54 protein-coding genes and 1 pseudogene (1 of these 55 only partly in view) are annotated in these 55,842 nt (G+C 63.0%); 32 read left to right on the top strand and 23 right to left on the bottom strand.

Annotated elements, in window-relative coordinates:
• Positions 1-11, bottom strand: partial view of a GNAT family N-acetyltransferase gene (locus ACIPZB_RS25895; protein WP_400643292.1) — the start only. The gene continues 421 nt to the left of window position 1, outside the view; only the first 11 of its 432 coding nucleotides appear in the window; the start codon lies at positions 9-11; its stop codon lies off the left edge, out of view.
• A complete protein-coding gene (locus tag ACIPZB_RS25890) occupies positions 1-387 on the bottom strand; it encodes a DUF488 domain-containing protein (protein WP_400643291.1) in 387 nt (128 codons plus the stop codon). Before ACIPZB_RS25890 ends, ACIPZB_RS25895 begins: the two co-directional genes overlap by 11 nt.
• Positions 388-515: 128 nt before the next feature.
• On the opposite strand from ACIPZB_RS25890, the gene ACIPZB_RS25885 reads away from it, so the two are divergent.
• Positions 516-2,132 carry an inorganic phosphate transporter gene (locus ACIPZB_RS25885; RefSeq protein ID WP_400643290.1) on the top strand — a complete coding sequence of 539 codons (1,617 nt, stop codon included), beginning with the start codon at positions 516-518 and terminating at the stop codon, positions 2,130-2,132.
• Positions 2,133-2,252: 120 nt separating this feature from the next.
• Here the strand turns inward: ACIPZB_RS25885 and ACIPZB_RS25880 are convergent, their stop codons facing one another.
• The 3 genes from ACIPZB_RS25880 to ACIPZB_RS25870 form a co-directional block, all read right to left on the bottom strand.
• On the bottom strand, positions 2,253-2,948 hold the full coding sequence (locus ACIPZB_RS25880) for a glutathione S-transferase N-terminal domain-containing protein (RefSeq protein WP_400643289.1): 696 nt from the start codon (positions 2,946-2,948) through the stop codon (positions 2,253-2,255).
• Positions 2,949-3,023: 75 nt separating this feature from the next.
• The gene (locus ACIPZB_RS25875; protein WP_400643288.1) at positions 3,024-3,524 is read right to left on the bottom strand and encodes a PaaI family thioesterase; all 501 of its coding nucleotides are present in this window, start codon (positions 3,522-3,524) and stop codon (positions 3,024-3,026) included.
• Positions 3,525-3,715: 191 nt separating this feature from the next.
• A complete protein-coding gene (locus ACIPZB_RS25870) occupies positions 3,716-5,098 on the bottom strand; it encodes an amino acid permease (RefSeq protein WP_400643287.1) in 1,383 nt (460 codons plus the stop codon).
• 254 nt (positions 5,099-5,352) lie between these two features.
• Here ACIPZB_RS25870 and gcvA point away from each other — a divergent pair, with 254 nt between their 5' ends.
• Both gcvA and ACIPZB_RS25860 read left to right on the top strand, forming a co-directional pair.
• Entirely contained in the window at positions 5,353-6,249 is an 897-nt protein-coding gene (gene gcvA / locus ACIPZB_RS25865) for a transcriptional regulator GcvA (protein ID WP_400643286.1), read from the top strand.
• 157 nt (positions 6,250-6,406) lie between these two features.
• Positions 6,407-7,651 (top strand): aspartate aminotransferase family protein, encoded by a 1,245-nt coding sequence (locus ACIPZB_RS25860; protein ID WP_400643285.1) that lies wholly within the window; start codon positions 6,407-6,409, stop codon positions 7,649-7,651.
• Positions 7,652-7,654: 3 nt separating this feature from the next.
• On the opposite strand, the gene ACIPZB_RS25855 is transcribed toward ACIPZB_RS25860, so the two are convergent.
• Positions 7,655-7,957: a hypothetical protein gene (locus tag ACIPZB_RS25855; RefSeq protein WP_306379504.1), complete on the bottom strand. Its 303-nt coding sequence runs from the start codon at positions 7,955-7,957 to the stop codon at positions 7,655-7,657.
• A gap of 196 nt (positions 7,958-8,153) precedes the next feature.
• Between ACIPZB_RS25855 and ACIPZB_RS25850 the strand changes: the two genes are divergently transcribed.
• Entirely contained in the window at positions 8,154-8,579 is a 426-nt protein-coding gene (locus tag ACIPZB_RS25850; protein WP_400643284.1) for a hypothetical protein, read from the top strand.
• A gap of 73 nt (positions 8,580-8,652) precedes the next feature.
• Positions 8,653-10,764, top strand: a complete 2,112-nt coding sequence (gene fusA, locus ACIPZB_RS25845; protein WP_400643283.1) for an elongation factor G — start codon at positions 8,653-8,655, stop codon at positions 10,762-10,764.
• 111 nt (positions 10,765-10,875) lie between these two features.
• Here the strand turns inward: fusA and ACIPZB_RS25840 are convergent, their stop codons facing one another.
• Positions 10,876-12,318 carry a SulP family inorganic anion transporter gene (locus ACIPZB_RS25840; protein WP_400643282.1) on the bottom strand — a complete coding sequence of 481 codons (1,443 nt, stop codon included), beginning with the start codon at positions 12,316-12,318 and terminating at the stop codon, positions 10,876-10,878.
• A gap of 188 nt (positions 12,319-12,506) precedes the next feature.
• On the opposite strand from ACIPZB_RS25840, the gene ACIPZB_RS25835 reads away from it, so the two are divergent.
• The 16 genes from ACIPZB_RS25835 to nuoN all read left to right on the top strand — a co-directional run bounded on the left by ACIPZB_RS25835 (position 12,507) and on the right by nuoN (position 31,270).
• Positions 12,507-13,241 (top strand): secretin N-terminal domain-containing protein, encoded by a 735-nt coding sequence (locus tag ACIPZB_RS25835; RefSeq protein ID WP_400643310.1) that lies wholly within the window; start codon positions 12,507-12,509, stop codon positions 13,239-13,241.
• Between the two features lie 493 nt (positions 13,242-13,734).
• Positions 13,735-15,060 (top strand): isocitrate lyase, encoded by a 1,326-nt coding sequence (aceA, locus tag ACIPZB_RS25830; RefSeq protein ID WP_008096174.1) that lies wholly within the window; start codon positions 13,735-13,737, stop codon positions 15,058-15,060.
• 209 nt (positions 15,061-15,269) lie between these two features.
• Positions 15,270-15,932 carry a lysoplasmalogenase gene (locus ACIPZB_RS25825; protein WP_400643281.1) on the top strand — a complete coding sequence of 221 codons (663 nt, stop codon included), beginning with the start codon at positions 15,270-15,272 and terminating at the stop codon, positions 15,930-15,932.
• A 381-nt stretch (positions 15,933-16,313) separates the two neighbouring features.
• Positions 16,314-16,727: an NADH-quinone oxidoreductase subunit A gene (locus ACIPZB_RS25820; RefSeq protein WP_008096178.1), complete on the top strand. Its 414-nt coding sequence runs from the start codon at positions 16,314-16,316 to the stop codon at positions 16,725-16,727.
• Positions 16,728-16,736: 9 nt separating this feature from the next.
• Entirely contained in the window at positions 16,737-17,414 is a 678-nt protein-coding gene (locus ACIPZB_RS25815; RefSeq protein WP_008096180.1) for an NADH-quinone oxidoreductase subunit B family protein, read from the top strand.
• A 79-nt stretch (positions 17,415-17,493) separates the two neighbouring features.
• Positions 17,494-19,275 carry an NADH-quinone oxidoreductase subunit C/D gene (gene nuoC / locus ACIPZB_RS25810; protein ID WP_008096183.1) on the top strand — a complete coding sequence of 594 codons (1,782 nt, stop codon included), beginning with the start codon at positions 17,494-17,496 and terminating at the stop codon, positions 19,273-19,275.
• Positions 19,276-19,277: 2 nt separating this feature from the next.
• Positions 19,278-19,775: an NADH-quinone oxidoreductase subunit NuoE gene (gene nuoE / locus ACIPZB_RS25805; protein WP_008096184.1), complete on the top strand. Its 498-nt coding sequence runs from the start codon at positions 19,278-19,280 to the stop codon at positions 19,773-19,775.
• Entirely contained in the window at positions 19,772-21,136 is a 1,365-nt protein-coding gene (gene nuoF, locus ACIPZB_RS25800) for an NADH-quinone oxidoreductase subunit NuoF (protein WP_400643280.1), read from the top strand. The genes nuoE and nuoF overlap by 4 nt, the downstream gene beginning before the upstream one ends.
• A gap of 132 nt (positions 21,137-21,268) precedes the next feature.
• Positions 21,269-23,983, top strand: coding sequence for an NADH-quinone oxidoreductase subunit NuoG (nuoG, locus tag ACIPZB_RS25795; protein ID WP_400643279.1), 2,715 nt, complete (start codon positions 21,269-21,271; stop codon positions 23,981-23,983).
• Positions 23,980-24,987: an NADH-quinone oxidoreductase subunit NuoH gene (gene nuoH / locus ACIPZB_RS25790; RefSeq protein WP_008096190.1), complete on the top strand. Its 1,008-nt coding sequence runs from the start codon at positions 23,980-23,982 to the stop codon at positions 24,985-24,987. Before nuoG ends, nuoH begins: the two co-directional genes overlap by 4 nt.
• 11 nt (positions 24,988-24,998) lie before the next feature.
• Positions 24,999-25,547, top strand: coding sequence for an NADH-quinone oxidoreductase subunit NuoI (gene nuoI / locus ACIPZB_RS25785; protein WP_003251442.1), 549 nt, complete (start codon positions 24,999-25,001; stop codon positions 25,545-25,547).
• 10 nt (positions 25,548-25,557) lie between these two features.
• The gene (gene nuoJ, locus ACIPZB_RS25780) at positions 25,558-26,058 is read left to right on the top strand and encodes an NADH-quinone oxidoreductase subunit J (protein ID WP_400643278.1); all 501 of its coding nucleotides are present in this window, start codon (positions 25,558-25,560) and stop codon (positions 26,056-26,058) included.
• Between the two features lie 3 nt (positions 26,059-26,061).
• Positions 26,062-26,370, top strand: a complete 309-nt coding sequence (nuoK, locus tag ACIPZB_RS25775) for an NADH-quinone oxidoreductase subunit NuoK (RefSeq protein WP_008096201.1) — start codon at positions 26,062-26,064, stop codon at positions 26,368-26,370.
• Entirely contained in the window at positions 26,367-28,220 is a 1,854-nt protein-coding gene (gene nuoL / locus ACIPZB_RS25770; RefSeq protein ID WP_008096203.1) for an NADH-quinone oxidoreductase subunit L, read from the top strand. Before nuoK ends, nuoL begins: the two co-directional genes overlap by 4 nt.
• A gap of 40 nt (positions 28,221-28,260) precedes the next feature.
• Positions 28,261-29,793, top strand: coding sequence for an NADH-quinone oxidoreductase subunit M (nuoM, locus tag ACIPZB_RS25765; RefSeq protein ID WP_008096206.1), 1,533 nt, complete (start codon positions 28,261-28,263; stop codon positions 29,791-29,793).
• A 7-nt stretch (positions 29,794-29,800) separates the two neighbouring features.
• Positions 29,801-31,270, top strand: coding sequence for an NADH-quinone oxidoreductase subunit NuoN (gene nuoN / locus ACIPZB_RS25760; protein ID WP_400643277.1), 1,470 nt, complete (start codon positions 29,801-29,803; stop codon positions 31,268-31,270).
• Positions 31,271-31,311: 41 nt separating this feature from the next.
• On the opposite strand, the gene ACIPZB_RS25755 is transcribed toward nuoN, so the two are convergent.
• Positions 31,312-31,614 (bottom strand): ogr/Delta-like zinc finger family protein, encoded by a 303-nt coding sequence (locus tag ACIPZB_RS25755; protein WP_400643276.1) that lies wholly within the window; start codon positions 31,612-31,614, stop codon positions 31,312-31,314.
• Between the two features lie 201 nt (positions 31,615-31,815).
• On the opposite strand from ACIPZB_RS25755, the gene ACIPZB_RS25750 reads away from it, so the two are divergent.
• Positions 31,816-32,208, top strand: a complete 393-nt coding sequence (locus ACIPZB_RS25750) for a helix-turn-helix domain-containing protein (RefSeq protein WP_400643275.1) — start codon at positions 31,816-31,818, stop codon at positions 32,206-32,208.
• On the opposite strand, the gene ACIPZB_RS25745 is transcribed toward ACIPZB_RS25750, so the two are convergent.
• From ACIPZB_RS25745 to ACIPZB_RS25735, 3 genes are read right to left on the bottom strand one after another with little or no spacing between them, the layout of a single operon-like run.
• A complete protein-coding gene (locus ACIPZB_RS25745; protein ID WP_400643274.1) occupies positions 32,180-32,542 on the bottom strand; it encodes a hypothetical protein in 363 nt (120 codons plus the stop codon). The two genes, ACIPZB_RS25750 and ACIPZB_RS25745, sit on opposite strands and share 29 nt — an antisense overlap.
• Positions 32,526-32,918, bottom strand: coding sequence for a head completion/stabilization protein (locus ACIPZB_RS25740; RefSeq protein WP_400643273.1), 393 nt, complete (start codon positions 32,916-32,918; stop codon positions 32,526-32,528). Before ACIPZB_RS25740 ends, ACIPZB_RS25745 begins: the two co-directional genes overlap by 17 nt.
• Positions 32,919-32,928: 10 nt before the next feature.
• On the bottom strand, positions 32,929-33,177 hold the full coding sequence (locus ACIPZB_RS25735) for a response regulator transcription factor (protein ID WP_008096212.1): 249 nt from the start codon (positions 33,175-33,177) through the stop codon (positions 32,929-32,931).
• 229 nt (positions 33,178-33,406) lie between these two features.
• Here ACIPZB_RS25735 and ACIPZB_RS25730 point away from each other — a divergent pair, with 229 nt between their 5' ends.
• On the top strand, positions 33,407-35,473 hold the full coding sequence (locus ACIPZB_RS25730) for a TonB-dependent receptor family protein (protein WP_400643272.1): 2,067 nt from the start codon (positions 33,407-33,409) through the stop codon (positions 35,471-35,473).
• 114 nt (positions 35,474-35,587) lie between these two features.
• On the opposite strand, the gene ACIPZB_RS25725 is transcribed toward ACIPZB_RS25730, so the two are convergent.
• Positions 35,588-36,652 (bottom strand): AI-2E family transporter, encoded by a 1,065-nt coding sequence (locus ACIPZB_RS25725; RefSeq protein ID WP_400643271.1) that lies wholly within the window; start codon positions 36,650-36,652, stop codon positions 35,588-35,590.
• A gap of 130 nt (positions 36,653-36,782) precedes the next feature.
• Between ACIPZB_RS25725 and yegQ the strand changes: the two genes are divergently transcribed.
• The 6 genes from yegQ (at position 36,783) to ACIPZB_RS25695 (ending at position 42,601) form a co-directional block, all read left to right on the top strand.
• Entirely contained in the window at positions 36,783-38,150 is a 1,368-nt protein-coding gene (gene yegQ, locus ACIPZB_RS25720) for a tRNA 5-hydroxyuridine modification protein YegQ (RefSeq protein ID WP_400643270.1), read from the top strand.
• A gap of 47 nt (positions 38,151-38,197) precedes the next feature.
• Positions 38,198-39,913 (top strand): copper resistance system multicopper oxidase, encoded by a 1,716-nt coding sequence (locus tag ACIPZB_RS25715; RefSeq protein WP_400643269.1) that lies wholly within the window; start codon positions 38,198-38,200, stop codon positions 39,911-39,913.
• Positions 39,906-40,646 (top strand): copper resistance protein B, encoded by a 741-nt coding sequence (locus ACIPZB_RS25710; RefSeq protein WP_400643268.1) that lies wholly within the window; start codon positions 39,906-39,908, stop codon positions 40,644-40,646. The genes ACIPZB_RS25715 and ACIPZB_RS25710 overlap by 8 nt, the downstream gene beginning before the upstream one ends.
• A 15-nt stretch (positions 40,647-40,661) precedes the next feature.
• Positions 40,662-41,090: a DUF411 domain-containing protein gene (locus tag ACIPZB_RS25705; RefSeq protein WP_400643267.1), complete on the top strand. Its 429-nt coding sequence runs from the start codon at positions 40,662-40,664 to the stop codon at positions 41,088-41,090.
• Entirely contained in the window at positions 41,090-41,527 is a 438-nt protein-coding gene (locus ACIPZB_RS25700; RefSeq protein ID WP_400643266.1) for a YqaA family protein, read from the top strand. The genes ACIPZB_RS25705 and ACIPZB_RS25700 overlap by 1 nt, the downstream gene beginning before the upstream one ends.
• A 75-nt stretch (positions 41,528-41,602) precedes the next feature.
• Positions 41,603-42,601: an alpha/beta fold hydrolase gene (locus ACIPZB_RS25695; RefSeq protein ID WP_400643265.1), complete on the top strand. Its 999-nt coding sequence runs from the start codon at positions 41,603-41,605 to the stop codon at positions 42,599-42,601.
• Between the two features lie 35 nt (positions 42,602-42,636).
• Here the strand turns inward: ACIPZB_RS25695 and ACIPZB_RS25690 are convergent, their stop codons facing one another.
• The 6 genes from ACIPZB_RS25690 to ACIPZB_RS25665 all read right to left on the bottom strand — a co-directional run bounded on the left by ACIPZB_RS25690 (position 42,637) and on the right by ACIPZB_RS25665 (position 48,161).
• On the bottom strand, positions 42,637-43,218 hold the full coding sequence (locus ACIPZB_RS25690; protein ID WP_400643264.1) for a DinB family protein: 582 nt from the start codon (positions 43,216-43,218) through the stop codon (positions 42,637-42,639).
• Between the two features lie 12 nt (positions 43,219-43,230).
• Complete coding sequence (gene zapE, locus ACIPZB_RS25685) at positions 43,231-44,337, bottom strand: cell division protein ZapE (RefSeq protein WP_400643263.1); 1,107 nt, start codon at positions 44,335-44,337, stop codon at positions 43,231-43,233.
• A gap of 132 nt (positions 44,338-44,469) precedes the next feature.
• Positions 44,470-45,618 (bottom strand): PQQ-dependent sugar dehydrogenase, encoded by a 1,149-nt coding sequence (locus ACIPZB_RS25680; protein WP_400643262.1) that lies wholly within the window; start codon positions 45,616-45,618, stop codon positions 44,470-44,472.
• Between the two features lie 21 nt (positions 45,619-45,639).
• Complete coding sequence (locus ACIPZB_RS25675; protein ID WP_400643261.1) at positions 45,640-45,957, bottom strand: hypothetical protein; 318 nt, start codon at positions 45,955-45,957, stop codon at positions 45,640-45,642.
• Positions 45,958-46,089: 132 nt separating this feature from the next.
• Complete coding sequence (gene speB / locus ACIPZB_RS25670) at positions 46,090-47,055, bottom strand: agmatinase (protein ID WP_400643260.1); 966 nt, start codon at positions 47,053-47,055, stop codon at positions 46,090-46,092.
• A 26-nt stretch (positions 47,056-47,081) separates the two neighbouring features.
• Positions 47,082-48,161, bottom strand: a complete 1,080-nt coding sequence (locus tag ACIPZB_RS25665; RefSeq protein ID WP_400643259.1) for an extracellular solute-binding protein — start codon at positions 48,159-48,161, stop codon at positions 47,082-47,084.
• Between the two features lie 102 nt (positions 48,162-48,263).
• Between ACIPZB_RS25665 and ACIPZB_RS25660 the strand changes: the two genes are divergently transcribed.
• The gene (locus ACIPZB_RS25660; RefSeq protein ID WP_400643258.1) at positions 48,264-49,154 is read left to right on the top strand and encodes a LysR family transcriptional regulator; all 891 of its coding nucleotides are present in this window, start codon (positions 48,264-48,266) and stop codon (positions 49,152-49,154) included.
• Between the two features lie 134 nt (positions 49,155-49,288).
• Here the strand turns inward: ACIPZB_RS25660 and ACIPZB_RS25655 are convergent, their stop codons facing one another.
• From ACIPZB_RS25655 to ACIPZB_RS25640, 4 genes and pseudogenes are all read right to left on the bottom strand, one after another.
• On the bottom strand, positions 49,289-51,715 hold the full coding sequence (locus tag ACIPZB_RS25655) for a TonB-dependent receptor (protein ID WP_400643257.1): 2,427 nt from the start codon (positions 51,713-51,715) through the stop codon (positions 49,289-49,291).
• Between the two features lie 129 nt (positions 51,716-51,844).
• Positions 51,845-52,720, bottom strand: a complete 876-nt coding sequence (locus ACIPZB_RS25650) for a FecR family protein (RefSeq protein ID WP_400643256.1) — start codon at positions 52,718-52,720, stop codon at positions 51,845-51,847.
• Between the two features lie 4 nt (positions 52,721-52,724).
• Positions 52,725-53,231: pseudogene (locus tag ACIPZB_RS25645) on the bottom strand (RNA polymerase sigma factor); the annotation flags it as partial.
• A gap of 111 nt (positions 53,232-53,342) precedes the next feature.
• Complete coding sequence (locus tag ACIPZB_RS25640) at positions 53,343-53,606, bottom strand: hypothetical protein (RefSeq protein ID WP_008096076.1); 264 nt, start codon at positions 53,604-53,606, stop codon at positions 53,343-53,345.
• A 127-nt stretch (positions 53,607-53,733) separates the two neighbouring features.
• Between ACIPZB_RS25640 and ACIPZB_RS25635 the strand changes: the two genes are divergently transcribed.
• Positions 53,734-54,054, top strand: coding sequence for a YqjD family protein (locus ACIPZB_RS25635; RefSeq protein WP_400643255.1), 321 nt, complete (start codon positions 53,734-53,736; stop codon positions 54,052-54,054).
• A 21-nt stretch (positions 54,055-54,075) separates the two neighbouring features.
• Here the strand turns inward: ACIPZB_RS25635 and ACIPZB_RS25630 are convergent, their stop codons facing one another.
• The gene (locus ACIPZB_RS25630) at positions 54,076-54,693 is read right to left on the bottom strand and encodes a tRNA-(ms[2]io[6]A)-hydroxylase (RefSeq protein WP_400643254.1); all 618 of its coding nucleotides are present in this window, start codon (positions 54,691-54,693) and stop codon (positions 54,076-54,078) included.
• A gap of 157 nt (positions 54,694-54,850) precedes the next feature.
• Here ACIPZB_RS25630 and ACIPZB_RS25625 point away from each other — a divergent pair, with 157 nt between their 5' ends.
• Entirely contained in the window at positions 54,851-55,714 is an 864-nt protein-coding gene (locus ACIPZB_RS25625) for a universal stress protein (protein ID WP_400643253.1), read from the top strand.
• Positions 55,715-55,842 lie beyond the last annotated feature (128 nt).

The raw sequence follows: 55,842 nt of genomic DNA, 5'->3' as shown, positions 1-55,842 counted from the left end.
TCAAGGGGCATAGCACACCGGCGAACTGCCCGGCCCGCGCCGCTCCCATTCCTCTTCGAGCCACGCGGCCAGCACCTGGGCATTGTTGTGCTCGGTATCCTTGCCGGCATAGAGCAGAGTCAGGTCCCCCTTGGCCATCAGGTCCAGCAGGACATACCAGTGCTCGGGATGCGCCGCCAGCTCCTGCCGATAGCGCTGGGAAAATGCGGCGAAATCCACCTCCCCCTGGTGAAACGCCTTGCGCAATTCCGTCGACGGCGCCACCTCGCGCAACCACTGACCATGCAGCTCATCCTTGCGCTTGTTGCGCGGCCAGAGGCGATCGACCAGCACCCGCTGGCCATCGCCTTGGTCGACCGCGTCATAGACACGCTTGCAGCGAATCATGGGGTTCTCCTGCCTTTACCACTCGTCTTGAGCCTAGGTAATTCATTGACCGAGGTCACGTCCCGGAAACGATTTGTTTCTATGCTGACAGCCTTCGGCACCTTCGCCTGAAGCCACTCGGAGCCACCATGGCAACCCAGTCACTGGCCAGCCAGCCGCTACTGGTCGACCGCGATTCCCGCCCGCAGCTGTCGCACAAGCCCGGGCGCGCCACGCTTTTTCTGTTCTTCGGCCTGCTCGTGGCAGGCATTGCCTACACCGCCTGGAGCCTCAAGCAGGACGTCAGTGCCAGCGGCACCGTGATCACCACGGTCACCCCGTTTCTTCTGTTGGGCCTGGCGCTGCTGATCGCCCTGGGCTTCGAATTCGTCAATGGCTTCCACGATACGGCCAATGCCGTGGCCACGGTGATCTACACCCACTCGCTGCCAGCACCGGTGGCGGTCGTTTGGTCAGGGCTGTGCAACTTTCTTGGTGTGCTGCTTTCCAGCGGAGCAGTGGCCTTCGGCATCATTGCGCTATTACCGGTGGAGCTGATCTTGCAGGTGGGCTCCACGGCGGGGTTCGCCATGGTCTTCGCCTTGCTGCTGGCCGCGATCATCTGGAACCTCGGTACCTGGTGGCTGGGCTTGCCGGCGTCGTCCTCGCACACCCTGATCGGCTCGATCATCGGCGTGGGCGTGGCCAATGCCTTGATGCACGGGCGCGACGGCACCACCGGGGTGGACTGGAGCCAGGCCAGCAAGGTTGGCTATGCCTTGTTGTTCTCGCCATTGATCGGTTTCGCCTGCGCGGCCCTGCTGCTGCTGGCCCTGCGCGCGCTGGTCAAGCGCAAGGAACTGTACCAGGCGCCTGAAGGCCGCACGCCACCCCCTTGGTGGATACGTGGCGTATTGATCCTCACCTGCACCGGCGTTTCCTTTGCCCACGGCTCCAACGACGGGCAAAAGGGCATGGGCCTGATCATGCTGATCCTGGTCGGCACCTTGCCGATGGCCTACGCGCTGAACAAGACCATGCCCAGTGAGCAAGCCCTGCAGTTTTCCGCCGTGGCCGAGGTGACCCGACAGGCCCTGGTTCGTAACGATCCACGTCCGTTGCCGGGGGACCCGCGGCTGGTGCTGACCGCCTTCATCTCCCAGCCCAAGGCCGACCCGCAGCTGGTCCCTGCCCTCGCGGCCCTGACCGGCATGATCGGCGAAGAAGTCAAAGGCTACGGCTCGCTCAAGCGTATCCCGGCCGAAGCCATGGCCAACGTACGCAACGACATGTACCTGACCAGCGAAGCGATTCGTTTGATGGACAAGCACGAGTTGGTCGCCTTCGATGCCGACACCCGCAGCCATGTGCAACTGTTCAAGACTCAACTGGACGACGCCACCCGCTACATCCCACTGTGGGTCAAAGTGGCCGTGGCCATTGCGCTGGGTCTGGGGACCATGGTCGGCTGGCGGCGCATCGTGGTGACGGTGGGCGAGAAGATCGGCAAGACCCACCTGAGCTATGCCCAGGGCGCTTCGGCTGAAGTGGTGGCGATGTGCACCATTGGTGCGGCGGACATGTTCGGCTTGCCGGTATCGACCACCCATGTGCTGAGTTCCGGGGTTGCCGGGACCATGGTCGCCAATGGTTCGGGGATTCAGAAGCGCACGCTGATCAACCTGTTGATGGCCTGGGTGCTGACCTTGCCGGCTGCGATGCTGCTGGCGGGGAGCCTGTACTGGTTGCTGAACCAGATTTTCTGATTGCAACAGGTCTGGCCCTATCGCCGGCAAGCCGGCTCCCACAGGAACGCCACAGGGTTGAAGAACTGTGGGGTACCTGTGGGAGCCGGCTTGCCGGCGATAGGGCCAGACCTGCCAAAATCAACCCGGAATCTTCAGACCGCGCTGCACCGCTGGTCGTTCGAGGAACGCCGCCAGCACCCGCTGCACTTCCTTATATTCATCGAACCCCACCAACTCCCGCGCGTTATAGCGCTCCACCAGGTTGCGCACCCAAGGGAAGATGGCGATGTCGGCAATGCTGTATTCGTCGACCATCCACGCTCTACCCTTCAAGTGGCGATCCAGCACACCCAGCAGGCGCTTCGACTCGTTGACGTAACGATCACGCGGGCGCTTGTCTTCATATTCCTTACCCGCGAAGAAATGGAAGAACCCGACCTGCCCGAACATCGGCCCGATGCCGCCCATCTGGAACATCAGCCACTGGATCGTCTGGTAGCGGGTGGCCGGGTCCTGGCTGAGCAGCTGCCCGCTCTTCTCGGCCAGGTACTGCAGGATCGCGCCCGACTCGAACAGCGGCAGTGGCTTGCCGCCCGGCCCATCGGGGTCGAGAATCGCCGGGATCTTGTTGTTGGCGCTGAGCGAGATGAATTCCGCGCTCAGCTGGTCGTCGTTGTCGAAGCTGATCTTGTGCGGCTCATAGGCCAGGCCGATCTCCTCGAGCATGATCGACACCTTGACGCCATTGGGTGTGGGCAACGAATACAGCTGCAGGCGCTCGGGGTGTTTCGCCGGCCATTTGCGGGTGATGGGGAATGCGCTGAGATCGATCATGGTCAACCTGTGCCTGGGATTGGGAAGTTGTCACTCTAGTGACATCCCGCACGGCTGACCATCACCTGCCTGTCGTCAGCTCGCCTGGCCATGCGCCTTGAGCTTGAGCTTTTCGGTATCGACGCGCACGAACACCGAATCGGCGCTGACGGTGAGCACATCGCCTGCCCAGACCTCGCAGAGCACGCGGGTCTTGCGCCCCACCTCGCCTTCGACGCGTGCCTTGAGCAGCAGCTCGACACCCATTGGCGTGGGCTTGAGGTAGTTCAGGCCCAGGCTGCCGGTGACGCAGTCGATACGCGGCAGGCTGCCGGGCTCACGGCCCTCGGCGCGGTAATGGTAGGCCATGGCCGTCCAGTTGGAGTGGCAATCGACCAGCATCGCCAAGAGCCCGCCATAGACCAGGCCGGGCCAGCCTATAAAGGTGCTGTCGGGAGAGTGCCGGCACAGCAGGTGAATACCATCGGCGTCCCAGTGGCTTTGCAGGTGCAGGCCGGAGGGGTGGGAGCAGCCGCAGCCGTAGCAGGTGCTCTCGGGGGCAGCGAGGGCCTGGAGGGAGAGAGTGTGCTCGTTCATGCGCTTCCTGTGCTTGTTGGAGTGGGAAGAGGTGCGAGCTGCGATGGTAGCGCCGTGCTGGGTCAGCGCCAATCAGAATGCTGGGGGCGCTTTGCGCCCCTTTCGCGACACAAGGCCGCTCCAACAGAAACACGCGATCTCTGTAGGAGCGGCCTTGTGTCGCGAAAGGGGTGCGAAGCACCCCAAAAATATCAGGCGGTCTGCACCAGCACCTTCTCGCGCCGCTGGGTCAACGACACCAGCAGGATGAACAACGTAACCCCAGCCGTCATCAACGTTTCGTAACGGTAGGCATCACTGAACAGCATGTAGCCCAACACCATCATAATGGTGCCGATCACCAGCCACGTCAGCCACGGGAACAGCCACATCTTCAGCTCCAGCGGCCGCCCTTCACGGTCAGCGCGGGCACGCATGCGCAGCTGCGAAACGGCGATTACCAGGTACACCAGCAAGGCGATGGCGCCGGTGGTGGACAACAGGAAGCCAAACACCTTGCCGGGGAACACATAGTTGACGAAGCAGCCGGCGAAGCCCGCCAGGGTCGAGAGAATGACCGCCACGGTCGGTACGCCCGCGCCGGAAATCCGCTTGGTCATGCTCAGCGCCTGGCCGCGAGCGCCCAGGGAATACAGCATCCGCGAAGCCGTGTAGAGGCCTGAGTTCATGCAGCTGGTCACGGCCACCAGCACCACCAGGTCGACCAGCAGCTTGGCGCCTGGCACGTTGAGCACTTCCAGCACCCGCTGGAACGAACCCACTGCCTTCAGGGCCGGGTCGTTCCAGGCCACCAGCGACACCACCAGGAAGATCGACGCCAGGTAGAAGATCGCGATGCGGTAAACCACCAGGTTGGTGGCGCGGCGGATCTTGTCTTTCGGGTTGGCGGTTTCATCGGCCGCGATGGTCACGATCTCCGCACCGAAGAACGAGAAGATGGTGATCAGCACGCCACCGAGCACGGTGCCGAAGCCGTTGGGCATGAACCCGCCGTTATCCCACAGGCGGCTCACACCGGACACCTCGGCCAGCGGCCAGAAGCCGAATACAGCCAGGCTGCAGACCCCGATGAAGGCGATGATGGCGATCACCTTGACCAGGGCGAACCAGTACTCGAACGCTCCGAAGTTCTTCACGCTGACCAGGTTGGTGCCCGACAGCAGGAACATGATCAGGAAGGCGAACAGCCAGGACGGCACGCCGGGGAAGTAGGCGTGCAGGATATCCGCGCCGGCGATGGCCTCGACCGGGATGATCAGTACCCAGAACCACCAGTACAGCCAGCCGATGGTAAAGCCCGCCCAAGGGCCGATGGCTTCGGAAGCATAGGTGGAGAACGAGCCGCTGTTGGGGTTGGCGATGGCCATTTCGCCGAGCATGCGCATCACCAGCAGCACCAGCAGGCCGGTCATGGCGTAGGAAATGAGAATGGCCGGGCCAGCGGTGGCAATGGCGTTGGAAGAGCCGATGAACAGGCCGGCGCCGATGATGCCGGCAATGGAAATCATGGACACCTGACGCGACGTCAGGCCGTGCTGCAGGGAACGCTGTTTCTTGTTGTCTAGCGAAGCCATGGAGAACCCTCGAATGGGTCGGCCGCCACACGGACGGCTGAAAAAGTTGGAGCAGAATTCTTGTAGGTGTGTTGCTCTTTTTTCTTGTTCTGAAGTTGCCGGCCGTGCACTTACCTCCTCTTCGCATCACCGGTTGTAATCGTTGATCCAGGTCAGTATTAATCTATAGGCGCGGGTCAACAAACGACCTTTTCGAAGCACATGATTCCATTCGGGAATGAACTTCATCCTTTTTTGCTCGGTAAACCCTTGCCATGTCAAAACGCCTGATGCCCTCGACCACCGCCTTGCAGTGCTTCGAAGCCGCCGCACGCCACTTGAGCTTCACCCGTGCGGCACACGAACTGCACCTGACCCAGAGCGCCGTCAGCAAGCAGGTCGCGCAACTGGAGGAGATGCTCTCGCACTCCCTGTTCCAGCGCATTCGCCGGCGCCTGCACCTGACCCCCGCCGGTGCCCTGTACCTGACCGAGGTGAACAAGATCCTGACCCAGATCGACATCTCCAGCCGCTACATCCTCAGCTACGGCGACGAGACCGAAGTGCTGCGCATCGCCACCCAGCCGACGTTCGGCGCACGCTGGCTGGTGCCCAGGCTCAAGGGTTTCGGCGATCGCCACCCACGCATTCACCTGGACATCCGCAACGAACTGGAGCCGTTCGACCTGGTACAGGCCAAGGCCGATATCGCCTTTTTCTTCGGCCAGGGCACCTGGCCGGGGGCGACCTGCATCGAGTTGTTCAGCGAAGAGGTGGTGCCGGTATGCGCCCCGCAGCTGAAGACCGCGCACCGTTTCGACAGCGCCCAGGCACTGACCGAGCACCGTCTGCTGCAGTGCGCCTCGCGGCCGGAAGCCTGGCACGAATGGTTTCTGGGCCTGGGGCTGCACAGCCAGAACAGCTACCACGGCCCCCGCTTCGACACGTTCTACCTGTGCATTCGAGCGGCCATCGCCGGTTGCGGCATTGCCCTGATTCCGCGCTACCTGGTGGCCGAGGAGCTGAGCGAAGGCAAGCTGGTGGTGGCCTGGGACCACCCGGTGGCGAGCAATGGACGGCACTTCATCGCCCATGCCGAACATGCGGCGGAGGTGCCGAAGATCAGGGCTTTCGTGCAGTGGATTCGCGAGCGGGTGGCCGAAGGCAAATGAGCGCGTCTGCACTGGCCTCTTCGCGGGGCAAGCCCGCGAAGAGGCCGGCACTGAAAGATCACGAATCCAGGGAATGATCGCAATCAAATAATTCGTTTGCGGAATAATACCCGGGCGCGCTTCGATATTAAAAACTCGAACAAGGTCTGCGTGCCCCATGAACCAGGAAAGTATCAGTCAATCCATTGCCATCGTTCACCCGATCACACTTTCCCATGGCCGTAACGCCGAAGTCTGGGATACCGACGGCAAACGTTACATCGACTTCGTCGGCGGTATCGGCGTGCTCAACCTGGGCCACTGCAACCCGGCCGTGGTCGAGGCCATTCAGACCCAGGCCACGCGCCTGACCCACTACGCCTTCAACGCCGCCCCTCACGGCCCTTACCTGGCGCTTATGGAGCGTCTGTGCGAATTCGTCCCGGTCGGCTATCCGCTGGCCGGCATGCTCACCAACAGTGGCGCGGAAGCGGCGGAGAACGCCCTGAAAGTCGCCCGCGGCGCTACCGGCAAGCGCGCCATCATCGCCTTCGACGGTGGTTTCCACGGCCGCACCCTGGCCACCCTGAACCTCAACGGCAAGGTCGCCCCCTACAAGCAACGGGTCGGCGAACTGCCAGGGCCGGTCTACCACCTGCCCTACCCCAGCGCCGACACCGGCGTTACCTGCGAGCAGGCACTCAAGGCCCTGGAGCGGCTGTTCAGCGTCGAGCTGGCCGTGGAGGACGTGGCGGCATTCATCTTCGAGCCGGTGCAGGGCGAAGGCGGCTTTCTCGCCCTCGACCCGACGTTCGCCCAGGCGCTGCGGCGCTTCTGCGACGAGCACGGAATCCTGATCATCATCGACGAGATCCAGTCCGGCTTCGGTCGTACCGGCCAGCGTTTCGCCTTCCCGCGACTGGGAATCGAGCCTGACCTGCTGCTGTTGGCCAAGAGCATCGCGGGCGGCATGCCATTGGGTGCGGTGGTCGGGCGTCAGGCGTTGATGGCGGCCCTGCCCAAGGGTGGCTTGGGTGGCACCTACTCGGGGAATCCGATTGCCTGTGCGGCAGCGCTGGCGAGCCTGGCGCAGATGAGCGACGAGAACCTCGCCACCTGGGGCGAGCGCCAGGAGCAGGCCATCGTCAGCCGCGTGGCGCGCTGGCAAGGCGTGTACCCGTGCATCGGCCGGTTGACCGGGGTCGGCGCCATGCGCGGTATCGAGTTCGTCAATGCCGACGGCAGCCCGGCACCGGCACAATTGGCCAAGGTGCTGGAGGCGGCGCGGGCCAAGGGGCTGCTGCTGATGCCCAGCGGCAAGGCGCGGCATATCATCCGCCTGCTGGCACCGCTGACCACCGAAGCCGAAGTGCTCGAGGAAGGTCTGGATATCCTCGAGCAGTGCCTGGCGGAGCTGGGTTGAAGCTTACAGGCCCAGTTCTTCCGGGGTGAGCATGTCGGACTCGAAGGCGATCCAGCCGCCTTCGAGTTCGGCGTGGCCATTGACGATCGGCCCGTAGTAGGTCAGGCCGTTCTCCAGGGTCACGCAGATGTGCGTGGCGGGTTTCTCGGGCGCCGCGAGCGTACCGACGAAATGCACCTTCTTCAGGGTTTCGGTCACCGCTTCGAGGCCGACACGCATGCTGGGATTCTCGGAGGCCTCGATATCGCCGCCACGGTCTTCGGCGCTGATGGTCACGGTGGCGGTGTACGGGTACTTGGTGCTCAAGCGGGGTTACCTCAGGTATTAGATGCTGGCTTGCGGGCGCGTAGAGTACGGCAGCCGTGCTCAGTTGTCTCTACTGGCCTCATCGCCGGCAAGCCGGCGATGAGGCCGGGCCTGCCCTGCCATAACCACATGGCCTCCCCCGCCCCGATCTGGTAGGGTGCCCGCCGATGCACGCCACACCACACGAGGACACCGAGTGAGCGCCGAAGAACCCCTGATCGCCGACCTGTTCGAGGTCGACAAACGCCTGACCCTCAAGCCCGTCGTGGACTTCAACAGCTACCTGCGCAATGCCTTCGGCGAAGGCCCGTGCCGCTGCCACCGCTGTGCCGAAGGCGCGGACGAAAGCACCTACAGCCACTCGCACAATTTCGCCTTCGAAGGCCGCACGTGGAATCGCCGCTTCGCCAGCACCGCCGGCAGCGACGTGGCCCAGGTACTGAAAAAGGCCTGGCTGTCGTACACCAAGGCCGAACTGACCCTGGCCGGCGCCCTTGACCTGACCACGCTCAAGACTTTCACCGAAGCTGCCCTGCACGAGCGCCTGCTGGCTCTACTGGCGGCCAGCGGCCTTGCCCGCGAAGTCGAAGGCCAATGGCTGCTGCAAGCCCAGGCCGACTGACGGCCCGGCGGTAAAGCAGGATTCTCCCGCTCTGCTACCTTGGGAGAATCCGCATCGCCGCAGGTAGTCCGTCATGGCCCGTACAACGCCCATCGAGCTGTACCGCAATATCGGCATCGTCGCCCACGTGGACGCCGGCAAGACCACGACCACCGAGCGCATCCTCTTCTACACCGGGGTCAACCACAAGATGGGCGAGGTGCACGACGGCGCCGCGACCATGGACTGGATGGCCCAGGAGCAGGAGCGCGGCATCACCATCACCTCGGCGGCGACCACGGCCTTCTGGCAAGGCTCGACCAAGCAGTACGCCGACAAGTACCGCTTCAACATCATCGACACCCCCGGCCACGTCGACTTCACCATCGAAGTGGAGCGCTCGCTGCGCGTGCTCGATGGCGCGGTGGTGGTGTTCAGCGGCGCCGACGGGGTCGAGCCGCAGTCCGAGACGGTATGGCGTCAGGCCAACAAGTACCATGTGCCACGGCTGGCCTACATCAACAAGATGGACCGCCAGGGCGCCGACTTCCTGCGCGTGGTCAAGCAGATCGACAAACGCCTGGGCCATCACCCGGTCCCGATCCAGCTGGCCATTGGCAGCGAGGAAAACTTCATCGGCCAGATCGATCTGGTGAAGATGAAGGCCATCTACTGGAACGAGGACGACCACGGCACCAGCTACCGCGAAGAAGAGATTCCCGCCGAGCTCAAGGCGCTCGCCGACGAATGGCGCGCGCACATGATCGAAGCCGCGGCCGAGGCCAATGACGAACTGACCATGAAGTTTCTCGACGGCGAGGAACTGAGCATCGACGAGATCAAGGCCGCCCTGCGCCAACGCACCATTGCCAACGAGATCGTGCCGACCATCCTCGGCTCGTCGTTCAAGAACAAGGGCGTGCCGCTGATGCTCGATGCCGTCATCGACTACCTGCCCGCGCCGTCGGAGATCCCGGCGATCAAGGGCACCGACCCCGACAACGAAGAGAAACACCTGGAACGCCATGCCGACGACAAGGAGCCGTTCTCGGCCCTGGCCTTCAAGATCGCCACTGACCCGTTCGTCGGCACCCTGACCTTTGCCCGGGTGTATTCCGGCGTACTCAGCTCTGGCAATGCCGTGCTCAATTCGGTCAAGGGCAAGAAGGAACGCATCGGCCGCATGGTGCAGATGCATGCCAACCAGCGCGCCGAGATCAAGGACGTGTGCGCCGGCGATATCGCCGCGCTGATCGGCATGAAGGACGTGACCACCGGCGACACCCTTTGCGATATCGACAAACCGATCATCCTCGAGCGCATGGACTTCCCCGACCCGGTGATCTCCGTGGCAGTGGAGCCCAAGACCAAGGCCGACCAGGAGAAGATGGGCATCGCCCTGGGCAAGCTGGCCCAGGAAGACCCGTCGTTCCGCGTGCGTACCGACGAGGAAACGGCGCAGACCATCATCTCCGGCATGGGCGAGCTGCACCTGGACATCATCGTCGACCGCATGCGCCGCGAGTTCAACGTCGAGGCCAACATCGGCAAGCCCCAGGTGGCGTACCGCGAGAAGATCCGCAACACCTGTGAAATCGAGGGCCGCTTCGTTCGCCAGTCCGGCGGACGCGGCCAATACGGCCACTGCTGGATCCGCTTCGCGCCGGGCGATGAGGGCAAGGAAGGCCTGGAGTTCACCAACGAAATCGTCGGCGGGGTGGTACCGCGCGAGTACATACCGGCGATCCAGAAGGGCATCGAGGAGCAGATGAAGAACGGCGTGCTCGCCGGCTACCCGCTGATCAATCTGAAGGCGGCGGTGTTCGACGGCTCGTACCACGACGTCGATTCCAACGAAATGGCCTACAAGATCGCTGCCTCCATGGCCACCAAGCAGCTGTCGCAGAAAGGCGGCGCGGTGTTGCTGGAGCCGGTGATGAAGGTCGAGGTGGTGACGCCTGAGGAGTACCAGGGCGATATCATGGGCGACCTGAGCCGGCGCCGCGGAATGATTCAGGATGGCGACGAGACACCTGCCGGCAAGGTTATTCGCGCCGAGGTGCCGTTGGGGGAGATGTTCGGCTATGCCACCTCGATGCGATCGATGACCCAGGGGCGAGCCAGCTACACCATGGAGTTCACCCGTTATGCCGAAGCGCCGGCGAGCATTGCCGATACCATCGTGAAGAAGACTCGCGGCGAGTGATCGAGCGAGGGCTTCGCCCTCGATCGCCGGCAAGCCGGCTCCCACAGGGATCTCCAGTATTGACCCGATCGGCGTGGGAGCCGGCTTGCCGGCGATGGCATCACCACCGATTCAGTGCTGTTCACCCGCCCGCTTCAGCAATTTCTTGCAGCGCTCAGACAGGTGCACCACGCGCAGGGGCTTGCCTGCTTTGGCATAACGCTCGCGCAAGGTCTTCAAGGCGGCAATCGCCGAATAGTCGACAAAGCTCAAGTGCTTGCAGTCCAGGGTCACCTTGACCGGGTCGTTCGCCGGGTCGAACTGGTTGAGAAACGCCGTGGTCGAGGCAAAGAACAGTGTGCCGTGCACCTGGTAATGCTTGCTCCCTTCAGCGTCCTCATGGCTCTCGGCATACAGCTCCCGCGCATGCTGCCAGGCGAAATTGATCGCGGCGATGACAATGCCGAACATCACCGCCGTGGCCAGGTCGGTGAACACCGTCACCAGGGTCACCGCAATGATCGCCAGCACATCGCTCACTGGTACCTTGTGCAACACCCGCAAGGACGCCCAGGCGAAGGTCTGCTGGGCCACCACGAACATCACCCCGACCAGCGCCGCCAGCGGAATGCGCTCGATCAGCGGCGACAGGAACAGCACGAACAGCAGGATCATGACCCCGGCGACCCCCCCCGACAGCCGGCCACGGCCATTGGAGCTGAGGTTGATCACGGTCTGCCCGATCATCGCGCAGCCACCCATGCCGCCACACAGGCCCGAGACCATGTTGGCCGCGCCCAGGGCCACACACTCGCGGTCCGGGTAGCCGCGGCTTTCAGTGATTTCGTCGGTAAGGTTGAGGGTCAGCAGGGTTTCCAGCAATCCGACCATGGCCATCAGCACAGCGTAGGGGGCAATGATCTTCAGGGTTTCCAGGTTCCACGGCACATCCGGCAAGGCCAGCACCGGCAGGCCGCCGGCAATGTGCGCCATGTCGCCGAGTGTGCGGGTCGGCAGGCCGAGCAGGTACACCAGCAATCCCACTCCCAGGATCGCCACCAGTGCAGGTGGCACGGCACGGGTGAGCTTGGGCAGCACGTAGACCACCAGCATGGTCAACGCCACCAGGCCGATCATCAGGAACAGCGGCACACCGCTGAGCCACTGCTCGCCCTGCTTGAAGTGCTCCAGCTGGGCCAGGGCGATGACGATCGCCAGGCCATTGACGAAGCCGAGCATCACCGGGTACGGCACCAGGCGCACCAGCTTGCCCAGGCGCAACAGGCCGAACAGGATCATGACCACGCCGCCCAGCAGCACCGTGGCCAGCAGGTATTGCGCACCGTGCTGCACCACCAGGGCCACGATCACCACTGCCATGGAGCCCGCGGCGCCGGAGATCATCCCCGGCCTGCCACCGAACAGCGCAGTCAGGGTGCAGATGATGAAGGCGCCGTACAGACCCATTAGCGGGTTGAGGTGGGCGACCAGAGCGAAGGCGATGCACTCGGGCACCAGGGCGAAAGACGTGGTCAGGCCGGCGAGCACGTCGGCGCGAAATCGGGCGGGTTTCATGAATGTCCTGTGGCGCAGTCCGGGTGGACGGTACGAAAAAACGAAGGAGCGCGATGTTACGGATTTTGTCGAACAACAGCCACCGCCAGCACGATCACACCGCCGAGAAAGGAAAGCTTGTGATCTACACCCGGCATAATCATGGCAAATTTGCCATCATGTTGATTCCACCTGCGGAGATCATGGACATGCCGCTATGCCCTCTTTTCGTTTCCCTGCTGCTGGCTGCGAGCCTGACGGCCCAGGCGGCCACCGAAGTGGTGCCGCTGCAGCACCGCAGCAGTGCCGAGCTGCTGCCCGCCGCCCAGTCTTTCATCGGCAAGGACGGCAGCGTCACCGCGTTCGAGAACAAGCTGATCGTCAACGCCAGCCCCGAGCGCATCGACGACTTGCGCACCCTGCTGCTGCAACTGGACACCGCCCCCAAGCGCCTGTTGATCAGCGTCGACAACAACGACAGCAACTTTCAGGACGATCGCGGCAATGCCCGCGTGATCCACTACGGCACCAGCAACCGTGAGGGAGGTCTGCAGCAGATCCAGGCCAGCGAAGGCCAGCCGGCGTTGATCCAGGTCGGCCAGAGCATCCCGGTGACCAGCACCAGCACCGACGGTTATGGGCGCATTCAGAGCAATACCGAATACCGCAACGTGACCCAGGGTTTCTACGTCACGCCGAGTTTGAGTGGCGAGACGGTTCGTCTGCAAATAAGCAGCAATAACGACAGAATTAGCCGGGAACGTGCCGATGTAGTGAACGTGCAAAGCACCGACACGACAGTCACTGGCAGGCTTGGCGAGTGGATCACCCTGGCAGGCTACAACCAGCAATCCCAAGCTGGCCGAGATGCATCAAGTCGCACCTACAGCACCCAACGGGGTGAAAACATGACGTTGCGTGTCAAAGTCGACCTTCTCGACTGAGCCCAGGCAAATCAAGGCCTCGACCAACGGCCTTGAAACTGACCCGCAAGTCGCATCAGACCAAAGATGTAGTAAGTTAAAAAAACCACTACAAAACATTTGACAGGTACTTTTTCCCAAAGGCATGATGGCCTCGCTCCCGCTAATCAGGGGCCCTGGCAAGGGCCTTCGAGGCGTACTCCTCCCACCCCTGGAGGCGCCTCGTGTCTATACGGCCCACAAGGCGGTTCGACGGGATTGCGACTGCAACGAAGAAGTTGTCCCGAGGGACGGAAGCGCATCACCGCAGTACTGGCAATCGCGTAGCACCGCAGCGAGGCAACCACGAGCCGACCTGCTGGCGCACACTTTCGCCCGGCCTGCACACCCCTTCCCCTTCGAGCCTTCGCGTTCGCCGCCGCACTCCCCCGGACAGGACAGCCGCCAGCTCCCTGATTCGCTTCGTGAGCATCAACACAATTACCCCAAGATCGATGCGACGAGGTTTATTTCCATGGCACTGACACGCGAACAGCAAATTGCAGCCCTCGAGAAAGACTGGGCCGAAAACCCGCGCTGGAAAGGCGTGACCCGTACCTACACCGCCGCTGATGTCGTTCGCCTGCGTGGCTCTCTGCAGCCGGAGCACACCTTTGCTCGCCAAGGTGCAGAAAAACTGTGGAAGCTGGTCACCGAAGGTGCCCACCCGTCCTTCCGCCCAGAAAAAGATTTCGTCAACTGCATGGGCGCCCTGACCGGCGGTCAGGCAGTACAGCAGGTAAAAGCCGGCATCCAGGCCATCTACCTGTCTGGCTGGCAAGTGGCCGCCGACAACAACTCGGCCGAGTCCATGTACCCTGACCAGTCGCTGTACCCAGTCGACTCGGTACCGACCGTGGTCAAGCGCATCAACAACGCCTTCCGCCGTGCCGACCAGATCCAGTGGAAAGCAGGCAAGAACCCAGGCGACGACGGCTACATCGACTACTTCGCGCCGATCGTGGCCGACGCTGAAGCCGGTTTCGGTGGCGTGCTGAACGCCTACGAGCTGATGAAGAACATGATCGAAGCGGGCGCCGCCGGCGTGCACTTCGAAGACCAGCTGGCGTCGGTGAAGAAGTGCGGCCACATGGGTGGCAAGGTACTGGTACCGACCCAGGAAGCGGTGCAGAAGCTGGTTGCAGCGCGCCTGGCCGCTGACGTCTCGGGCGTGCCGACCATCATCCTGGCCCGTACCGACGCCAACGCCGCCGACCTGCTGACCAGCGACTGCGACCCTTACGACCAGCCGTTCGTAATCGGCGAGCGTACCCGTGAAGGCTTCTACAAGGTGCGCGCCGGCCTCGACCAGGCCATCGCTCGCGGCCTGGCCTACGCGCCGTATGCCGACCTGATCTGGTGCGAAACCGCCAAGCCGGACCTGGACGAAGCCCGCCGCTTCGCCGAAGCGATCAAGAAGGAATACCCGGACCAGATCCTGTCCTACAACTGCTCGCCTTCCTTCAACTGGAAGAAGAACCTGGACGACGCCACCATTGCCAAGTTCCAGCGCGAACTCTCGGCCATGGGCTACAAGCACCAGTTCATCACCCTGGCCGGCATCCACAACATGTGGCACGGCATGTTCAACCTGGCGCACGACTACGCCCGCAACGACATGACCGCCTACGTGAAGCTGCAGGAGCAGGAATTCGCGGACGCCAGCAAAGGCTACACCTTCGTGGCTCACCAGCAGGAAGTGGGTACTGGCTACTTCGACGACATGACCACCGTGATCCAGGGTGGCGCTTCGTCGGTGACTGCACTGACCGGTTCGACCGAGGAAGAGCAGTTCCACTGATAACCGTGGATGGCTGAAAGCAGGCCCGGGATTCGCGAGGATTCCGGGCCTTTTTTTGCCTGCGCTGGCCCTTTCGCCGGCAAGCCGGCTCCCACAGGGATCTCCAGCGCCGAAGCGTTCGGTGTGGGAGCCGGCTTGCCGGCGATAGGGCCACGGCAGAATCCAGGATCCGGACTATGCTTGGGGCAGCCCAGCAGCAAGGACCGCCCATGCCTCGTCCAAGCCATCTGCTCATCATCGCCGTCGCAGCCGCCGCCTTCTATATATATGCACTGGCCACCGACAACGCCCTGCTCGGCCTCATGGCCAAACCTGTTCCGGTGCTGGCCCTGATCGCCTGGATGCTCAGCGCCCCCGCTACACCGTATCGCCGCTGGATCACCATTGGCCTGGGCTTCTCTGTGCTCGGTGACATTCTGTTGGCCATCCCCGCCGACCTGTTCGTGTTCGGCCTGGCCGCCTTCCTCTGCGCGCACCTCGCCTACCTGCGCGCCTACAACAGCCAGACCCGGCGAGCAGCGCTACCAGCGCTGGCATTGAGCGCCATCACCGGCATCACCCTGCTCGGCGCACTGGCCAGCCACGGTCTCGGTCCGCTGTTGATACCCGTGGCCGTTTACGCACTGGCGATCAGCGCCATGCTCTGGCGCGCGTTGGCCTGCGGCGGCGCCGCTGCGATGGGTGCTTGCCTGTTCGTGTTCTCCGACAGCCTGATCGGCATCGACCGTTTCGTCAGCCCGTTCGCCGCCGCGCCTTACCTGATCATCCTGGCCTACTGGCTCGGCCAATGGGCGATCGCTTCATCCGCTCGCCACGGCTTAGGCGGCAAAGTATTGACCCAGAGCGGTGCACGCGGAATCGAAAACTGCTAGAACAAGAGGCTTTCGCATTTGCAAGTGGGGAATATCGCCAGATGAACTTTGCAAGGCTCAGCAATGGCAAAGTTTCAGATACCAGCTCAAACGATATTAATTATCATTACCAAGTTAGTGTTTCGTTACGCTGGGCAAGAAACATAATTAACAAAACCGTTCGCAATGCCCGAAATTCAAGGCTTTCAGCCAGTTACGAGGGATTTTTATTCTTAATGCTACGAATAAATTTGCGACAGAAATTTTACTTGCACCGGGTTTACCCATAAAATCAGCCCGATTGATTCAGCTGCGACATTTGGTCACTGCACCTGCGACACCACGTCGCCGCTCTACTTATTTCAGACTGCAGAGCTGGGTCTCTGTATAAGGATCTCTAGCATGTCCGATTCGGCAGGACTCATCGCCCACAACTGGGGCTTTGCCATCTTCCTCCTGGGTGTCGTCGGCCTGTGTGCCTTCATGCTCGGTCTCTCCAGCCTGCTCGGTAGCAAGGCCTGGGGCCGCGCCAAGAACGAACCCTTCGAATCCGGCATGCTGCCTACCGGCAGCGCTCGCCTGCGCCTGTCCGCCAAATTCTATCTGGTCGCGATGCTGTTCGTGATCTTCGATATCGAAGCCCTCTTTCTCTTTGCATGGTCTGTGTCCGTCCGCGAAAGCGGCTGGACCGGATTCGTCGAAGCACTCGTTTTCATAGCAATTCTGTTGGCAGGTCTTGTCTACCTATGGCGCGTCGGGGCACTTGATTGGGCTCCCGAAGGTCGCCGCAAGCGGCAAGCGAAGCTGAAACAATGAGGCTTTGGCATGCAATACAATCTCACCAGAATCGATCCGGATGCGCCCAACGAGCAGTACCCGGTCGGTGAACGGGAAACCGTCACCGATCAGCTGCTAGAGGACCAGGTCCACAAGAACATCTACATGGGGAAACTCGAAGATGTGCTGCGTGGTGCGGTCAACTGGGGTCGCAAGAACTCCCTCTGGCCGTACAACTTCGGCCTGTCCTGCTGCTACGTGGAAATGACCACGGCCTTCACGGCGCCCCACGACATCGCCCGCTTCGGCGCCGAAGTCATTCGGGCATCGCCGCGTCAGGCCGACTTCATGGTCATTGCCGGTACCTGCTTCGTCAAAATGGCGCCGATCATCCAGCGCCTGTACGAGCAGATGCTCGAACCGAAGTGGGTCATCTCCATGGGTTCGTGCGCCAACTCCGGCGGCATGTACGACATCTACTCGGTCGTTCAGGGGGTCGACAAGTTCCTCCCCGTGGACGTCTATGTGCCTGGCTGCCCGCCACGCCCTGAGGCTTTCCTGCAAGGCTTGATGCTGCTGCAGGAGTCGATCGGCCAAGAACGACGCCCGCTTTCCTGGGTTGTTGGTGATCAAGGTATTTACCGTGCCGAGATGCCAGCCCAGAAAGACCTGCGTCGTGAGCAGCGCATTGCAGTAACCAACCTGCGCAGCCCCGACGAAGTCTGATCCAGCGACCTGCCGCCCGCTCCCCAAGGAGCCGGCGGCCTGGCTTCATTCTTAACGTTGACCCAAAGCGACCGAGACCATGACAGCGGACAACGCTATTTTTATTCCGCCCTACAAGGCTGACGACCAGGATGTGGTCGTCGAACTGCACAACCGTTTTGGCGCCGAAGCATTCGTCGCCCAGGAAACCCGCACCGGCATGCCCGTGCTGTGGGTCAAGCGCGCCCAGCTCAAAGAGGTGCTCAGCTTCCTGCGCGGTGTCACCAAGCCCTACAGCATGCTGTACGACCTGCACGGTGTCGACGAGCGCCTGCGCACCCAGCGCCGTGGCCTGCCCGCCGCCGATTTCAGCGTGTTCTACCACCTGCTGTCGGTCGAACGTAACAGCGACGTGATGATCAAGGTGTCGCTCAGCGAAGGCGACCTGAACCTGCCGACCGTGACCGGCATCTGGCCAAACGCCAACTGGTACGAGCGCGAAGTTTGGGACATGTTCGGCATCGACTTTGCCGGCCACCCCCACCTGAGCCGCATCATGATGCCGCCCACCTGGGAAGGTCACCCGCTGCGCAAGGACTACCCAGCCCGTGCCACCGAGTTCGATCCCTACAGCCTGACCCTGGCCAAGCAGCAGCTTGAAGAGGAATCGGCACGCTTCAACCCGGAAGCCTGGGGCATGAAGCGTCAGGGCGCCAATGAGGACTACATGTTCCTCAACCTCGGCCCGAACCACCCGTCGGCCCACGGTGCCTTCCGTATCGTCCTGCAGCTGGACGGTGAAGAGATCGTCGACTGCGTCCCGGACATCGGTTACCACCACCGTGGCGCCGAGAAGATGGCCGAGCGTCAGTCCTGGCACAGCTTCATCCCCTACACCGACCGTATCGACTACCTCGGCGGGGTGATGAACAACCTGCCGTACGTACTGGCCGTCGAGAAGCTGGCGGGCATCAAGGTGCCGCAGAAGGTCGACGTGATTCGCATCATGCTGGCCGAGTTCTTCCGGATCACCAGCCACCTGCTGTTCCTGGGTACCTATATCCAGGACGTGGGCGCCATGACCCCGGTGTTCTTCACCTTCACCGACCGTCAGCGCGCCTACACCGTGATCGAAGCGATCACCGGTTTCCGCCTGCACCCGGCCTGGTACCGCATCGGCGGCGTCGCTCACGACCTGCCGCGCGGCTGGGACAAGCTGGTCAAGGACTTCGTCGATTGGCTGCCAAAGCGCCTGGACGAATACACCAAGGCCGCCCTGCAGAACAGCATCCTCAAGGGCCGTACCGTCGGCGTAGCTGCGTACAACACCAAGGAAGCGCTGGAATGGGGCACCACCGGTGCCGGCCTGCGTTCCACCGGTTGCGACTTCGACCTGCGTAAAGCACGCCCCTACTCCGGCTACGAGAACTTCGAGTTCGAAGTACCGCTGGCCCACAACGGCGATGCCTACGATCGCTGCATGGTCCGTGTCGAGGAGATGCGCCAGAGTATCCGCATCATCGACCAGTGCCTGCGCAACATGCCGGAAGGCCCGTACAAGGCGGATCACCCGCTGACCACGCCGCCGCCGAAAGAGCGCACCCTGCAGCACATCGAAACCTTGATCACGCACTTCCTGCAAGTCTCGTGGGGCCCGGTCATGCCGGCCAACGAGTCGTTCCAGATGATCGAGGCGACCAAGGGCATCAACAGTTACTACCTGACGAGCGATGGCGGCACCATGAGCTACCGCACCCGGATCCGTACCCCGAGCTACCCGCACCTGCAGCAGATCCCTTCGGTGATCAAAGGCAGCATGGTCGCCGACCTCATTGCGTACCTGGGCAGTATCGACTTCGTTATGGCTGACGTGGACCGCTAAGCATGAACAGCACGCTTATCCAGACTGACCGTTTCGCCCTGAGCGAAACCGAGCGCTCGGCCATCGAGCACGAGATGCATCACTACGAGGACCCGCGCGCGGCGTCCATCGAAGCCCTGAAGATCGTCCAGAAGGAACGTGGCTGGGTGCCGGACGGCGCCATTCACGCCATCGGTGAAGTGCTGGGCATCCCGGCCAGCGACGTCGAGGGCGTGGCCACCTTCTACAGTCAGATCTTCCGCCAGCCGGTCGGACGTCACATCATCCGCGTGTGCGACAGCATGGTCTGCTACATCGGCGGCCATGAGTCGGTCGTCAGCCAGATCCAGAGCGAGCTGGGCATTGGCCTGGGCCAGACCACCCCGGATGGCCGCTTCACCCTGCTGCCGGTGTGCTGCCTGGGCAACTGCGACAAGGCCCCGGCGCTGATGATCGACGACGACACCTTTGGCGACGTACAGCCTGCCGGCGTCACCAAGCTGCTGGAGGGTTACGTATGACCATCACTTCCTTCGGCCCGGCCAACCGCATCGCGCGTTCGGCCGAAACCCACCCGCTGACCTGGCGCCTGCGTGACGACGGCGAGCCGGTCTGGCTTGCCGAATACGAGTCCAAGAACGGCTACGCCGCCGCCCGCAAGGCGCTGGCGCAGATGTCGCAGGACGACATCGTCCAGGCCGTCAAGGACTCCGGCCTCAAGGGTCGTGGCGGCGCGGGCTTCCCCACGGGTGTGAAGTGGGGCCTGATGCCCAAAGACGAATCCATGAACATCCGCTACCTGCTGTGCAACGCGGACGAAATGGAGCCGAACACCTGGAAGGACCGCATGCTGATGGAGCAACAGCCCCATCTGCTGGTCGAGGGCATGCTGATCAGCGCCCGCGCCCTGAAGGCCTACCGTGGCTACATCTTCCTGCGTGGCGAATACACCACCGCGGCGAAGAACCTCAACCGTGCCATCGACGAAGCCAAGGCCGCAGGCCTGTTGGGCAAGAACATCCTCGGTTCGGGCTTCGACTTCGAGCTGTTCGTGCACACCGGTGCCGGTCGCTACATCTGCGGTGAAGAAACCGCACTGATCAACTCGCTGGAAGGCCGCCGCGCCAACCCGCGTTCCAAGCCGCCCTTCCCTGCCGCCGTGGGCGTATGGGGCAAGCCGACCTGCGTGAACAACGTCGAGACGCTGTGCAACGTGCCGGCCATCGTCGCCAACGGCAACGACTGGTACAAGTCGCTGGCCCGTGAAGGCAGCGAAGACCACGGCACCAAGCTGATGGGCTTCTCCGGCAAGGTGAAGAACCCGGGCCTGTGGGAGCTGCCGTTCGGCGTCACCGCCCGCGAGCTGTTCGAAGACTACGCCGGCGGCATGCGCGATGGCTTCAAGCTCAAGTGCTGGCAGCCAGGCGGCGCCGGTACCGGCTTCCTGCTGCCCGAGCACCTCGACGCACAGATGTACGCCGGTGGCATCGCCAAGGTCGGCACCCGTATGGGTACAGGCCTGGCCATGGCGGTCGACGACAGCGTCAACATGGTCTCGCTGCTGCGCAACATGGAAGAGTTCTTCGCCCGCGAATCGTGCGGCTGGTGCACCCCCTGCCGTGACGGCCTGCCGTGGAGCGTGAAGATGCTGCGCGCACTGGAGCAAGGCCAGGGCCGCGCCGAAGACATCGAGACCCTGCTGGGTCTGGTCAACTTCCTCGGCCCAGGCCGTACCTTCTGTGCTCACGCACCGGGTGCCGTCGAGCCGTTGGGCAGTGCCATCAAATACTTCCGGTCCGAGTTCGAGGCCGGTGTCGCTCCCGCTAGCGCGGCCGACACCCTGCGCCCGAACCTGGCCAAGCCGATCGTGGTCGGCGCATAACAAGATGAGATGCGGGTGGTCCGTGCCACCCGCCAGCCTGCAGGCCGGCCCGAACGATTCGTGGCGGGCCGCAGGCTCACCGATTTCCATTAGCCACGCCCGCTCACGCGGGCCAACGAAGAACTTTGAACAATGGCCACTATCCACGTAGACGGCAAAGCGCTCGAAGTCAACGGTGCAGACAACCTGTTACAGGCGTGTCTGTCGCTCGGCCTCGACATCCCTTATTTCTGCTGGCACCCGGCGCTTGGTAGCGTTGGCGCTTGCCGGCAGTGTGCAGTCAAGCAGTACACCGACGAGAACGACACCCGTGGTCGTATCGTCATGTCCTGCATGACCCCTGCCTCCGACGGCACCTGGATTTCCATCGACGATGACGAGTCCAAGGCGTTCCGCGCCAGCGTCGTCGAATGGCTGATGACCAACCACCCGCACGACTGCCCCGTGTGCGAGGAAGGCGGTCACTGCCACCTGCAGGACATGACGGTAATGACCGGCCACAACGAGCGCCGCTACCGTTTCACCAAGCGTACCCACCAGAACCAGGACCTCGGCCCGTTCATCGCCCACGAGATGAACCGCTGCATCGCCTGCTACCGCTGCGTGCGTTACTACAAAGACTACGCCGGTGGTACTGACCTGGGCGTATACGGTGCCCACGACAACGTGTACTTCGGCCGCGTTGAAGACGGCGTGCTGGAGAGCGAGTTCTCCGGCAACCTGACCGAGGTCTGCCCGACCGGCGTGTTCACCGACAAGACCCACTCCGAGCGCTACAACCGCAAGTGGGACATGCAGTTCGCCCCGAGCATCTGCCACGGTTGCTCCAGCGGCTGCAACATCAGCCCGGGCGAGCGCTACGGCGAACTGCGCCGGATCGAGAACCGCTTCAACGGCTCGGTCAACCAGTACTTCCTGTGCGACCGTGGCCGCTTCGGCTACGGCTACGTCAACCGCAAGGATCGTCCACGCCAGCCGTTCCTCGCCGATGGCACCAAGCTGAGCCTGGACGGCGCCCTGGACAAGGCCGCCGACCTGCTGCGCGGTCGCACCATCGTCGGTATCGGCTCGCCGCGCGCCAGCCTGGAAAGCAACTACGGCCTGCGTGAACTGGTCGGTGCCGACTACTTCTACTCCGGTATGGAAGCCGGCGAACTGGCCCGCGTGCGCCTGGTCCTCAACGTGCTGAACAACAGCCCGCTGCCTGTGCCGACCCTGCGCGACATCGAAGACCACGACGCCGTGTTCGTGCTCGGTGAAGACCTGACCCAGACCGCTGCCCGCGTCGCCCTGGCCGTGCGCCAGGCCACCAAAGGCAAGGCCGAAGCCATGGCCGAGGCCATGAAAGTGCAGCCTTGGCTCGACGCCGCGGTGAAGAACATCGGCCAGCACGCGCTGTACCCGCTGTTCATCGCATCGCTGGCCGAAACCAAGCTGGACGACGTTGCCGAAGAATGCGTGCACGCAGCACCTGCGGACCTTGCCCGCATCGGTTTCGCCGTGGCCCACGCCATCGACCCGAGCGCGCCAGCAGTGGCCGGCCTGGACCAGGAAGCACAAGCCCTGGCCCAACGCATCGCCGACGCCCTGGTCGCTGCCAAGCGCCCGCTGGTCATCGCCGGTACTTCCCTGGCCGACCCGGCCCTGATCGAAGCCGCCGCCAACATCGCCAAGGCCCTGAAGCTGCGCGAGAAGAACGGCTCGCTGAGCCTGGTCGTGCCTGAGGCCAACAGCCTGGGCCTGGCCATGATGGGTGGCGAGTCCGTCGATGCCGCACTGGATGCAGTCATCAGCGGCAAGGCCGATGCCATCGTGGTACTGGAGAACGACCTGTACGCCCGCGTACCGGCCGCCAAGGTCGACGCGGCCCTGGCTGCAGCCAAGGTGGTGATCGTTGCCGACCACTCCAAGACTGCGACCCTCGACCGCGCCCACCTGGTGCTGCCAGCCGCCTCCTTCGCCGAAGGCGACGGCACCCTGGTCAGCCAGGAAGGCCGTGCCCAGCGCTTCTTCCAGGTGTTCGACCCGCAGTACCTGGACAGCAGCATCCTGATCCACGAAGGCTGGCGCTGGATGCACGCCCTGCGTGCCACCCTGCTGAACAAGCCGGTCGACTGGACCCAGCTGGATCACGTCACCAGCGCCTGCGCCGAAGCCGCGCCGCAACTGGCCGGCATCGTTGGCGCAGCGCCTTCCGCCGCGTTCCGCATCAAGGGCATGAAGCTGGCCCGTGAGCCGCTGCGCTACTCCGGCCGTACCGCCATGCGCGCCAACATCAGCGTGCACGAGCCACGTACCCCGCAAGACAAGGACACCGCGTTCGCCTTCTCCATGGAAGGCTACTCGGGCTCCGTCGAGCCGCGCCAGCAGGTGCCGTTCGCCTGGTCGCCGGGCTGGAACTCGCCGCAAGCCTGGAACAAGTTCCAGGACGAGGTCGGTGGCCACCTGCGTGCCGGTGACCCAGGCGTGCGCCTGATCGAATCGCAAGGCGATCGCCTGAACTGGTTCAACGCCATTCCGGGTGCCTTCAACCCGGCCCGTGGCAGCTGGACCGCGGTACCGTTCTTCCACCTGTTCGGCAGCGAAGAAAGCTCCTCGCGCGCCGCGCCGGTACAAGAGCGCATTCCGGCCGCCTACGTGGCCCTGGCCAAGTCCGAAGCCGACCGCCTGGGCGTCAACGAAGGTGCCCTGCTGAGCTTGAACGTCGCCGGTGTGTCGCTGCGCCTGCCGCTGCGTATCAATGAAGAACTGGGCGCTGGCCTGGTTGCGCTGCCGAAAGGCCTGGCTGGCATTCCGCCTGCCATCTTCGGTGCATCCGTCGAAGGTCTGCAGGAGGCAGCACAATGAGCTGGTTCACCCCCGAAGTGATCGATGTGATCCTCACCGTGGTCCGGGCCATCGTGGTCCTGCTCGCGGTGGTGGTCTGCGGCGCGCTGCTCAGCTTCGTCGAGCGCCGCCTGCTGGGCTGGTGGCAGGACCGTTACGGTCCAAACCGTGTCGGCCCGTTCGGCATGTTCCAGATTGCTGCCGACATGCTGAAGATGTTCTTCAAGGAAGACTGGAACCCACCCTTCGTCGACCGCATGATCTTCACCCTGGCGCCGGTCGTGGCCATGAGTGCCCTGCTGATCGCCTTCAGCATCATCCCGATCACCCCGCTGTGGGGCGTCGCCGACCTGAACATCGGTCTGCTGTTCTTCTTCGCCATGGCGGGGCTTTCGGTGTACGCCGTACTGTTCGCCGGTTGGTCGTCGAACAACAAGTACGCCCTGCTCGGCAGCCTGCGGGCTTCGGCACAGACCGTGTCGTACGAAGTGTTCCTGGGCCTGGCGCTGATGGGCGTGGTGGTGCAGGTGGGTTCGTTCAACATGCGCGACATCGTTGAATACCAGGCGCAGAACCTGTGGTTCATCATTCCGCAGTTCTTCGGCTTCTGCACCTTCTTCATCGCTGGCGTCGCCGTGACTCACCGTCACCCGTTCGACCAGCCGGAAGCGGAACAGGAACTGGCCGACGGCTACCACATCGAGTATGCCGGCATGAAATGGGGCATGTTCTTCGTCGGTGAGTACATCGGCATCATCCTCATCTCGGCGCTGCTGGTGACCCTGTTCTTCGGTGGCTGGCACGGTCCGTTCGGCCTGCTGCCTCAGGTACCGTTCCTGTGGTTCGCGCTGAAGACCGCGTTCTTCATCATGCTGTTCATCCTGCTGCGCGCCTCGATCCCGCGCCCACGCTATGACCAGGTGATGGACTTCAGCTGGAAGTTCTGCCTGCCGCTGACCCTGATCAATTTGCTGGTGACCGCTGCGCTCGTGCTCTACAACACGCCAGCCGTCGCGGCCCAGTGAGGATTTGACCCATGTTCAAGTATATCGGCGACATCGTTAAGGGCACCGGCACCCAGCTGCGCAGCCTGGCAATGGTGTTCTCCCACGGGTTCCGCAAGCGCGACACCCTGCAGTACCCCGAAGAACCCGTGTACCTGCCGCCGCGCTACCGCGGCCGCATCGTCCTCACCCGCGACCCCGATGGCGAGGAGCGCTGCGTAGCGTGCAACCTCTGCGCGGTGGCCTGCCCGGTTGGCTGCATCTCGCTGCAGAAGGCCGAGACCGAGGACGGTCGTTGGTACCCGGAGTTCTTCCGCATCAACTTCTCGCGTTGCATTTTCTGCGGCCTGTGTGAAGAAGCGTGCCCGACCACCGCGATCCAGCTGACGCCGGATTTCGAAATGGCCGAGTTCAAGCGTCAGGACCTGGTGTACGAGAAAGAAGATCTGCTGATCTCCGGCCCCGGCAAGAACCCTGACTACAACTTCTACCGTGTTGCGGGTATGGCGATCGCTGGCAAGCCGAAGGGCTCTGCACAGAACGAAGCCGAGCCGATCAACGTGAAGAGCTTGCTCCCATAAGGACAGAAAGATGGAATTCGCTTTCTACTTCGCATCCGGGATCGCCGTGGTTTCCACCCTTCGGGTGGTCACCGGCACCAACCCTGTGCACGCCCTGCTCTACCTGATCATTTCGCTGATCTCCGTGGCCATGATCTTCTTCGCCCTGGGTGCGCCGTTCGCCGGCGCCCTGGAAGTGATCGCCTACGCCGGCGCCATCATGGTGCTGTTCGTGTTCGTGGTGATGATGCTCAACCTCGGGCCGGCTTCGGTCGCCCAGGAACGGGGCTGGCTCAAGCCCGGTATCTGGGCGGGGCCGGTGATCCTCGGCGCGCTGCTGCTGCTGGAGCTGCTGTACGTCCTGTTCGTCGCCCCGAGCGGCGCGGGCATCAGCGGTACCACCGTGGACGCCAAGGCCGTGGGCGTCAGCCTGTTCGGCCCTTACCTGCTGGTGGTCGAACTGGCTTCGATGCTGCTGCTTGCCGCGGCCGTCACCGCCTTCCACCTGGGCCGCAACGAGGCGAAGGAGTAAATCATGGGTGCTATCCCTCTCGAGCATGGTCTGGCGGTCGCCGGCATCCTGTTCTGCTTAGGTCTGGTTGGCCTGATGGTCCGCCGCAACATCCTCTTCGTGCTCATGAGCCTGGAAGTCATGATGAACGCCTCTGCCCTGGCGTTCATCGTCGCCGGTGCCCGTTGGGTTCAACCCGACGGCCAGGTGATGTTCATTCTGGTGATCAGCCTGGCAGCCGCCGAGGCCAGTATTGGCCTGGCAATCCTGCTGCAGCTGTATCGCCGCTTCCACACTCTCGACATCGATGCTGCCAGTGAGATGCGCGGATGAACCTTATCTTCCTGACTTTCGTCTTCCCCCTGATCGGCTTCCTGCTGCTGTCGTTCTCGCGCGGGCGGTTCTCGGAGAACCTGTCCGCGCTGATCGGCGTCGGTTCGGTCGGCCTTTCGGCGGCCGTGGCCGCCTACGTGATCTGGCAGTTCAACGTCGCCCCGCCTGAAGGCGGCGCGTACAGCCAGCTGCTGTGGCAGTGGATGTCGGTGGACGGCTTCGCGCCGAACTTCACCCTGTACGTGGATGGCCTGTCGGTCACCATGCTCGGCGTGGTGACCGGTGTCGGCTTCCTGATCCACCTGTTCGCTTCCTGGTACATGCGTGGCGAAGCGGGTTACTCGCGCTTCTTCGCGTACACCAACCTGTTCATCGCCAGCATGCTGTTCCTGGTGCTGGGCGACAACCTGCTGTTCATCTACTTCGGTTGGGAAGGCGTGGGCCTGTGCTCGTACCTGTTGATCGGTTTCTACTACAGCAACCGCAACAACGGTAACGCCGCACTCAAGGCCTTCATCGTCACCCGTATCGGCGACGTGTTCATGGCCATCGGCCTGTTCATCCTGTTCGCCCAGCTGGGTACCCTGAACGTGCAGGAACTGCTGGTGCTGGCACCGCAGAAGTTCCAGGCTGGCGATTTCTGGATGGAGCTGGCGACCCTGATGCTGCTGGGTGGCGCGGTCGGTAAATCGGCCCAGCTGCCGCTGCAGACCTGGCTGGCCGACGCCATGGCGGGCCCGACCCCGGTTTCGGCACTGATCCACGCGGCAACCATGGTGACCGCGGGCGTCTACCTGATCGCCCGTACCAACGGCCTGTTCCTGCTGGCGCCGGACATCCTGCACCTGGTAGGCGTCGTCGGCGGCGTGACCCTGGTCCTGGCCGGCTTCGCTGCCCTGGTTCAGACCGACATCAAGCGTATCCTCGCCTACTCGACCATGAGCCAGATCGGCTACATGTTCCTGGCCCTGGGCGTGGGTGCCTGGGACGCGGCGATCTTCCACCTGATGACCCACGCCTTCTTCAAGGCCCTGCTGTTCCTTGCCTCCGGTGCGGTGATCGTTGCCTGCCACCACGAGCAGAACATCTTCAAGATGGGCGGCCTGTGGAAGAAACTGCCGCTGGCCTACGCCAGCTTCGTGGTCGGTGGTGCTGCCCTGGCTGCCCTGCCGATCGTGACCGTGGGCTTCTACTCCAAGGACGAAATCCTCTGGGAAGCCTTCGCCAGCGGCAACAGCGGCCTGCTGTACGCCGGCCTGGTCGGTGCTTTCATGACCTCGCTGTACACCTTCCGCCTGATCTTCATCGCCTTCCACGGCGAAGCCAAGACCGAAGCCCACGCCGGCCACGGCATCAGCCACTGGCTGCCACTGGGCGTGCTGATCGTGCTGTCGACCTTCGTTGGCGCCTGGATCCATCCGCCGCTGGCAGGTGTGCTGCCTGAAAGCGCCGGCCACGCCGGTGGCGAAGCCAAACACGCGCTGGAAATCACCTCGGGCGCCATCGCCATCGCCGGTATCCTGCTGGCCGCGGTGCTGTTCCTGGGCAAGCGTCGCCTGGTTTCGGCCATCGCCAACAGCGGCATCGGCCGCGTCCTGTCGGCCTGGTGGTTCGCCGCCTGGGGCTTCGACTGGATCTACGACAAGCTCTTCGTCAAACCTTACCTGCTGATCAGCCACATCCTGCGCAAGGACCCGGTTGACCGCAGCATCGGCCTGATCCCTCGGATGGCTCGCGGCGGCCACGTCGCCATGAGCAAGACCGAGACTGGCCAGCTGCGCTGGTACACCGCCTCGATCGCCGTCGGTGCCGTGCTGGTCATCGGTGCCGTGGTAGTGGCCGCGGTATGACTATGAATCTTGCGACTTTGCCAAAGGAAACCAACCCGTCATGATTTTGCCTTGGCTGATCCTGATCCCCTTCATCGGCGGCTTCCTGTGCTGGCTGGGTGAGCGCTTCGGCGCCACTCTGCCACGCTGGATCGCACTGCTGACCATGTCCCTGCTGCTCGGCATCGGCCTGTGGCTGTGGGGCACCGGCGACTACACCCTGGCCCCTGCACCGGGCGCCGAACCTGCCTGGGCCCTGGAATACAAAGTCCAGTGGATCAAGCGCTTCGGCATCAGCATCCACCTGGCCCTGGACGGCCTGTCGCTGTTGATGATCCTGCTCACCGGCCTGCTCGGTGTGCTGTCGGTACTGTGCTCCTGGAAAGAGATCCAGCGCCACGTCGGCTTCTTCCACCTCAACCTGATGTGGATCCTCGGCGGCGTGGTCGGTGTGTTCCTGGCCCTGGACCTGTTCCTGTTCTTCTTCTTCTGGGAAATGATGCTGGTGCCGATGTATTTCCTCATCGCGCTCTGGGGTCACAGCTCGGCAGACGGCAAGAAGACCCGGATTTACGCCGCCACCAAGTTCTTCATCTTCACTCAGGCCAGCGGCCTGATCATGCTGGTGGCGATCCTTGGCCTGGTGCTGGTCAACTACAACACCACCGGCGTGCTGACCTTCAACTACAGCGACCTGCTCAAGGCCGAGCTGCCAGCCGGCGTCGAGTACGTGCTGATGCTGGGCTTCTTCATTGCCTTCGCGGTGAAGCTGCCGGTCGTACCGTTCCACTCCTGGCTGCCTGACGCTCACGCCCAGGCACCGACCGCAGGTTCCGTGGACCTGGCGGGTATCTTGCTGAAGACTGCCGCCTACGGCCTGCTGCGCTTCGCCCTGCCGCTGTTCCCGAACGCTTCGGCCGAGTTCGCGCCGTTCGCCATGGCCCTGGGCCTGATCGGTATCTTCTACGGTGCCTTCCTGGCCTTCGCGCAAACCGACATCAAGCGCCTGATCGCCTTCTCCAGCGTCTCGCACATGGGCTTCGTGCTGATCGGTATCTACTCCGGCAGCCAGCAGGCCCTGCAAGGCGCGGTGATCCAGATGCTGGCCCACGGCCTGTCGGCCGCCGCGCTGTTCATCCTGTCCGGCCAGCTGTACGAGCGTCTGCACACCCGTGACATGCGTCAGATGGGCGGCCTGTGGCACCGCATCGCCTACCTGCCTGCCATCAGCCTGTTCTTCGCCGCTGCCTCCCTGGGCCTGCCCGGTACCGGCAACTTCGTCGGCGAGTTCCTGATCCTGATCGGCAGCTTCGCCAGCGTGCCGTGGATCACCGTCATCGCCACCACCGGCCTGGTGTTCGGTTCGGTCTACTCGCTGATCATGATCCACCGCGCCTACTTCGGCCCGGCCAAGGCCGAAGGCGTACTGGCTGGCATGGACGGTCGCGAAATGATCATGGTCCTGGGCCTGGCGGTACTGCTGATCCTGCTGGGCGTGTATCCGCAGCCGTTCCTCGACACCTCTGCCGCCACCATGAGTGGTGTGCAGCAGTGGCTCGGTTCCGCTTTCACTCAACTCGCTTCGGCCCGGTAAGAGCGCTATGGAATTCACCACTCAACACTTCATCGCATTGGCGCCGATGCTGATCACCACCATCACCACGGTGGTGGTGATGCTGGCGATCGCCTGGAAGCGCAACCACTCGCAGACCTTCCTGCTGTCCACCGTGGGGCTGAACCTGGCCCTGCTGTCGATCCTGCCGGCGCTGAAAGTCGCGCCGCTGGCGATCACCCCGCTGATCACCATCGACAAGTTCGCCTGCCTGTACATGGCGATCATCCTGGTGGCCACACTGGCCTGCGTCACCCTCGCCCACGCCTACCTCGGCGAAGGCTCCAAGGGCTACCCGGGCAACCGTGAAGAACTGTACCTGCTGCTGCTGATGTCGGCCCTCGGTGGCCTGGTGCTGGTCAGCGCCAACCACCTGGCCGGCCTGTTCATCGGCCTGGAGCTGCTGTCGGTACCGGTCTACGGTCTGGTGGCGTATGCCTTCTTCAACAAGCGCTCGCTGGAAGCCGGCATCAAGTACATGGTGCTGTCGGCCGCAGGCTCGGCCTTCCTGCTGTTCGGCATGGCCCTGCTGTACGCCGACGCTGGCAGCCTGAGCTTCGACCAGATCGGCAAGGCCCTGGCCACTACCAGCATGCCAAGCCTGCTGGCCCAGCTGGGCCTGGGCATGATGCTGGTCGGCCTGGCCTTCAAGCTGTCGCTGGTACCGTTCCACCTGTGGACCCCGGACGTGTACGAAGGCGCTCCGGCGCCGGTCGCTGCCTTCCTGGCCACCGCCAGCAAGGTCGCGGTCTTCGCCGTGGTCGTGCGCCTGTTCATGCTCTCCCCTGCTGCCAGCAGCGGCGTGCTGAGCACCGTACTGGCCGTCATCGCGGTCGCCTCGATCCTGATCGGTAACCTGCTGGCGCTGACCCAGAGCAACCTCAAGCGTCTGCTCGGTTACTCGTCCATCGCCCACTTCGGTTACCTGCTGATCGCCCTGGTCGCCAGCAAGGGCCTGGCCCTGGAAGCCATGGGCGTGTACCTGGTCACCTACGTGATCACCAGCCTCGGCGCTTTCGGAGTCATCACCCTGATGTCCTCGCCTTACGGCGGCCGTGATGCCGATGCGCTGTACGAGTACCGCGGCCTGTTCTGGCGCCGCCCGTACCTGACCGCGGTGCTGACCGTGATGATGCTGTCGCTGGCGGGTATCCCGCTGACCGCCGGCTTCATCGGCAAGTTCTACATCATCGCCACCGGTGTCGAGTCGCAACTGTGGTGGCTGGTCGGTGCCCTGGTGATCGGTAGCGCCATTGGCGTGTACTACTACCTGCGCGTCATGGTCACCCTGTTCCTGGTCGAGCCGAACCTGCGTCGCCACGACGCCCCGCTGAAATGGGAACAGCGCACCGGTGGCGTCATGCTGCTGGCCATCGCCATTCTCGCGTTCGTGCTGGGGATTTATCCGCAGCCGCTGCTGGAAATGGTCCAGCAGGCAGGCCTGCAACTGATCGGTTGATCAAGCCAGTAAAAAGACACCCCGCTCTGCGGGGTGTTTTTTTATCTGCGTGACACAGGCCGGGGAGCAGCCTTTGGCAATGGCGCCCCATGGCGAGTGTCGTCGCCACGCTGCAAGGCGGTATTGCGCAGCTCACTACTGGCGGAAGGTAGATGCACCTGTGGATTGGGCATACCGCTAGGTGACAGCTCGTGAGTCATTTCGAATTCAGCTCGCACTGACCAACCGCAGGCTTCATTGGTGCACTGCAGGTAGGCAATCCGCAGAAAAATATGTCGCCCTTCGCTGGTACGGATACGCATTCGACTCTGGCAATGAGGGCAGACCAGCTTATAGGTACTCACGGCAAGTACCTGCTAATGCCAATCATACGGACAAGCTGTAGGACTGATCGACAAGTTGAATCAGTATCGGCTAAGTCAATACCGGTTTTTTTCATTACACTACGTCTCATGCCGAGATTTCTCCTTATATTGCAAGCAAAGTATTCATATCGAGTAGTTTAAGCCCAAGGAATATCATTAAACCAGCCATGGATATTTGTCATGAGTAGCCACTCGCTTGCATCAGTGCTGGCACGTCTAAAGCAACTGACCGGCTCAGCTACTGATGTTCAGCTGGCCAGGGCGCTCGATGTCAGCCCTCAAACACTGAGCAGTTGGAAGGTCCGCGATAGCATTCCGTACTCGCTATGCGTATTTGTCGCCAGAAAACATATGTGCACGCTCGATTGGCTGTTACTGGGTGAGCCGCACAACCGCTCGCCAGCCCAGGCCAACGATGCCTGGGAGAACGACGTGCTTGAGCGCTTGCGAGGCCTTTCATCTGCAGACCGCCAGGCCATTCTCCTGCACATTGAAGACAAGCAGCGTATCCAGCAACTGGAGCAACAACTGCAGGCACTCAACGCTAACTGCGCCGGCGCCAACGCTGGATGAGCTCGCGCAGGTCCACCGAATCCAGCCAGACCAGAACCTTGAGGGTGATCGGGATCACCACCACCGCCGCCACAAAGGCGGCCATGCCGCGGGATAACATGGGCGCCAGCGATTGCAGCAGGGGTTCGAAAAGATAACCGACCCCCAAGGTCAGAAAGATCAGCATCAATTGCTTGCGCGTCGACAGACGCTTGCGCGACACGATGTTCAAACGGTCCCGTGCGGCACTGACCAACAAGGCCCCAAGCAACGCCCCCAACAGCACCCGGCCCTCCGACCTCAGCAATTCGGACAGTGCACCGGCAACGGCCTGTAGCTCATTGCCCTCGGCCATGCTCGACCTCCTCGGGTAACGCTTTGCAAACCCGTTCGGTATGCAGTGTGCGCAACACCGCGGCTTCGATGAAACGCCGGTAACAGACCGACAACGCGCGTCCATGATCATGCCCCGCCAAGTCTTCCAGGCGTTTGTGACCACGCGCCCGAAGTGCAGACCGCCAACGCGCGAACTCCTCGGCTGCGGCGATCGCGGCACAGCGTGCCGCCAGTGCCAGACGGGCTTCGCTGATGGCAGCGCCGAGCCGCAATCGCTCGCGCAGGACACTCAGCTCGATGCGCGGCCAGAAAGGATCATGGCAATCGGGAAAACGTGCATGGCTGACAAACCCCTCGGGGCCGAGCTGCAGGTCATTCGGGATGTCGCTCAACATACTCACCTCCTCAGACCTCGGCCAACATGCCGTAGCGAATGGCTTTGATCACTGCCGCGATGCGGGTGGGGACGGCGAACTTGCGCAGGATGTTGGACACATGAAAGTTGACCGTCGACTCCTTGCATTGCAGGATCCGGCCGATCTCCCAGGAGCTCTTGCCATAGGCACACCACAGCAGTACCTGCTGTTCACGTGGGGTGAGGTGGATCGGCGTATCGACTGCGCAGTTTGTTATCGATCGCTCATTGGTTTTCATCATCGAACTCCTCAATCATGGCCAATTGCGACAACCAACCGTGCTGCCGCCCTGGAGCTCACATTACGAAGCACAGGCCCATTGCAGCTATTCATACGACTTGTAGAGCCCTGCCCTACAAAACCACCTTCAACGTCGCTTGCGATTTATTGAAATTCCTCGTGCTCTGAATGCCATTTCGCTCGTCACAACGCCGTTGCCTGTCTACCCCTTCGTCTGGAGCTGTACGATGCGTCCTGTTTTGCCCCTTTCGTCATGCCTTGGTCTTTTGGCCGCTGTCACTGTAGGCCCGCAAGCCACGGCAGCCCCGTCGGTCGAACTGGGCCAGCTGCTGATCAGTGAAGAGGAGCAAAGCGAACTGGAGTACGCCCGTGAGCGCCTCCAGTCGGTACCTGGCGCGAGTAACCTGGTGGACATGCAGCGCGTTGAACAAGGCCGGGTTGCCAGCAACCAGGATGTGCTGGCCTATCAACCCGGCGTGTTCGCCCAGTCGGCGGGCAACGACGGCATCAAGCTGTCGATCCGTGGTTCAGGCATCAACCGCGCACCGGGGGCGCACGGCTCCGGCGTGTACACGATGTTCGACGGCCTGCCCCTGACCGGTCCGGGCGGTACCCCCTATGAGCTGTTCGAGCCGCTGTGGCTTAGCCGCGCCGAGGTCCTGCGCGGTGCCAATGGTTTCGACCAGGGCGCGCTGGCCTTGGGTGGGGCGATCAACTACGTGACCCACACCGGCCACGATGCCGCACCGCTGCAGGTGCGCTATGAGGTTGGCAGCCACGGCTACCAGCACCGGCACGTAAGCTCTGGCCAGGTACTGGGCGACCTCGACTACTACGTGGCCCTGACCGACTCGGAATACGACGGCTACCAGGAACACAGCAGCGGCAGTGGCAAAGGCATCGCCGCCAACCTCGGCTACCGCTTCAACCCCAACCTGGAAACGCGCTTCTACCTGCGCTACCGGGAAACCGAGAACGACCTGGCCGGGCGCCTGACCAAGCAACAGATCAAGCACGACCCACGCGCAGCCAACCCGGCGTACCTGGCGCGGGACGACAGTCGCCCGCAACCGGGCAGCACCTGGGTCGGCAACAAGACCACCTTCTACCTGGAAGACGACGCGCGCCTGGAAGCCGGGCTGGTCTATCACGACTACCCGATGGACCTGCGCGAAGGCCCGATGCGCCTGAAGGTCGCCTACACCGACGTCAGTGGCACGCTGAACTATCTGCGCCGCGACACGCTGTTCGGCCATGAAAGCAAGACCACCGTCGGCTGGCGCACCACCAAGCACCTGCCCAACAGTGGCGCCTCGCAGTTCGCCCGCAGCAGCGGCGAAAACTTCGGCGCCCGCAGCCGCGATTTCAGCTACCAGGGCTCGGACACCGTGCTGCACGTCGGCAACGACCTGGAGCTGATCCCGGACCTGTGGCTGACCACCGGCCTGGCCATGATCTACACCCGCCGCGAAAGTGACGTGACCTACCCGCAAACCGGCGGCAAGGTCAGCCAGCATGACTGGGACTATGCACCCCGCCTGGGCTTGCGTTACGACATCAGCCCGCAGTTGCAGGTCTATGGCAACCTCAGCCGCTCCGTGGAGCCGCCGCACCCTTGGGCGCTGATCTGGAGTTCAACGGTCGCCACCCAGCCGATCGAGATGCAGAACCAGACCGCCACTACCCTGGAACTCGGCGCGCGAGGGGAATCGGTGCTGGGCCGCTGGGACCTGGCTTGGTACTACTCGCAGGTTCGCCATGAACTGCTGGCCGTGGAGATCGTGCCGGGCGCCCTGCCCAAGGAATTCAATGCCAGCCCCACGGTTCACCAGGGCGTTGAAGCAGGCCTGGACAGCACACTCTGGGAAGACTCAGGTATCGGCAGGCTGAGCCTGCGCCAGGCCTACACCTTCAGCGACTTCCATTACCGTGACGACGACCGGTTCGGTGATAACCGGCTGCCGGGCATTCCCATGCATTACTACCAGGCAGAGCTGCGCTACGACTGGCCGAGCGGCTTCTATGCCGGGGTCAATACACAGATGGCTTCCAAGGTGCAGGTCGACTACGCCAACAGTTACCACGCCGATGCGTATGCGCTGCTGGGTGCGCGGCTGGGCTGGAACTCACCGAAACAGGACTGGCAGACCTGGCTGGACCTGCGCAACCTGACCAACGAGCGCTACGCGGCAACGGTGACGCCGGGGTACGACGATGCCGGGCAGGACATCGCCCGCTCGACGCCGGGGGAAGGGTTTGCCGTGTATGCCGGGGTTTCTTACAGCTTCCGCTAGATCCATGCAGGCCCAATCGCCGGCAAGCCGGCTCCCACAGGTACACCACAGCATTCAAAGCTTGTGGTGTACCTGTGGGAGCCGGCTTGCCGGCGATTGGGGCGCGAAGCGGCCCTATTGAGGCAACTGCACCTGCGGCTTGGTCGATGCAAAAATCGCCCAGCTAGACATGAACAAGGCCGCGATCAGGGGCCCGATCACGAACCCATTGAGCCCGAACACCGCCAGCCCACCCAAGGTAGACACCAGGATCATGTAATCGGGCATCCGGGTGTCCTTGCCCACCAGGATCGGCCGCAGCACGTTATCCACCAGGCCGATCACCAGCACGCCAAAAGCCGTCAGGATGATCCCCTGCAGCATCGCCCCAGTCAGCAGAAAGTAGGCCGCCACTGGCGCCCAGATGATGCCGGCGCCCACGGCTGGCAGCAGTGACAGGAACGCCATCAGCACCGCCCAGACCAGTGCGCTGGGGATGTCCAGCACCCAGAAGATCAAACCACCCAGCGCCCCCTGGGTGATGGCCACCAGCACATTGCCTTTTACCGTGGCCCGCACCACCCGGTTGAACTTCAATTGCAGCTTGCGCTTCTGGTGCTCGGGCAATGGCACGGCAAGCCGCACCTGGCGAGCCACCTCGGGGCCCTCGCGTAGAAAGAAGAACAGCAAGTACAGCATGATGCCGAAGCTCACCAGGAACTCGAACGTCCCCTGGCCGAAACTGTAAGCCTGAGTCGCCAGCACCTGACTGCCTTGCGTGGCCCACTTGGTGATCTTGTCGCGCAGGCCCTCCAGGTTACCCATGCCAAGGCTGTCCAGGCCATGCTGGGCGAAGGCTGGCAGCATGTCCTTGCCACGCTGCACGTAACCGGCGATGTCCAGCTGCCCGCTCTCGATACGCTGATACAGACTGGCCCCCTCCTGCACCAGCAGCGCGCTGGTGATGATGACCGGCAGAATGGCCACCACCAGGCACACCAGCAGGGTGGTCGCAGCAGCGAGGTTGCGGCGCCGGCCAAAACGTATCAGCAGGTTGCGTTGCAGCGGCGCGAACAGGATGCCGAGGATCACCGCCCAGAAGATCGCGCCATAGTACGGCAACAGAATCAACAGGAAGGCGAAGGTGACCAAGGCCAGAAGTCCGGCCAGGGCTTTGTTCTGCAGCGCGGTTGCTTTCATGGCGGCTCCTTCAGTGTCCTCAACATTAGTGCAGGCCATCATGGGAAAAGTGCCACCCAACCCTTGATTCAAATCAATACGCTGCCCCCGGCCACGCCCTAGGATCCGCGACTTTTGCCCCGGTGCGCCCATGAACCCGATCGCCAAGCCCGAACTGCTGGCTCCTGCCGGCACGCTCAAGACCATGCGCTACGCCTTCGCCTACGGCGCCGACGCTGTCTATGCCGGCCAGCCGCGCTACAGCCTGCGGGTACGCAACAACGAATTCGACCACGCCAACCTGGCCCTGGGTATCGCCGAGGCGCATGCGCTGGGCAAGCGTTTCTACGTGGTGGTCAACATCGCGCCGCACAATGCCAAGCTCAAGACATTCCTCAAGGACCTGGCGCCCGTGGTCGCGATGGCCCCCGACGCTCTGATCATGTCCGACCCCGGCCTGATCATGCTGGTGCGTCAGCACTTCCCGCACATGCCCGTGCACCTGTCGGTGCAGGCCAATACGGTGAACTGGGCCAGCGTGCAGTTCTGGCAGGGTCTGGGCCTGAGCCGGGTGATCCTGTCCCGGGAGCTGTCACTGGAAGAAATCGAGGAAATTCGCCAGCAGGTGCCGGACATGGAGCTGGAGGTGTTCGTTCATGGCGCCCTGTGCATGGCCTATTCCGGCCGTTGCCTGCTGTCGGGCTATCTGAACAAGCGTGACGCCAACCAGGGCACTTGCACCAATGCCTGCCGCTGGAAATACCAAGCCACGCCGGCCACCGAAAATGCCACCGGCGACATCGTTCACGAAGTGCAGCCTACCCTGGGTCTGGGGGCGCCGACCGAGCAGGTGTTCCTGTTGCAGGAAAGCAACCGCCCTGGCACCGAACTGCCCGCCTTCGAGGATGAGCACGGCACCTACATCATGAACGCCAAAGACCTGCGCGCCATCCAGCACGTCGAACGGCTGGCGGCCATGGGCGTGCATTCGCTGAAGATCGAGGGTCGCACCAAGTCGCACTTCTACTGCGCCCGCGCGGTGCAGTCGTACCGCCAGGCCATCGACGATGCAGCGGCCGGGCGGCCGTTCGACTTGGCCCTGATGGACAACCTCGAGTCCTTGGCCCAGCGCGGCTACACCGAAGGGTTCCTGCGCCGGCATGTGCATGACGAATACCAGAACTACCTGCGCGGAAACTCGCTCTCCGAGCGCCAGCAATTCGTCGGCGAGCTGACCGGTGCGCGGGTGGACGGCCTGGCCGAGGTCAAGGTGAAGAACCGTTTCGCCGTGGGCGACCACCTGGAGTTGATGACCCCGCGGGGCAACTACCACTTCGACCTGCACCAGCTGTGCAACCGCCAGCAGCAGGCCATCGACGTGGCGCCTGGCGACGGCCATGTGGTGTACCTGCCGATTCCCGAGCAGGTCTCGCTGGATTACGGCTTGCTGATGCGCGACCTCGGCCACGAGCAACCGGCGCTGCCTGACGAGGCTGTAATCCCCGCCTCAGCTGGCTGACAGGCGCAACAGGCGACGATCGTGGTTCTCCCGCAAGAGGCCACGCCATGTTGCCCACCACTTCCCGCCGTACCTTCGTCAAAGGCCTGGGCGCCGCTGCCACGCTAGCGGGCCTGGGCCTGTGGCGGCCGCTGGCCAATGCCGCCGATGGCCACGCCCTGGCCGGCCAGCACTTCGAGCTGTACATCGGCCAGACGCCCGTCAACATCACCGGCCGCCCGCGCACGGCGCTGACCGTCAATGGCAGCCTGCCCGGCCCCCTGCTGCGCTGGCGCGAAGGCGACACGGTGACCCTGCGGGTGCGCAACCGGCTGGCGCAGGACACCTCGATCCACTGGCACGGCATCCTCTTGCCCAGCGACATGGACGGCGTACCCGGCCTAAGCTTCGCCGGCATTGCGCCCGGTGGCGATTACCTCTACCGCTTCACCCTGCGCCAGAGCGGCACGTACTGGTACCACAGCCATTCCGGGTTGCAGGAACAGGCCGGGGTCTACGGCGCGATCGTCATCGAACCGCGCGAACCCGAGGTGCACCGCTACCAGCGTGACCATGTGCTGCTGTTCAGCGACTGGTCGGATGAATCACCTCAAGCGCTGCTGGCAACCTTGAAGAAACAGTCCGATGCCTTCAACTACCACAAGCGCACGCTGGGCGACTTCATCGACGACGTCGCGCAAAAGGGCTGGAGCAACACCGTTGACGAGCGCCTGGCCTGGGCGCGCATGCGCATGAGCCCCACCGACCTCGCCGACATCAGCGGCGCCACCTATACCTACCTGCTCAACGGCCAACCACCGGACGGCAATTTCACCTGCCTGTTCCAGCCGGGTGAAACCGTGCGCCTGCGGTTGATCAATGCCTCGGCCATGACTTACTTCGATTTCCGCATTCCCGGCCTGGCGCTCACGGTGATCGCCGCCGACGGCCTGCCGGTGACGCCCGTGACGGTAGACGAGCTGCGTATCGCCGTGGCCGAAACCTACGACGTGCTGGTGAGTGTCGGCGACCTGCCCGCCTACACCCTGTTCGCCCAGAGCATGGACCGCAGCGGCTACGCCCGCGGCACACTGGCCCGCGCGGTGGGGTTGCAGGCACCGGTGCCGGAAGTCGACTCACGCCCTGTGCTGAGCATGGCCGACATGGGCCACGGCGCCATGGCGAGCATGGACCACAGCAGCATGGCCGGGATGGATCACAGCAGCATGGCCGGCATGGACCATTCGGCCATGGCGCCGATGCAGCAGCACCCTGCCAGCGAAACCGACAACCCGCTGGTGGACATGCAGACCATGGCCCCGCGCGCCAACCTGGACGACCCCGGCATCGGCCTGCGTGGCAATGGCCGGCGGGTGCTGACCTACGCCGACCTGCGCAGCCCCTACCCCGACCCGGACGGCCGCGAGCCCTCACGGGACATCGAGCTGCACTTGACCGGGCACATGGAGCGCTTCGCCTGGTCGTTCGACGGCATCAAATTCAGTGATGCCGCGCCGCTGCGCCTGGCCTACGGCGAGCGGGTGCGCATCACCCTGGTCAACGACACCATGATGACCCACCCCATCCACCTGCACGGTCTGTGGAGCGACCTGGAAGACGAACATGGGCGCTTTCTGGTGCGCAAGCACACCGTCGACATCCCGCCCGGCAGCCAGCGCAGCTACCGGGTCAGCGCCGATACCCCGGGCCGCTGGGCCTATCACTGCCACCTGCTCTACCACATGGAGACCGGGATGTTCCGCGAGGTACGGGTCGATGAATGAGATCAACAAGCACATCGTCACCAGCCTGGCCTTGCTGGCACTGCTGAACAGCGAGCGGGCCATGGCCGGCGCTACGTCCTCGTCCAACCACCAGGTGCATGATCGCGCCATCAACTGGGCGGTCATCGTTGACCAGCTGGAATACCAGCACTTTGAAAGCAGCAGCGCCCTGAACTGGAACGCCACGGCCTGGATCGGTGGCGATGTCGACCGCCTGTGGCTGCGCAGCGAAGGCGAGCGCGAACAGGGCAAGACCCACAAGGCTGAACTGCAGGCGCTGTGGGGCCATGCCATCAGCCCCTGGTGGGAACTGGTCGGCGGTGTGCGCCAGGACTTCAAGCCCGCCAGCGGCCAGACCTGGGCGGCTTTTGGCATCCAAGGCACGCCACTGTATGGCCTGGAGCTGGAAGCCACCGCCTACGCGGGCGAGCGACAACAGACCGCGCTGCGCCTGGAAGCCGCTTACGCTATGCTGCTGACCAACCGCTGGATCCTCGAGCCAACCGTCGAAGCCAATTTCTTCGGCCGCAATGCTGCTGGCCACGAGCAAGGCGCAGGGCTGGCCGACAGCAAAATCGGCCTGCGCCTGCGCTATGAAATCACCCGCGGCTTCGCCCCCTATATCGGGGTAAGCTTCGACCGCCTGCACGGCAATCGCGCCGACCAGGCGCGGGAGCGCGGCGAAGACCTCGCCCAGACCCGCCTGGTGGCAGGCGTGCGCCTGCGTTTTTAAAGGAGTCGTTCGACCATGCTGCGTAAACACCTGCTCACCTTCGGCCTGCTGGCCATCACCGGCCTGGCCCAGGCCGCCGAGACCATCGACGTTTACCGCGATCCCAACTGCGGCTGCTGCAAGGAGTGGATCAGCCACCTGCGCGACAACGGTTTCACCGTCAACGACCATGTCGAACCGAACATGAGCGCTGTGAAACAGCGCCTGGGCGTGGCGCCGCGTCTGGCGTCGTGCCACACCGGGGTGATCGAGGGCAAGTTCGTCGAAGGCCATGTGCCGGCCGAACAGGTGCGCCTGCTGGCCAAGCGCGCCGACCTCAAAGGCCTGGCCGTGCCCGGCATGCCCATGGGCTCGCCAGGCATGGAGATGGGTGACCACAAGGACGCCTACCAGGTCATCGGCGTAACCCAGGATGGCCAGGACACTGTGGTCGCCAATTACTGATGCTCAGCTTCTGGGCGCTGTTCCTCAGCGCCTTCGGCGCCGCCACCCTGCTGCCCCTGCAGTCGGAGGCAGTGCTGGTGGGCCTGCTGCTGCGCCAGCCCGAGGCCTGGCTGACCCTGTTGCTGATCGCCACGGCGGGCAATGTGCTGGGCTCGCTGGTCAATTGGCTATTGGGCCGGGCCATCGAACACCTGCGCGACAGGCGCTGGTTTCCGTTCAGCGCCACCCAGCTGGAACGCGCCCAGCAGCGCCACCAGCGCTGGGGGCAATGGTCGCTGCTGCTCAGCTGGATGCCGGTGATCGGCGATCCGTTGACCCTGATCGCCGGGATCATGCGTGAGCCGTTCTGGCGCTTCATGCTGCTGGTGACGCTGGCCAAGGGCGGGCGCTACATCGTCGTGGCGCTGATTACCCTCGGCTGGTTTAACAGTTGGTGACACCTTTAACGTTTATGGTGGTCCACTGACTGCTACAGTCGCCAATTCCTACATGGTCCTACACGGAGTGCCCCCATGCTGCGCGCAACCGCCCTGGCCTTGGCCTGCCTTGTCGGCGCCCCGGCCCTCGCCGCCGAAACGCCCACCTACGGCAAGCAACTCGAAGGCTTCAGCTACCCTCACCCGCTCAAGCATTACGACTTCCAGTCCCAGGGCCAGCCCCTGCAGATGGGCTACATGGATGTACCTGCCAAAGGCCAGGCCAATGGCCGCAGCGTGCTGTTGATGCACGGCAAGAACTTCTGCTCGGCCACTTGGGAAACCACCATCGACGCCCTGAGCCAGTCCGGCTATCGGGTCATCGCCGCCGACCAGATCGGCTTCTGCACGTCGAGCAAGCCGGCGCATTACCAATACAGCTTCCAGCAACTGGCCAGCAACACCCATGCCCTGCTCGAACACTTGGGCATCCAGAAGGTGATTGTGCTCGGCCACTCCACCGGTGGCATGCTTGCCACCCGATACGCGTTGATGTACCCGCAGCAGGTCGAGCGACTGGCGATGGTCAACCCGATCGGCCTGGAGGACTGGAAAGCGCTGGGCGTTCCGTACCGCACGGTGGATCAGTGGTATGCCCGCGAACTGAAGCTCGACGCCGAAGGTGTGCGTGAGTATGAGCGCAAGACCTACTACGCTGGGCGCTGGAAGCCCGAGTACGAGCGCTGGGTGCAGATGCTGGTAGGGCTGAACAAGGGGCCGGGGCATGAAGCGGTGGCGTGGAACTCGGCGCTGATCTACGACATGATCTTCACCCAACCGGTGTACCACGAGTTCAGTGACCTGAAGATGCCGACCTTGCTGGTGATCGGTGACCAGGACACCACCGCCATCGGCAGTGACATCGCCCCGCCCGAGGTCAAGGCGCAGCTGGGCCAGTACAAGACGCTTGGGCCAAAGGTAGCGAAACTCATTCCGCACGGCGAACTGGTGACCTTCGAAGGCATGGGGCATGCGCCGCAGATCGAAGAGCCAAGGCGGTTCAACAAAACTCTCGTCGAGTGGTTGGCGCGCTGATTCGCGTGGGGGCGCTGTGCGCCCCTTCCCAGCCCTCAGTGCTTCCAGACCTGAACCTCGCTCCAGCCGAGCTCGGCAAAATCCCCTACCCGTAACCCGGCTTCCTCCTCGCAAAAAAACTCATCCAGTTGTGGAGGCCGCACCGCCGTGTCGCTGAGCATGGCATGCACCTGCCCACGGTGGTGGATCTGGTGCTCGAACAGGTGCGACAGCAATCTCAGGCGCTGCTCGCGCTGCACCCGGTCGGGTCGCACGATGCTCACATAGCGGGCCAACTGATCGTCGTGCAGCAAGCTACAGTAGGCAATCAGCCGGTGGTCGGCCTGGGCCTGTTCGGCATTCAGATCAGCGCAGGTGGCGAACGGCTGCTCCGGGTCGAAGAAGCGTTCGCCGTCGGCCCCTGGTGCCTCGCCGCGCTGCTCGCACTCGAGCATGTGCAGGTAGAACCAGTCCACCGTCAACAGATGGTTGAGGGTGGCCTTGATCGACGGGAAGAAGCTGCAACGCGGGGCGACGAACTCGTCGTGGGTCAGTTGCAGGCAAGCCTTGTACAGGCGGTGGTTGGCCCAGCCATTGTTGTAGGCCTGGGTCAGCAGATGATGCGACAACGGCTCCATGGTTCGGCTCCTTCAAGCGAAGCGTTGCAGTTGCATCTCCCGTAGCCGGCTCAAGGTCCTTTGGTACGGGAACGCCAGATACCCTTGAGTGTAGAGCGCATCCAGCGGGACCTGCGCCTCCAGGTACAAGGCAACCCTGCGGTCGTAGCACTCATCGACCAGGGCGATGAAGCGGCGCACGGCGTCATCCTTGGGCGACAAAGCAGGCAATTGGCGATCGCCCGCCTCCACGCGCGCCGCACCATCTTCGGTGCCACGGGCGATACGCCCTGCACGCTGCTCCCCGCTCAAGGCCGGTACGCCCTCGACCAGGATCGCCGGGAAACGGTCGCACAAGGCCATGAATTCCATGGCGGCCAGCGGCTGCTCGCACAGGTCGGCGAAGCGGCACCAGATCGCCTCGGCGCTGTAGCGGATGACCTGGATCTGCCGTGTACCCAGCGACAGTGGCTGGGTGCAGCCAGGGTCGTTCGGGCTGAGCTGCTGGAACACCGCCTCAAGCTTGCCTGGCTTGCCGGCTTCGGCTATCCAGTAGCGTTGTCGTGCCGCGCCTGGATGCAAGCGGTGGTCCTGCTCGCCGGCCACCGGAAGCACCTGCATGTGCCGCTCGATGGCGCGGATTGCCGGCAGGAATCGCTCGCGGTTGAAGCCGTCGCGGTACAACTGCTGGGGCGGCTGGTTGGAGGTGGCGACCACCAGCACGCCCTGGTCGAACAGCACCTGGAACAGGCGGCCGAGGATGATTGCATCACCGATGTCGCTGACGAACAGTTCGTCGAAGCACAGCACGCGGATTTGCCCGGACAGTTCACGGGCCAGCGCCTGCAAAGGGTCGGCGGTGCCATTGAGCTGGAACAGGCGCTGGTGGACCCAGGCCATGAAATGGTGAAAATGCTGGCGCCGCGCCGGGACGGACAGGCAGCGATGGAACAGGTCCATCAGCCAAGTCTTGCCGCGGCCGACCGGGCCCCAGAGGTAGAGGCCCTGGGTGGGGCGCCTCTGCTCGATGGCCTCGAAGCAGGCTTGCAGAGCGTCGACGGCCCGGGCCTGCGCCGGGTCGGGGGCGTAGCCAAGGTCTGCGAGGGCTTTTTGGTAGAGGAATCGGGGATCGAGCGCCATGCGGCATTATGTTCAAGGGCCCTATCGCCGGCAAGCCGGCTCCCACAGAAACACCACAGGATACGCCCTGTGTGATCCCACCTGTGGGAGCCGGCTTGCCGGCGATAGGGCCCGTGCAGACTCCAAACCTGTTCAGCCACCACTCAGGCCGACTTTCAGTAACTGCCCATCCTTGGCATCGGTCAGCACATACAGATAACCATCCGGCCCCACCCGCACATCGCGAATGCGCGCCTTCAACTCCCTCAGCAAACGCTCTTCGTGGACGACCTTGTCGCCATCGAGCTGCAGGCGGATCAGCTCCTGGCTAACCAGCGCACCAATGAACAGGTTGTGATCCCAAGCCTTGAAAGTCGGGTTGTCGTAAAAAGCCATGCCGCTGACGCCAGGCGATTTTTCCCAAACATGGAGCGGGTCGACCATGCCGTCGACATGCTTGCCCTTGGCCTCGGGAATCGGCAGTAGCGAGTAGTTGATGCCGTGCGTGGCGATCGGCCAACCGTAGTTCTTGCCCGGCTGCACGATATTGACCTCATCACCACCGCGCGGGCCATGCTCATGGGTCCAGAGCTGGCCCGTCCAGGGGTTGAGCGCAGCGCCCTGCTGGTTACGATGGCCGAACGACCAGATCTCCGGGCGCACGTTGTCCTTGCCGACGAAGGGGTTGTCCTTCGGCACTTCACCGTCGGGCAGGAGGCGCACGATCTTGCCCTGCAGCTTGTCCAGGTCCTGTGCCGTCGGACGCTGGTTGTTCTCGCCCAGGGCGATGAACAGGTAGCCATCCCGGTCGAACACCAGCCGCGAGCCAAAGTGGTTGCCGACCGACAATTTGGGCTGCTGGCGGAAAATCACGGTGAAATTCTCCAGCCGTGCACGATCCTCCGTCAGCTGGCCGCGACCCACTGCGGTGCCCGCCTTGCCATCACTCCCTTCTTCGGCAAAGGAGAGGTAAACGGTGCGATCCTTACCGAACTCCGGCGAAAGCACCACGTCGAGCAGGCCGCCTTGTCCTTCCGCCCAGACCTTGGGTACGCCGCTGATGCTCGGTCCAACCTTGCCTTCGGCGTTGACCAGGCGCAGGTTGCCGGGGCGCTCGGTGACCAGCATGTCCTTGCCGCCTGGCAGAAACGCCAAGGCCCATGGGTTGCGCAAACCGTCCGCCAGGGTACTGACAGTGATCTGCCCTTCCTCGCTGGGGAACTGCTGCTCGGAAGCGGCCTGCGCCAACATCGGCAGCAATGCGGCGGCGGTCAGGGTGGCCAGCCAGGTAGCTTTGGTCATGCGCAATTCCTTTCGAGGGGCTCAGGGCACGCGTTGGGTGTCGCGCGCAGGCCGAGTGGGTTCCAGGTTCGGTGTCTGCTGCTGGCGTCGCAGGTTGTCGCCGTTGCCGATGCCACGGTTGTCCAGACTGGGGGTGCGCTGGATGGGCTGGGTCGAAGGCCCACGCACCGGCGGGGTAGCCGACATGCTGCCCTGGCGACTGTTGGGGTTGGCGCGTTGGATCGGGCTGTTGTAAGGGTTGTTATTGCTGGCCGCGAGCTGCAACGGCTGCGGCGCAGCAGCCTGCGCAGGCAAGCACAGCAGCAGGCCGATGGCCAGGGTTGGTACTGTAAGATTCATGCTTCACCTCCCGTACGAAAAGGCGCGCCTCGTGCGTTGGATAGCCTAAGGCGCGATGGGTTCGCGGCAAAAGTGTGAATGCGATTCCTGATGTTTCAGTATGAACCTGCCAGGGGGGGCGTACAGCCCTTGTCACAGGGCTGTATCGACTTTGTGCCGTGCGGCGTACAGGCAGAGCATCTCCATGGCCAAGGTCGCGCCGGCCAAGGCGGTGATATCGGCATGATCATAGGCCGGTGCCACCTCCACCAGGTCCATGCCCACCAGGTTGATGCCGCGCAGCCCGCCGAGTATCTCCAGCGCCTGCACCGTGCTCAGGCCGCCACACACGGGGGTGCCGGTGCCCGGCGCATAGGCAGGATCGAGGCAATCGATATCGAAGGTCAGGTACACCGGGCGCTCACCGACCCGCTGACGGATCGCCGCAATGATCGCCTCGGTGCCTTGGCGATGGACTTGCCGGGCATCGAGGATGGCGAAGCCCTGGCTGTCGTCATTGGTGGTGCGCAAGCCGACCTGCACGGAGCAGGATGGGTCCACCAGGCCTTCACGGGCGGCATGCCAGAACATGGTGCCATGGTCGATGCGCTTGCCCTCCTCGTCCGGCCAGGTGTCACTGTGCGCATCGAAGTGGATCAAGGCCAACGGGCCGTGGCGTCGGGCGTGGGCCTTGAGCAGCGGGTAACTGATGAAATGATCGCCGCCCAAGGTGAGCATCGCGCAGCCGGCCTGCAGAATGTGCGTGGCATGCGCCTCGATGCTGTCCGGCACCGACTGCGGCGTACCGTTATCGAACGGACAATCGCCATAATCGATGACGGCCAGGTGGTCGAACGGGTCGAACGCCCAGGGCCAGTGACGGGCCCAGGCCTGCTGCACCGAAGCGGCGCGGATCGCCCGCGGCCCGAAACGCGCGCCCGGGCGGTTGCTGGTGGCGGTGTCGAAGGGCACTCCGCTGACGACTACATCCACCCCGCGCAGGTCGCGACTGTAGCGACGGCGGGAGAAACTGGTGATACCGGCGTAGGTACTTTCCGCAGCGGTGCCATACAGGCTGTCGCGGGTCATGGCCTGGTCGTTGTTCTGGGCTTGCTCCACGGTCGGGCTCCTTTGTGATTAGCGGTTTACTGACGGGTGCGGAAAGCCGTCCACAGCCGATTGCGCTGGCGCAGGTCGGACAGCGCCATGCTGCGATCGCCATACAGGCGCTCGCGCACCGCTGCGGGCGGGTAGATATCCGGGTCATTGCGCACCGCCTCGTCGACCAAGGGCGTGGCCGCCTGGTTGGCATTGGCGAAGTACAGGGTGTTGGTCAGTGCGGCCACCGATTCCGGCTTGAGCATGAAGGCGATGAAGGCCCGGGCCGCCTCCGGGTGCGGCGCGTCCTTGGGAATGACCAGGTTGTCCTGCCATATGAGCGTCCCTTCGCGGGGGATACGGTAGATCAGCTCGAACGGTTTGCCGGCGCGGCGCGCCTGGTCGGCGGCCATGGCCGCATCGCCGTTGTAGGTCAGCGCCAGGCACACGCTGCCATTGGCCAGGTCGCTGATCTGTCGGCCATTGGCGACATAGCTGATCGAAGGCTGCAGCTGGTTCAATAGGCTCTGCGCCTGGGCAAGGTCGGCCTTGTCCTGGCTGTACGGGTCTTTGCCCAGGTAGTTGAGGGCCACGCCGATCACTTCCTGCGGCGAATCGGGCATGGCGATGCCACAGTCCTTGAGGCGACTGGCGTATTCGGGTTTGAACAGCAGGTCCAGGCTGTCCAGCGGCACGTCGCCCAGGCGCTGGCGCACCGCCTCGACATTCACGCCCAGACCCAAGGTGCCCCAGGTATAGGGCACCGCATAGCGGTTACCGGGGTCGGCCTCGGCGAGCTTGCCCAGCAGGTCTGTGTCGAGGTTGGCGTAACCGGGCATGCGCTGCGCTTCCAGCGGCTGCAGCGCCTTGGCCTTGAGTGCCCGCGCCAGTACGGTGGATGACGGCACGACCACGTCATAACCACTGCCACCGGTCAACAGTTTGGTTTCCAGCACCTCAGTGGTGTCGAACGTGTCATAACGCACCTTGTAGCCGGTCTCCCGTTCGAACCGCTGCAGCGTTTGCGGGGCGACATAATCGGCCCAGCTGTAAAGGTTGATGACCTTCTCTTCGGCCTGCAGCGGCAAGGCCAGGCACAGGGACAACAGACACAGCGAACTACGCATGACGGACACCTCGAACAATGGGTGGATGCCGTCAGCATGCCAGCCGAGTTACATTGCAAGAATGGCAACTTTGCAAAGCTGACATTCACCAGGAGCAATGTAATGCTCGGACAACTGCACGACCCTGACCTGCACCTGTTGCGGCTGTTCATCACGGTTGTCGAGGCCGGCGGCTTCAGCGCCGCCCAAGGCGTGTCGGGGCTGAGCCAGCCCACCATCAGCCAGCGCATGGCGCAGCTGGAGGCACGCCTGGGCTATCGCCTGTGCAGCCGTGGCAAGGCTGGCTTCAGCCTGACGGAAAAGGGCGAGCTGTTGCTGGAAGCCGCGCGTGGCTTGTTGCTGGATATCGAGCGGTTCCGCCAGCAGGCTAATGGCGCGGGTGAGCGCTTGCTGGGCACGGTGCGGGTGGGTATGGCGGAAAACCAGGATGCTGCCGTCAGCCTGCGCCTGGCGCAGGCCATCTCACGCTTTCGCGAACGGGATGAAGCGGTGCAGCTGGAGCTGATCAGTGCGCCACCCGCGGAGCTGGAGCGGTTATTGCTGGAGCAACGCCTGGACTGCGCCATCAGCTACTTTTCCGGCAACCAGGCGGCATTCGATTACCAGCCGCTGTTCGAAGAGCGCCAGCGTTTGTACTGCGCCAAGGGGCACCCGTTGTTCGGCCTGGCGCAGGTGCCTCGCGAGCAGTTGCTGGAGGCGGACCAGGTGCGCCACCCCTATCGTTTTCTCAAGGGCGGCGAGCCGTTCCAGAGCCGGCGCAGCATGGCCGTGGCCGAACAGATCGAGAGTGTGTTGATGTTCATTCTCTCGGGGCGGCACATGGGGTATCTGCCGAGCCATTGCGCTCAGGGGTGGGAAGATCAGGGTTTGTTGTGGGCGCTGGATGCAGGGTTGGATTTTGTGGTGCCGTTTACCTTGGCCAGGCATCGGGGGCAGGTGCCTGGGGAGGCGCAGCGGGCGTTTGTGGAGGATTTGCTGGCGGTGTTTGGCTGATTGGGGTCAGTCGCCTGCGCGGGCCTCATCGCCGGCAAGCCAGCTCCCACAGGGATCCCCACAGTGTTTGAGGCCTGTGGTGGAACCAGTGGGAGCCGGCTTGCCGGCGATGAGGCCCGCGCAGACACCCAAAATCAGTAAGCCATGCTCCAGGTCAGGGTGTAGGTGCGCCCCCGCCCTTGATAGTCATACAAGTACGCCGGGCCGTAAGTGGGCGAGTAGAACAATGTCGCCCGCTGCCCCCACACGGTGCTGTACTGCTTGTCCAACAGGTTCTGGATACCGGCGCTGAAGGTACCGAAGCCTGTGTCCTGACTGCCCAGCAGATCGAAGGTGGTGTACCCGTCGATCTCGTGATCGGCATCATCCTTCAGGCTGAACGCATGGTTGGCCTGCAGCCGCGCACTGCGCCCATCACCCTTCCAGCCGACGAACGCCGTGGACTTGGACAAGGAGGCATAACGGGCATCGCGTTTGATCCAGTCACCGTCAGCATCTTCTTCTTCGGAGCGGGTCAGGTGCAGCGTGCCGCCAGCCTCCCAGCCGCTCTGGAAATGCCGGGTCAATGCGCCTTCGAAGCCGAAGTCTCGGCTCTTCTGGTCTTCCACGTTGATGGTCAGCGTCTGCGAATCGACGTTGATGATCTTGTCCGACCAGATGTAATACAGCGCGGCCTGGGCATCCCAATCCAGGTCGGCGTAGCGCCAGCCTAGTTCGACCTGGCGGCTCTTGATGCCGGCCAAGGGGTTGTCTGCCACGCTCAGGCCCGGCTTGCCGTAATACTTGGCCGGGTCCGGCAGATCGAAGCCCTCGCCGTAGTTGGTCCAGACCTGATGGCCATTCTTGAAGTCGTAGATGGCGCCGACGTTGTACAGGTTGACCTGGTAGTCATTGCTGCCGCCGGGCACGCCCTTGAAATCGCTGACATCCACGTCCATCTGCTGGCGCCGAGCGCCGCCGGAGAGGGTCAGGTTGTCGGTGACGTGCCAATCCAGCTGGGCATAGACCGAGACGCCATCCACACGATAACTGGGGTAGCGGGCGGCCTTGCTCTCTTTGTCCAGGTCGAGGCCACCGCTCTCGGACGAAGTCAGCGCATCGAAGGTGGTCTGCTCGGCGTTGAAGCGTTCGCGGTCGAGGTCCACGCCATAGGTGAGCTTCAAGGTGTCCCACTGCTTGGCGAACAGACCCTTGAGGCTGGTGACTTCGAAGTTCTGCTGCGAGGCGGCGAAGTACACCCCGCGTGAACCGGTGGGCGTGGCGCGGTTGTAATACGGGAACGGGTAGAAGTTGTCGTCTTCCTTGCGATAGGAAGCTTGCAGGTAGAGATCCTGGCCCAATACGTCAGTATGGTGGTAGTTGGCGTTGAGCAACAGGCGCCGGGTACGCGGCTCCAGGTCGGACGAGTAGCCGCTGCGCAGCTCGGCGTCTTCAAGGTCGGAAGGCGCGTTGTAGTTGAGGTTGGGGAAATAGATGCCGGTGCTGCCGTGGTTACCGGAATCGTAGTACTGGGCCAGCAGGTCGAGGCTTTGCTCATCGGTCAGCTTCAGGCCGAGGGTGCCAAGCACGTCGATAGTGCGGTTGTACTGCAGGTCGGTCTGGGTGTTGTCGATGAAGATCTGCTCGCCCGCACCATCGTAGAAAGCTTCGTTCTGTTCACCGGAGATCCCCAGGCGGGCATTGACCCGCTCGTTACCCCCGCTGATGGACTGCGCGAAACGCGTCGCCAGGTCATCACTGTTGTTGAAGCCGCTGCTGGCGCCGAGCTGGGTCTCGAAGCGCGCAGGGCCCGGCTCGCCCTTTTTGGTGACGATGTTGATAATGCCGCCGGTGGCACCACCGCCATAGATGGCACTGGCCCCGGACAGCACTTCGACGCGCTCGACGTTGAACGGCGAAATACTGTCGAACTGGCGCGACAGGCCGCGCGAGCTGTTCTGACTGACCCCGTCGATCATCACCAGCACGTTGCGCCCGCGCATGTTCTGGCCGTAGTTGGTCCGGCCTTCCGGGGCCAGGTCAAGGCCCGGAACCAGCTTGCCGATGGCTTCCTTGAGGCTCACCCCGCTGTCGATCTGCTCGCGCAGCTGCTGCTGATCGACCACCCACACGGTGCCGGGGATTTCGCTGATGGCTGTACTGGTGCGCGAGGCGACGCTGACTTCGATCGGTTTGAGGTTGACCGCCTGCGGCGGCGCTACGGCTTTGCGCAAGGTGACCGTGCGGGCATCGCTGAACTGCCAGGCCATGTCGCTGCCGGCGAGCAGCTGCTGCAGTGCCTGCTCGACGCTATAACTGCCTTGCAGGGCTGGGCTGGTCAGACCCTCCACGTCGCTGGTGGTGTACAAAAGGTGCAGCCCGGCCTGGTCGGCGAAGGCGGTCAGGGCCTGGTCCAGGGATTGTGCTGGCAGGTCCAGTTGCACCTGCCGTGTTTCTATCGGTGCCTGCCCGGTTTGCGTGGCGGCCCACACTTGCAGGGGGCCAGCGAACACGGCCAGCGCGCTGCAAGACAACAAGGCATGATGGAAACGACCGCCGCAACGGTACAAGGGCTTGGGCATGAGAGGCACGAATGAGCTTCCAGACAAGTCGTAAATGAGAATGGGTTACTGATCAGTCCCACTACGACGATCTGGCTCACACGAACTTGCAGTGCCGAATGAAAAAAATTTCGATTATTTTTTACCGGCTCAGTGCACCACCGCCAGCCACGGCAGGTAGGTGACCTTGAGGCCGTAACGCTGTTCGAGGGTGTGCAGCAGCGCCTGGGGTTCGTTCAGGTCGAATACGCCACTGACTTCAAGCGCCGCAAGCTTGCTGTCGGAGAGCAGGATACGGCCGTGCTGGTAACGCTCGAGTTCGGCCAGCACCTGCCCAAGGGGTTTGCCGTTGAAGATCAGCTTGCCGCGTTGCCAGGCCATCTGCGCGCTGGCGTCGGGCGCGACGGCCAGGTTGCGTGCGCCGACCTGGGCTTCACCTTTGGCCAGCACCACATGGCCATCGCGGCGCACGCTGAAGGTCGCCGCACTGCCTTGCACGGCCTCACCGGCGGTCTCGACCACAAACGGCCGTGGATCATCTGCCGTTTCGAATAACGCCTCGCCGGCCCGCAACGACACCCTGCGCTCGCTGGCGCTAAAGGCCACGCTCAGGGCGCTGGCGCTGTTGAGCAGTACCCGTGAACCGTCTGCCAGGGTCACGCTCTGCCGCTGCCCCATGCCGGTGTGATAGTCCGCCAACCACACCGGCACTTGCTGCCACCCACCATAACCGGCCGCCAGCAGCACTAGGGAAGCGGCGATGCCTGCGGCCCAGTGTCGTTTCTGGCGGCGCATGGGCGACGCTTCGAATGCTTGCGCAGTCGGCGTCTGCCCGAGATCCTGCCAGAGCGCCTCGGCCTCACGCGCCGCCTCGGCATGCCCCGGGCTCAGCTGACTCCAGCGCTGGTAACGCGCATGATCGGCCGCGCTGGCGTTGCCCGAATGCAGCAGCACCTGCCAGTCGAGGGCATCATCGGACAAATCGCTGATCGGCTGCGGCACGGGCATGGTCGAGGTGTCAGTCATGGTTATGTTTGAGCCATTCGCGGCAGTGGCGCAGGGCCTGGCCGATGTATTTTGCCACCATGCTCTCGGAGACGCCCAGTCGTTGTGCGATTTGAGCCTGGGTCAGGCCTTCGACGCGATTGAGCAGCAAGGCCTGGCGGGCATTTTCGGACAGTTGCAGCAAACCTTGATCGAGGATCTGCAGGCGCTCGCGGGCCAATAAGGCCGCTTCCGGCGCCGGTGCCGGGCAGGCCACCTCCCCTGCACCGTCACTGTCCTCGTGGCTCGCGGCGAGGCGCTGCTCACGGCGCAGGGCGTCGATGGCCAGGTTGCCTGCCACGCGAAAGATGAAACTGCGCGCATGCAACACCGACACGGCCTGCTCGTCGATCTTCACCAGCTTGAGGTAGGTCTCCTGCGCCACGTCGGCGGCGCGCTGACGGTCGCTCATGCGGCGGGTCAGAAACTGCAGGAGGTCGTCATAGTGCTGCTGGAAACTTGCCAGCAGACCAGACACGGGAGACGTCGGCATTGGGTGGAGGCACTGCCAGTAAGAGGAGTTATCGGGCGTTAATGAGAAACAGTATCTTTCATAACGACCAAACGTTTCAACGCTACTGTGCATTTGCCAAGTGAAAAGGTGTCAGCGGTTGCCGCTGGCAGCTGCCATCATCTTGTTGATTTCACTGCGCACCATATTGGCGTACTCGGGGGGTGACATAGCGTCCAGTTCGGCACGTACCCACTCAGCCCATTTGCCCTTGCGCCGCGGTTTTTCTGAAATGATCCGGGCAGCCTCGCCCTTTGCCTTGCCCAGGTTGTTCTGCCACAGCTCGAACAGCCGGGCCTTCTCTGCCTCGATCTGCGCCCGTTCCTCGAAGCTCCTGTTGGCCAGATTGAAACTCATGGAAGTACCTGCTCGTTTAAATGGCCGCTATCTTACACCGTAGCGCTGCATCATCGAGAAACCGCCGCAACTTTCCTGGCGCGCCGGCATCCATTGATTATTCACCCCCATCGACGAGGACGAGTTCATGGCCCGAAAAATTGCTGCAATAGCCAACAACGACCAGATCAAAGACCAGGTTTTCAGCGAGCTGCAGGCTTTGATCGAAGAGTCGGAAAAATTGCTTAACGACAGCGCGGCGCTGGTTGGCGAGGAAGCCGAAACCCTGCGCGCGCAGGTCAGCCTGAAGCTGCGCCAGGCCCGGGAAGCTGCCAGCCAGGTGCGCGCAAAAGCGCAACCGGTGGTTGATGCTACCCAGGACTATATCGTCGGCCATCCGTGGCAAACCGTGGCCGTTTCTGCGGGCTTCGGTCTGGTGATAGGGCTACTGCTGGGCCGCCGGTACTAAGGGTTGCCTGCCGCAGGTGAGTCAGGCGGCCTGCGCCATCGGTATACCACTGTGGAAGCGCAGCTCCTGGTCCGGGGACTGGATCAGCTCAGCCTCCGCTTCCCGGACCAGCTCAATACGGCGGATGATATCCGCCTCTTCCCCGTAGTGGTGCGCCAGTTTCAGGTAACCCTGATAATGGCGCGCTTCACTCTTCAGCAAGCCATGATAAAAGGTCCCGAGCTCTTCATCGAGGTGGGGTACCAGGGCTGCGAAACGCTCACAGCTACGGGCTTCGATGAACGCCCCCACCACCAGGGTATCCACCAGCTTGACCGGCTCATGGGCGCGAACCCACCGACGCAGGCCTGAGGCATAGCGCCCCGCCGACACTGGTCGCAGCGGCACCCCTCGGCGCTTCATCAGGCGCAGGACCTGCTCATGATGTACCAGCTCTTCACGCGCCAGGCGCGACATCATGTTGATCAGGTCCAGGTGGGTGTTGTACTTGGCGATCAGGCTCAAGGCCGTACTGGCTGCCTTGAATTCACAGTTCTTGTGGTCGATGAGCAAGGTTTCCTGGTCGGCGAGCGCCGCTTCGATCCAGGCGTCTGGTGTGCGACAGCCGAGGAAGGCATCGATTTCGGGGATCAGGGACATAGGCATACAACCACACTGTACAGTCAGGACCGGCGATTATACCGGCGGCGACTGTTAGCGCCAGTGACTATGCTTCTTGATGTACATCAAACAGCGGCGCGACGGACGCCGACTATAGTCTGGCATTGGCCGCCACCTTTGAAGGGAGTTCACGCCCATGCAAGCTGTCCGTAGCATCCTTGTCGTCCTCGACCCCGAACATGCCCACAGCCGTGCGCTGACCCGCGCCAAGCTTATCGCTCGCGTGACCGGTGCACGCCTACATCTGCTCATGTGTGACAAGAAGCAGGATCACAACGCATTGCTCAGCCTGCTCAGCAGTCAGCTGCATGACGATGGCTACGATAATGTTTCCCATGAACAGAACTGGAAGGAGAGCCTCCACGAGTCAATCATCGCCGTCCAGCAGGCCGAGGGCTGTGACCTGGTAATCAAGGAACACCGACCGGACAATCCGCTGCGCAAGGCACTGCTGACGCCCAGTGACTGGAAATTGCTGCGTCTTTGCCCTTGCGCCGTTTTGATGGTCAAAAGCGAACGCCCCTGGACCGAAGGCAAGATTCTCGCGGCCGTGGATGTCGGTAACGATGACGAAGATCATCGGCGGCTGCATGCCAGCATCATCGATCACGGCTACGGCATCGCCAGCTTGACCAAGGGAGAGCTTCACGTGATCAGTGCTCACCCCTCCCCCATGCTGGCAGCTTCGGACCCGACTTATCAGCTGAGCGAGACCATAGACAAACGCTATCGGGAAGCTTGCAGTGCGTTCCAGGCGGAATACGACATCAGCGAAGACCGATTGCATGTCGAAGAGGGCCCAGCCGATGTACTGATTCCTCATTTCGAGAAGGCACTCGATGCGGTGGTCACCGTGATCGGCACGATCGCACGCACAGGCATTTCCGGGGCATTGATTGGCAATACATCCGAGGTAGTGCTCGACTCGCTGAAAGGCGATGTATTGGTCCTCAAGAGTGAAGAGGCTACTGCACATCTCGCGGAACTCGCCCGCGGTTGATCAACGCTGAAAAGACAAAACCCCTACCTGCTTGCGCAGATAGGGGTTTTGCGAAATGAATCTTGACGATGACCTACTCTCACATGGGGAAACCCCACACTACCATCGGCGATGCATCGTTTCACTAC

Origin of the sequence: Pseudomonas sp. NPDC089396 (assembly GCF_044749545.1) — a bacterium.
Classification (GTDB): Bacteria; Pseudomonadota; Gammaproteobacteria; order Pseudomonadales; family Pseudomonadaceae; genus Aquipseudomonas.
The sequence above is the reverse complement of the archived record's forward strand: the minus strand, read 5'-3'. Positions and strand labels throughout refer to the sequence as shown.

Excerpts from the sequence above, each read along its gene's own strand:
- ACIPZB_RS25890 (WP_400643291.1), bottom strand. The coding sequence starts at position 387 with ATGATTCGCTGCAAGCGTGTCTATGACGCGGTCGACCAAGGCGATGGC.
- ACIPZB_RS25885 (WP_400643290.1), top strand. The coding sequence starts at position 516 with ATGGCAACCCAGTCACTGGCCAGCCAGCCGCTACTGGTCGACCGCGAT.
- ACIPZB_RS25880 (WP_400643289.1), bottom strand. The coding sequence starts at position 2,948 with ATGATCGATCTCAGCGCATTCCCCATCACCCGCAAATGGCCGGCGAAA.
- ACIPZB_RS25875 (WP_400643288.1), bottom strand. The coding sequence starts at position 3,524 with ATGAACGAGCACACTCTCTCCCTCCAGGCCCTCGCTGCCCCCGAGAGC.
- ACIPZB_RS25870 (WP_400643287.1), bottom strand. The coding sequence starts at position 5,098 with ATGGCTTCGCTAGACAACAAGAAACAGCGTTCCCTGCAGCACGGCCTG.
- gcvA (WP_400643286.1), top strand. The coding sequence starts at position 5,353 with ATGTCAAAACGCCTGATGCCCTCGACCACCGCCTTGCAGTGCTTCGAA.
- ACIPZB_RS25860 (WP_400643285.1), top strand. The coding sequence starts at position 6,407 with ATGAACCAGGAAAGTATCAGTCAATCCATTGCCATCGTTCACCCGATC.
- fusA (WP_400643283.1), top strand. The coding sequence starts at position 8,653 with ATGGCCCGTACAACGCCCATCGAGCTGTACCGCAATATCGGCATCGTC.
- ACIPZB_RS25840 (WP_400643282.1), bottom strand. The coding sequence starts at position 12,318 with ATGAAACCCGCCCGATTTCGCGCCGACGTGCTCGCCGGCCTGACCACG.
- ACIPZB_RS25835 (WP_400643310.1), top strand. The coding sequence starts at position 12,507 with ATGCCGCTATGCCCTCTTTTCGTTTCCCTGCTGCTGGCTGCGAGCCTG.
- aceA (WP_008096174.1), top strand. The coding sequence starts at position 13,735 with ATGGCACTGACACGCGAACAGCAAATTGCAGCCCTCGAGAAAGACTGG.
- ACIPZB_RS25825 (WP_400643281.1), top strand. The coding sequence starts at position 15,270 with ATGCCTCGTCCAAGCCATCTGCTCATCATCGCCGTCGCAGCCGCCGCC.
- ACIPZB_RS25820 (WP_008096178.1), top strand. The coding sequence starts at position 16,314 with ATGTCCGATTCGGCAGGACTCATCGCCCACAACTGGGGCTTTGCCATC.
- ACIPZB_RS25815 (WP_008096180.1), top strand. The coding sequence starts at position 16,737 with ATGCAATACAATCTCACCAGAATCGATCCGGATGCGCCCAACGAGCAG.
- nuoC (WP_008096183.1), top strand. The coding sequence starts at position 17,494 with ATGACAGCGGACAACGCTATTTTTATTCCGCCCTACAAGGCTGACGAC.
- nuoE (WP_008096184.1), top strand. The coding sequence starts at position 19,278 with ATGAACAGCACGCTTATCCAGACTGACCGTTTCGCCCTGAGCGAAACC.
- nuoF (WP_400643280.1), top strand. The coding sequence starts at position 19,772 with ATGACCATCACTTCCTTCGGCCCGGCCAACCGCATCGCGCGTTCGGCC.
- nuoG (WP_400643279.1), top strand. The coding sequence starts at position 21,269 with ATGGCCACTATCCACGTAGACGGCAAAGCGCTCGAAGTCAACGGTGCA.
- nuoH (WP_008096190.1), top strand. The coding sequence starts at position 23,980 with ATGAGCTGGTTCACCCCCGAAGTGATCGATGTGATCCTCACCGTGGTC.
- nuoI (WP_003251442.1), top strand. The coding sequence starts at position 24,999 with ATGTTCAAGTATATCGGCGACATCGTTAAGGGCACCGGCACCCAGCTG.
- nuoJ (WP_400643278.1), top strand. The coding sequence starts at position 25,558 with ATGGAATTCGCTTTCTACTTCGCATCCGGGATCGCCGTGGTTTCCACC.
- nuoK (WP_008096201.1), top strand. The coding sequence starts at position 26,062 with ATGGGTGCTATCCCTCTCGAGCATGGTCTGGCGGTCGCCGGCATCCTG.
- nuoL (WP_008096203.1), top strand. The coding sequence starts at position 26,367 with ATGAACCTTATCTTCCTGACTTTCGTCTTCCCCCTGATCGGCTTCCTG.
- nuoM (WP_008096206.1), top strand. The coding sequence starts at position 28,261 with ATGATTTTGCCTTGGCTGATCCTGATCCCCTTCATCGGCGGCTTCCTG.
- nuoN (WP_400643277.1), top strand. The coding sequence starts at position 29,801 with ATGGAATTCACCACTCAACACTTCATCGCATTGGCGCCGATGCTGATC.
- ACIPZB_RS25750 (WP_400643275.1), top strand. The coding sequence starts at position 31,816 with ATGAGTAGCCACTCGCTTGCATCAGTGCTGGCACGTCTAAAGCAACTG.
- ACIPZB_RS25745 (WP_400643274.1), bottom strand. The coding sequence starts at position 32,542 with ATGGCCGAGGGCAATGAGCTACAGGCCGTTGCCGGTGCACTGTCCGAA.
- ACIPZB_RS25740 (WP_400643273.1), bottom strand. The coding sequence starts at position 32,918 with ATGTTGAGCGACATCCCGAATGACCTGCAGCTCGGCCCCGAGGGGTTT.
- ACIPZB_RS25735 (WP_008096212.1), bottom strand. The coding sequence starts at position 33,177 with ATGAAAACCAATGAGCGATCGATAACAAACTGCGCAGTCGATACGCCG.
- ACIPZB_RS25730 (WP_400643272.1), top strand. The coding sequence starts at position 33,407 with ATGCGTCCTGTTTTGCCCCTTTCGTCATGCCTTGGTCTTTTGGCCGCT.
- ACIPZB_RS25725 (WP_400643271.1), bottom strand. The coding sequence starts at position 36,652 with ATGAAAGCAACCGCGCTGCAGAACAAAGCCCTGGCCGGACTTCTGGCC.
- yegQ (WP_400643270.1), top strand. The coding sequence starts at position 36,783 with ATGAACCCGATCGCCAAGCCCGAACTGCTGGCTCCTGCCGGCACGCTC.
- ACIPZB_RS25715 (WP_400643269.1), top strand. The coding sequence starts at position 38,198 with ATGTTGCCCACCACTTCCCGCCGTACCTTCGTCAAAGGCCTGGGCGCC.
- ACIPZB_RS25710 (WP_400643268.1), top strand. The coding sequence starts at position 39,906 with ATGAATGAGATCAACAAGCACATCGTCACCAGCCTGGCCTTGCTGGCA.
- ACIPZB_RS25705 (WP_400643267.1), top strand. The coding sequence starts at position 40,662 with ATGCTGCGTAAACACCTGCTCACCTTCGGCCTGCTGGCCATCACCGGC.
- ACIPZB_RS25700 (WP_400643266.1), top strand. The coding sequence starts at position 41,090 with ATGCTCAGCTTCTGGGCGCTGTTCCTCAGCGCCTTCGGCGCCGCCACC.
- ACIPZB_RS25695 (WP_400643265.1), top strand. The coding sequence starts at position 41,603 with ATGCTGCGCGCAACCGCCCTGGCCTTGGCCTGCCTTGTCGGCGCCCCG.
- ACIPZB_RS25690 (WP_400643264.1), bottom strand. The coding sequence starts at position 43,218 with ATGGAGCCGTTGTCGCATCATCTGCTGACCCAGGCCTACAACAATGGC.
- zapE (WP_400643263.1), bottom strand. The coding sequence starts at position 44,337 with ATGGCGCTCGATCCCCGATTCCTCTACCAAAAAGCCCTCGCAGACCTT.
- ACIPZB_RS25680 (WP_400643262.1), bottom strand. The coding sequence starts at position 45,618 with ATGACCAAAGCTACCTGGCTGGCCACCCTGACCGCCGCCGCATTGCTG.
- ACIPZB_RS25675 (WP_400643261.1), bottom strand. The coding sequence starts at position 45,957 with ATGAATCTTACAGTACCAACCCTGGCCATCGGCCTGCTGCTGTGCTTG.
- ACIPZB_RS25665 (WP_400643259.1), bottom strand. The coding sequence starts at position 48,161 with ATGCGTAGTTCGCTGTGTCTGTTGTCCCTGTGCCTGGCCTTGCCGCTG.
- ACIPZB_RS25660 (WP_400643258.1), top strand. The coding sequence starts at position 48,264 with ATGCTCGGACAACTGCACGACCCTGACCTGCACCTGTTGCGGCTGTTC.
- ACIPZB_RS25655 (WP_400643257.1), bottom strand. The coding sequence starts at position 51,715 with ATGCCCAAGCCCTTGTACCGTTGCGGCGGTCGTTTCCATCATGCCTTG.
- ACIPZB_RS25650 (WP_400643256.1), bottom strand. The coding sequence starts at position 52,720 with ATGACTGACACCTCGACCATGCCCGTGCCGCAGCCGATCAGCGATTTG.
- ACIPZB_RS25640 (WP_008096076.1), bottom strand. The coding sequence starts at position 53,606 with ATGAGTTTCAATCTGGCCAACAGGAGCTTCGAGGAACGGGCGCAGATC.
- ACIPZB_RS25635 (WP_400643255.1), top strand. The coding sequence starts at position 53,734 with ATGGCCCGAAAAATTGCTGCAATAGCCAACAACGACCAGATCAAAGAC.
- ACIPZB_RS25630 (WP_400643254.1), bottom strand. The coding sequence starts at position 54,693 with ATGTCCCTGATCCCCGAAATCGATGCCTTCCTCGGCTGTCGCACACCA.
- ACIPZB_RS25625 (WP_400643253.1), top strand. The coding sequence starts at position 54,851 with ATGCAAGCTGTCCGTAGCATCCTTGTCGTCCTCGACCCCGAACATGCC.